The sequence below is a fragment of the Cyclobacterium plantarum genome, assembly GCF_011290685.1.
Taxonomy (GTDB): Bacteria; Bacteroidota; Bacteroidia; order Cytophagales; family Cyclobacteriaceae; genus Cyclobacterium; species Cyclobacterium plantarum.
The window spans coordinates 634,385-675,248 of sequence record NZ_JAANYN010000002.1 but is presented as its reverse complement, the minus strand read 5'-3'; the positions used below and the strand labels follow the sequence as shown (position 1 = coordinate 675,248).

At 42.5% G+C, this 40,864-nt stretch carries 28 protein-coding genes; 19 read left to right on the top strand and 9 right to left on the bottom strand.

The genetic code is table 11. The features are described from left to right. The first annotated feature begins 362 nt into the window (after nucleotides 1-362). The gene (locus tag G9Q97_RS06915) at nucleotides 363-1,817 is read left to right on the top strand and encodes a sulfatase family protein (RefSeq protein ID WP_246255467.1); all 1,455 of its coding nucleotides are present in this window, start codon (nucleotides 363-365) and stop codon (nucleotides 1,815-1,817) included. Nucleotides 1,818-1,883: 66 nt separating this feature from the next. After that, the gene (locus G9Q97_RS06910; RefSeq protein ID WP_246255465.1) at nucleotides 1,884-3,665 is read left to right on the top strand and encodes an arylsulfatase; all 1,782 of its coding nucleotides are present in this window, start codon (nucleotides 1,884-1,886) and stop codon (nucleotides 3,663-3,665) included. A gap of 574 nt (nucleotides 3,666-4,239) precedes the next feature. Here the strand turns inward: G9Q97_RS06910 and G9Q97_RS06905 are convergent. Together G9Q97_RS06905 and G9Q97_RS06900 are read right to left on the bottom strand one after the other, a co-directional pair. After that, complete coding sequence (locus G9Q97_RS06905) at nucleotides 4,240-4,449, bottom strand: hypothetical protein (RefSeq protein ID WP_166144524.1); 210 nt, start codon at nucleotides 4,447-4,449, stop codon at nucleotides 4,240-4,242. A 202-nt stretch (nucleotides 4,450-4,651) separates the two neighbouring features. After that, nucleotides 4,652-5,707, bottom strand: coding sequence for a DUF4221 family protein (locus tag G9Q97_RS06900; RefSeq protein ID WP_246255463.1), 1,056 nt, complete (start codon nucleotides 5,705-5,707; stop codon nucleotides 4,652-4,654). 1,138 nt (nucleotides 5,708-6,845) lie between these two features. On the opposite strand from G9Q97_RS06900, the gene G9Q97_RS06895 reads away from it, so the two are divergent. After that, nucleotides 6,846-9,545 (top strand): hypothetical protein, encoded by a 2,700-nt coding sequence (locus G9Q97_RS06895; protein WP_166144518.1) that lies wholly within the window; start codon nucleotides 6,846-6,848, stop codon nucleotides 9,543-9,545. 147 nt (nucleotides 9,546-9,692) lie between these two features. Here the strand turns inward: G9Q97_RS06895 and G9Q97_RS06890 are convergent, their stop codons facing one another. Further along, nucleotides 9,693-10,826, bottom strand: coding sequence for a DUF4221 family protein (locus tag G9Q97_RS06890; RefSeq protein WP_166144515.1), 1,134 nt, complete (start codon nucleotides 10,824-10,826; stop codon nucleotides 9,693-9,695). 230 nt (nucleotides 10,827-11,056) lie between these two features. Between G9Q97_RS06890 and G9Q97_RS06885 the strand changes: the two genes are divergently transcribed. Together G9Q97_RS06885 and G9Q97_RS06880 are read left to right on the top strand one after the other, a co-directional pair. Continuing rightward, nucleotides 11,057-12,166: a DUF4221 family protein gene (locus G9Q97_RS06885; RefSeq protein WP_166144512.1), complete on the top strand. Its 1,110-nt coding sequence runs from the start codon at nucleotides 11,057-11,059 to the stop codon at nucleotides 12,164-12,166. 66 nt (nucleotides 12,167-12,232) lie between these two features. After that, nucleotides 12,233-12,862, top strand: a complete 630-nt coding sequence (locus tag G9Q97_RS06880; protein WP_166145257.1) for a TonB-dependent receptor domain-containing protein — start codon at nucleotides 12,233-12,235, stop codon at nucleotides 12,860-12,862. A gap of 97 nt (nucleotides 12,863-12,959) precedes the next feature. Here G9Q97_RS06880 and G9Q97_RS06875 read toward each other — a convergent pair whose 3' ends face one another. The 3 genes from G9Q97_RS06875 to G9Q97_RS06865 form a co-directional block, all read right to left on the bottom strand. Further along, nucleotides 12,960-13,484, bottom strand: a complete 525-nt coding sequence (locus G9Q97_RS06875; RefSeq protein ID WP_166144509.1) for a VanZ family protein — start codon at nucleotides 13,482-13,484, stop codon at nucleotides 12,960-12,962. A 73-nt stretch (nucleotides 13,485-13,557) separates the two neighbouring features. Further along, nucleotides 13,558-14,331: a LytR/AlgR family response regulator transcription factor gene (locus tag G9Q97_RS06870; RefSeq protein WP_166144506.1), complete on the bottom strand. Its 774-nt coding sequence runs from the start codon at nucleotides 14,329-14,331 to the stop codon at nucleotides 13,558-13,560. Next, nucleotides 14,328-16,133 carry a sensor histidine kinase gene (locus G9Q97_RS06865; protein ID WP_166144502.1) on the bottom strand — a complete coding sequence of 602 codons (1,806 nt, stop codon included), beginning with the start codon at nucleotides 16,131-16,133 and terminating at the stop codon, nucleotides 14,328-14,330. The genes G9Q97_RS06870 and G9Q97_RS06865 overlap by 4 nt, the downstream gene beginning before the upstream one ends. Before the next feature lie 358 nt (nucleotides 16,134-16,491). On the opposite strand from G9Q97_RS06865, the gene G9Q97_RS06860 reads away from it, so the two are divergent. The 8 genes from G9Q97_RS06860 to G9Q97_RS06825 all read left to right on the top strand — a co-directional run bounded on the left by G9Q97_RS06860 (nucleotide 16,492) and on the right by G9Q97_RS06825 (nucleotide 30,656). After that, nucleotides 16,492-17,139 (top strand): RNA polymerase sigma factor, encoded by a 648-nt coding sequence (locus G9Q97_RS06860; protein ID WP_166144499.1) that lies wholly within the window; start codon nucleotides 16,492-16,494, stop codon nucleotides 17,137-17,139. 263 nt (nucleotides 17,140-17,402) lie between these two features. Beyond that, a complete protein-coding gene (locus G9Q97_RS06855) occupies nucleotides 17,403-18,398 on the top strand; it encodes a FecR family protein (protein WP_166144496.1) in 996 nt (331 codons plus the stop codon). A gap of 188 nt (nucleotides 18,399-18,586) precedes the next feature. Continuing rightward, nucleotides 18,587-21,895: a SusC/RagA family TonB-linked outer membrane protein gene (locus G9Q97_RS06850; protein ID WP_166144493.1), complete on the top strand. Its 3,309-nt coding sequence runs from the start codon at nucleotides 18,587-18,589 to the stop codon at nucleotides 21,893-21,895. Between the two features lie 63 nt (nucleotides 21,896-21,958). Then, nucleotides 21,959-23,542: a SusD/RagB family nutrient-binding outer membrane lipoprotein gene (locus tag G9Q97_RS06845; RefSeq protein WP_166144490.1), complete on the top strand. Its 1,584-nt coding sequence runs from the start codon at nucleotides 21,959-21,961 to the stop codon at nucleotides 23,540-23,542. Nucleotides 23,543-23,558: 16 nt separating this feature from the next. Continuing rightward, nucleotides 23,559-26,612 (top strand): PVC-type heme-binding CxxCH protein, encoded by a 3,054-nt coding sequence (locus tag G9Q97_RS06840; protein WP_246255462.1) that lies wholly within the window; start codon nucleotides 23,559-23,561, stop codon nucleotides 26,610-26,612. Between the two features lie 48 nt (nucleotides 26,613-26,660). Then, nucleotides 26,661-28,040: a hypothetical protein gene (locus tag G9Q97_RS06835; protein WP_166144487.1), complete on the top strand. Its 1,380-nt coding sequence runs from the start codon at nucleotides 26,661-26,663 to the stop codon at nucleotides 28,038-28,040. Continuing rightward, nucleotides 28,040-29,407 (top strand): neutral/alkaline non-lysosomal ceramidase N-terminal domain-containing protein, encoded by a 1,368-nt coding sequence (locus tag G9Q97_RS06830; RefSeq protein ID WP_166144484.1) that lies wholly within the window; start codon nucleotides 28,040-28,042, stop codon nucleotides 29,405-29,407. The genes G9Q97_RS06835 and G9Q97_RS06830 overlap by 1 nt, the downstream gene beginning before the upstream one ends. Before the next feature lie 4 nt (nucleotides 29,408-29,411). After that, a complete protein-coding gene (locus G9Q97_RS06825) occupies nucleotides 29,412-30,656 on the top strand; it encodes a polysaccharide deacetylase family protein (protein ID WP_166144481.1) in 1,245 nt (414 codons plus the stop codon). Nucleotides 30,657-30,968: 312 nt separating this feature from the next. On the opposite strand, the gene G9Q97_RS06820 is transcribed toward G9Q97_RS06825, so the two are convergent. Further along, a complete protein-coding gene (locus G9Q97_RS06820; protein ID WP_166144478.1) occupies nucleotides 30,969-31,676 on the bottom strand; it encodes a LytR/AlgR family response regulator transcription factor in 708 nt (235 codons plus the stop codon). Further along, on the bottom strand, nucleotides 31,673-32,671 hold the full coding sequence (locus G9Q97_RS06815) for a sensor histidine kinase (RefSeq protein WP_166144475.1): 999 nt from the start codon (nucleotides 32,669-32,671) through the stop codon (nucleotides 31,673-31,675). Before G9Q97_RS06815 ends, G9Q97_RS06820 begins: the two co-directional genes overlap by 4 nt. 283 nt (nucleotides 32,672-32,954) lie before the next feature. On the opposite strand from G9Q97_RS06815, the gene G9Q97_RS06810 reads away from it, so the two are divergent. The 6 genes from G9Q97_RS06810 (at nucleotide 32,955) to G9Q97_RS06785 (ending at nucleotide 39,976) form a co-directional block, all read left to right on the top strand. Further along, on the top strand, nucleotides 32,955-33,404 hold the full coding sequence (locus tag G9Q97_RS06810; RefSeq protein ID WP_166144471.1) for a nuclear transport factor 2 family protein: 450 nt from the start codon (nucleotides 32,955-32,957) through the stop codon (nucleotides 33,402-33,404). A gap of 18 nt (nucleotides 33,405-33,422) precedes the next feature. After that, on the top strand, nucleotides 33,423-33,869 hold the full coding sequence (locus G9Q97_RS06805; RefSeq protein WP_166144468.1) for a nuclear transport factor 2 family protein: 447 nt from the start codon (nucleotides 33,423-33,425) through the stop codon (nucleotides 33,867-33,869). Between the two features lie 13 nt (nucleotides 33,870-33,882). After that, entirely contained in the window at nucleotides 33,883-34,491 is a 609-nt protein-coding gene (locus G9Q97_RS06800) for a flavodoxin family protein (protein WP_166144465.1), read from the top strand. A 388-nt stretch (nucleotides 34,492-34,879) separates the two neighbouring features. Next, the gene (locus G9Q97_RS06795; RefSeq protein WP_166144462.1) at nucleotides 34,880-37,120 is read left to right on the top strand and encodes a xanthine dehydrogenase family protein molybdopterin-binding subunit; all 2,241 of its coding nucleotides are present in this window, start codon (nucleotides 34,880-34,882) and stop codon (nucleotides 37,118-37,120) included. 115 nt (nucleotides 37,121-37,235) lie between these two features. Beyond that, complete coding sequence (locus G9Q97_RS06790) at nucleotides 37,236-37,694, top strand: (2Fe-2S)-binding protein (RefSeq protein WP_073098245.1); 459 nt, start codon at nucleotides 37,236-37,238, stop codon at nucleotides 37,692-37,694. An 11-nt stretch (nucleotides 37,695-37,705) separates the two neighbouring features. After that, a complete protein-coding gene (locus G9Q97_RS06785; RefSeq protein WP_166144459.1) occupies nucleotides 37,706-39,976 on the top strand; it encodes a xanthine dehydrogenase family protein molybdopterin-binding subunit in 2,271 nt (756 codons plus the stop codon). Nucleotides 39,977-40,623: 647 nt separating this feature from the next. Here the strand turns inward: G9Q97_RS06785 and G9Q97_RS06780 are convergent. Further along, the gene (locus G9Q97_RS06780) at nucleotides 40,624-40,854 is read right to left on the bottom strand and encodes a hypothetical protein (RefSeq protein WP_166144456.1); all 231 of its coding nucleotides are present in this window, start codon (nucleotides 40,852-40,854) and stop codon (nucleotides 40,624-40,626) included. Between the last annotated feature and the right edge of the window lie 10 nt (nucleotides 40,855-40,864).

Below are 40,864 nucleotides of genomic sequence, written 5' to 3'. Positions count from 1 at the left end.
TGTTTCACCATAGAAGAGCAGAGATTTTTTTTATGGTCTAGCAAATGCTTAAAATTCCTTATATGCCTTCTATGGTTTAAAAAAATGGGAAACCATGTAAGGAATAGAAGAACATATAAGAGGGGTAAGGCTTGATTTTATTTTGGTTAATAGGAGAAAATTTTGGTTGGTCAGTTTGTTTCACCACAGCAGGCCACAACCTTTAGTAAAATTGATTTCATTTTAAACTGTTTTTTTGCCAATTTACAAAATGTAATTGATCCTGATTTCCTGGAAATGAAGTAATTATTCAGGCCAACTGGATTTTCCACCAGGTTTTTATCCATTTAAAGCAGAAATTGTTGTTTAACCTTAGAGTATTTATGGAAAAATTTAACCCAAAATCGTGTGTCCTTATTTGTTTGTTGTTATTATTTGGCATGTTCAATTTGCCCGTTCATGCCATGACCGGTAAGGAAAATAAAAAAGCCGATCCTCCCAATATCATTGTCATATTTGCCGATGACCTGGGCTACGGGGATTTGAGTGTCTTCGGTCATCCCACTATTTCCACACCGAACCTGGACCGGATGGCGTTTGAAGGCCAGAAGTGGACCAATTTCTATGTGGCAGCTCCGGTCTGCACCCCCAGCCGGGCAGGCCTGCTTACCGGAAGGCTTCCCATTAGGTCCGGCATGAGCAGTGATAAACGAAGGGTATTATTTCCGGATTCCAAGGGAGGCCTGCCACAATCGGAGATTACCATTGCCAGGGCGTTAAAGGGAAACGGCTACCAAACCGCCGCCATTGGAAAATGGCATTTGGGGCATTTATCTCCCCACTTGCCCACAGATCATGGTTTTGACAGTTATTTTGGCATTCCTTATTCCAATGATATGGATAAGGTGGAGAAAACAGATCATTATACCCTCGCCGAAGAGGAAAGGTATCAGGCATACAATGTTCCGCTAATGAGAGACAAGGAAATTGTTGAACGGCCTGCAGACCAACGTACCATTACGCGTCGGTACACCGAGGAGGCCGTAGGAAAAATAAAGGAATTCGGAAAGGATCCTTTTTTTATTTACCTGGCACATAACCTGCCTCACATTCCTTTGTTTCGGTCGGCGGAATTTAGAGACCAATCGCTGGCGGGCATCTATGGAGACGTCATTGAGGAGATCGACTGGTCGGTGGGACAAATACTGGAAGCGCTGAAAGCGGAAGGTGTTGCTGAAAACACACTGGTGGTATTTACCTCAGATAATGGACCCTGGCATGTTTTCCGCACTCATGGAGGTACGGCTGGCCCACTGAGGGGAGCAAAAGGTGGAACTTTTGAGGGTGGTATGCGGGAACCAACCGTTTTCTGGTGGCCTGAAGGAATACAACCCGGTGTGGTCAGAGACATGGCAACAACCATGGATTTATTACCAACCTTTTGTGCCATTACCGGCACCGATCTTCCGGACGACAGGATTTATGATGGATACGATATCAGTCCCCTTCTGCGCGGAACAGGGAAAAGTGAACGGGAGACGGTATTTTACTACCGCGGCCAGCAGGTATATGCCGTTCGAAAAGGAGACTACAAAGCGCACTTCATCACCCAGCTGGAATATGGTAACCCTACTGCCCATCCAGTGACTCAGCCACCAGTACCGCTCGAAAATACCGCAACAGTACTGGAAACACCGTTATTGTATAATGTAAATGTCGATCCGGGCGAGCGATTTGATATCGCAGCAGATCATCCTGAAATCATCGCTGAAATCAGGGCTGTGATGGAGACGCACAAAGCAGGTATTGAACCGGTGGAAAACCAATTGGAAAAATAGGTTATTGAAGATCTCACAGGTGTTTTGCCAGACAATCTCTCCTACAAAGTAAACCCAATAAAAAAAATGAAATTATCTTTTATCGGTAATCGAATGCTACTTTTCACCATGCTACTAATGGGGTTCATGGCGAATTTGCATGCCTATCAGCAAACTGATCGTCCCAATGTGGTATTAATCATTACGGACGATCAGGGCTATGGTGATCTTGGCATTACCGGCAACCCCCATGTACAGACTCCGGTTTTGGATCAGTTGGGGAAGGAAAGTATCCGATTGAACCAATTTTATGTGTCACCCGTCTGTGCGCCTACCCGCTCCAGTCTGATGACCGGAAGGTATTCCCTTCGTACCGGGGTGAGAGATACGTATAATGGCGGTGCGATTATGGCTACAGCCGAAGTGACCATTGCTGAAATGTTAAAGGAAGTGGGATACAACACGGGTATTTTTGGAAAGTGGCACCTGGGAGACAATTATCCTTTCAGGCCTGGAGATCAGGGTTTCGATGAATCCCTGATCCACCTCTCGGGAGGAATGGGCCAACCGGGTGATTTTACAACCTTCTTTAAAGGTGACAGCAGCTATTTTGACCCCGTACTTTGGCACAATGGCCAACAAAAGGCCTATCGGGGTTATTGTTCGGATGTTTTCACCAATGAGGCCATTGGCTTTTTGGAAGAAAACCGGGAGGACCCGTTTTTCCTTTACCTTTCTTTCAATGCCCCGCATACGCCGCTTCAGGTACCAGCCGAATATTATGAAAGGTACAAGGATATTGATCCAGCCGCAGGCTTTGATGCAGATGGACAGCCCTTTCCTGAAATGAACGAAAAGAACAAGGAAGATGCCCGGAAGGTGTATGCCATGGTTTCAAATATTGATGACAATGTGGGAAGATTGTTAAAGAAGCTGGATGAACTGGAAATTGCCGACAATACCCTGGTTATTTTCATGACTGATAATGGGCCCCAGCAACCCAGGTATGTGGCAGGGATGAGGGGCAGAAAAGGCAATGTGTTCAGGGGAGGTGTCAGGGTGCCATTTTTTCTCAGGTTGCCTGGTCGCCTGCAAGGAAATAAGGACATAGAAGCTAACCTGGCTCATATTGATGTGTTGCCCACCTTGGCGGAGATCTGTGATGCCCCAATTCCTGGAGACAGAAAAATAGATGGCCAGAGTTTTCATGCGCTGCTTAGGGGAGAAACAGCGGATGAATTTGAGGACAGACCGCTGTTTTTTTACTGGACCAGACGGTATCCTGAGTTGTACAATAACATTGCCCTGCATAAGGGAGATTTTAAATTGGTAGGAAATGCAGATCATGATGCGGCCCTGGAGGCCTTTGGTCTTTTTAACGTGAAAGAAGATCCTTACGAACAAGAAGACATAGTACGTTCAAATAGGGCTTTAGCGGAAGACCTTAAATCCGAAATGGACGAAGTAATTGCGGACCTGACGCAATCGTCTAATCTCAATGTGGCCCAAAGAATGATAATCGGCAGCGAACATGAAAACCCCGTTTACCTTAACCGAAACGATGCAGACGGAGAGCGGGGAATCTGGACCCAGGAGGAAGTTTTTGGGATGTGGAAGGTCAAGACCCTGGAGGGCAGGTACAATATCCGTTTCAAATTTATCAAACCCCTGGAAACCAATGGTAAAATGGTCCTTGAGACCAACTCGATTATTGTTCAGGAGCATTATGAGGAGGTTCCGACAGATGAAATCACCATGAAGAACGTGTACCTGCCGGAAATGGAAGTGGACCTGATTCCCCACTATATGACGGAAGGAAGGAGTATTTTTCCGCTGTGGGTGGAGATGGAAAAGATTACTGGTCCATGATATCCAAAAGCCAGATTTAACAAAATTGGCAACTATTTCATTCGATAACCTTCTTTATTTTTAAAGATTTATCGGAACATCCAGGCCTGAAGAGCCTTAACAACAATAACCGTGGGTGCAGCCCACGGAAAGTTAACAAAGAAGTATCCCCAACCCCGGCAGGGGTTGAACATATCGTATATTCGATTCAAAACAGGTATTCCTATAATTGAGTGATTATATTGATCCCTTTTCAGCAGTAGAAATGGTATTACCAAATGGTATACCGTATTCGCAAGACCATGTTCTACCCACTCCGGGGTTGCGGGCAGGATAGATCGGCTCTTAATCCCCGGGTTTCGCCCGGGGTTATTGTTGTTAAAGCCCTCCGGGCTTCGAGGCTGAGGTAGGTTTTTTTTAAGGGATAGCTGTTTAAGACCTCAAACAGTTCCCCAGGTCAAAAAGAATAAAAAATAGATTAAGGAAATATCTGTTGGCTTATTTTCCTTACCTGATTTCCTTAGCTTATCCTAATTGGAGAGATGCTATCAGGCAAACAATGGATAATAATAAACAATGGCACCATGCTTTGATGTTAGGTGGGTTTTGTCTTCAGCTTTTCCTTGAGCGCTGCTATGGCAGCATCACTTCTTCTTAACACCAGCCGTTGATGGTCGTCAATGAGCCATTCAACCTCTTCACCGGCGGTGAACTCCATTGCCTGCGCAAGGGCTGCCGGAAAATTCACATAGTATTGTTCGCTTTTCAGCCTTTTGATAAGCTGGACTTTGGTTTTATACCCCATATCTGGTATTTTTGACTAAATATAAATGTCAGAAAAAGGACCATAAATCAAAATTTCTGAACCTTTTTTGTTTCAAAGCCTGCCCCGGGTAGCTAACCGATTCAGGGACAAAAATAAGAGGAAAGGAGGGTCAATTTACCAGATAAAGAGCTAATATAGAAAAGCCACCCTTAATTCCTTATGAATTTTTTCGATGCGGATTTTAATCTACCGTAATCCTCACAAAGCCCAATTCATCAGCTATATTTTCATACAACCAGATTTTGTTGTCGATGAAAAAGTGGGGGGGAGGTCTTTTTTCATAACGATCGAGGAAGGTTTCTTTGACGATGTTCAGGTCCTTGTCCAGTACGGTTAGAAATACTTCAGCTCCTATGATCTTTGCTTCCCCTCTCTCATTCACATCTTCCCCAAATTTAGTCTTATAAGAAAGGCGAATGTACCGTTGAGAAACAGGATCCCATTTAGGATCCATGAAATGGATGGACTCATTAAACTTCTGTATGTGGCCAGCCGCTTTCTCAGCTTCTACTGTTTTAGGGAGTTTGTATTCATTTTGGTTAGCCGTAAGCTCACTGTTCCAGGTGATCAGGTATAGGGAATCCAAAGGGATATCATAGACATAGGCTTCATTGTAAGCACCGTTGGGCAATAGTATTTTATCCTGGACATTCGTTAGCGAAGCCATTGGGTTGAAGGTCATTGACGGTGCTCCGGCTTGTTGTATTTCCATTCGGTAATTACTAAGTTTCTCCGTTTCTGGCAAGGGTATTTTCTCATAGGTTGCTGTTTCCAGATCAAATTTTACAAGAAAATTCTGGTAATCATTACGCATAACATAAAGACCAAAAATCGTATTCGGGTCACCTGGATGTTCCGACAATCCAATGGGGACTGCTTCAGCACCATCCAATTCCGGAGCTATTTTGGTCAACTTTAAGTCCCGGACTTTTTTACCTTCCTGGTCAAAAACGGAGTTGAGTCCAGTAGACCAGACCATGATTTTATCAGTACTTGTCAAACCATATCCTCTTATATGCCTGCCGATTCCATTAGGGCCCTCAATTTCAAACTGAAGTGCCTCTTCCAAAACCAAACCCTCCAGATTGATTTTATCGAACCTCGCCTCTCCAAAGGTATAGTGATAAAGGTATTTACCATCTGTGGACAGTTCAGGATGGGTAAGTCCATATTTAAGGTTGATAATGCTGCCCTTTGCATCAATTACCACAGTATCCTGAGACAATTTTAATTCCAAATCGCTTCCAGATTTTGATTGGTTTTTTGAGCAGCCTAAAAGAATAAGTAAGCAGATTGTTATTGGGTAGTATTTCATTACTATTTATGGTTTATTGTGTGAATATCTTTGACGGCAACCTGGAGAGAGGCCGTACTTAGCTTATTTGGATATTCCGATATTTAAATATAATAAAAATTTAGTTAAAAACTATTCTTTTCGGTATTTATTAACGTTGATTTCCACTACCGGCCCTATTTACGAACTTCAACTATCCGAAACAGATTCCTGGTATGCTTTTCACGATAGCCATTTTAAAAGAAGACATCCAAAAAAGGGTCATCTTAGTGAGGGAATTTACAATGGTTATTAAAAAATTATCAGGATAGAATTTTGAAATGTTTAATCATAAAAGGTGAGTACCATTTTCACCTGTTTTGACCGCTGGGACAACGTTCAAAAAAAAATAGTGGAGGCCAATGATTTTGGGTTAATTATCACATCTGAATATTTTTATTCGTTGTTACTTTTTGCTACAAAGCCTGTCAAGAGTAGCTAAGCGAATCAGCTGCAAGAAGAAGGAGGAATGAATGGTCAATTTACCAGATAAAGAGCTAATATAGAAAAGCCACCCTTAACTCCTTATGAATTTTTTCGATGCGGATTTTAATCTACCGTAATCCTCACAAAGTCTAATTCATCAGCTATATTTTCATACAACCAGATTTTTTTGCCGATGAAAAAGTGGGGGGTAGGTCTTTTTTCATAGCGGTCGAGGAAGGTTTCTTTGACGATGTTCAGGTCCTTGTCCAATATGGTTAGAAATACTTCCGCTCCTATGATTTTAGCTTCCCTTCTCTCATTAGCCTCTTACCCAATTATTGTCTTATAAGAAAGGCGTATGTACCGTTGAGAAACAGGATCCTATTTAGTATCCATAAACTTTATAGCCTCATCAAACATTCTCAGGCGTTCAGCCGCCTGCTCGTTGGTTAACTTTACAGCGAGTTTCTATTCATTACGATTTGGAGTAAGCTTACTGTTCCATAAAATCAGGGGAAGGAAATCCAAATTGATATCATAATTAAAAAATACTATTGTAAATTTAAAACATATTAATAAACCCGGTTTTCGTCAACAACCTTATGCGACGAGAATAATGAAAACAACATCACTATTTAATATGAAAAACGTAACGCTCACTGTTCTTTTCGTACTTTTTAACTTTTTTGGACTACAGGCAAGTGCAGCAGAGTACCCTAACGACACCATCGTATACTGGGGAGGAAAGAAACGTGTTCACGTTGCAGCATGCGTCAGGTATAATAGTCTTAGCCCGGAACAGAAGGCATCGACTGAAGAAATGACTTTGGCAGCGGCTCGTGCACGGGGACTCGATCTTTGTTCCAAATGCCCCGCTAAAATTCTTTCGGTCAAAAATGCGGATCTCCCTGATTCGTGGGTGAACCCTGCTCCTAAAGAGGTACTCACCTACACTTTCGAGCCAAGCCCTTTTAAGCCATTGATCTCGATGGGCCCCGGGGGAAATCTTGTTTATAAGTCCTACAGCGACAAAGGTGACCGTGTCCTTGACTGGTCTCATTGCGGTTATAGACAGAGTGAAGTTCCTATTCCCGATGTGCCCGTCAGGAAAATCCTGTGGCCGCTCATGGGAGAAACCAGCCGGGACGGTACTATGGCCTATCCCAGCGGTCCGGACAGTCGCCAAGTTATTCAGGAAGCTTTAAACAAAATTGCAGGCCTGACATCCGATGCCAACGGCCTCAAAGGTGCGGTCCTGCTCAAAGCTGGTACGTACTATATCAATGGTAGTTTACATGTTCCATCCGGAGTAGTCCTTCGCGGTGAAGGAAAGGATGAAAACGGCACCACACTCATCCTGCGGAGCAGCAGTGGAAGCAGGAATGCCATTGAATTTGGGGAGGGAGGGATTGAGCAACTTATTGATGGTGCCGTCAGAATTTCAGGAGACTATTTACCTTCCGGCAGCTATGAGATTTCGGTAACGGATGCCAGTTCGTTTAAACCCGGTGACTTCGTGTTCGTCAAAAAGACCGTCAATAAAAAGTGGGTCGACGAGCTTGGCATGGGAGAGCGTCTTCAGCACATTCGGGGAGGTAAAGAAGGGTTGAAGAAAAATCCCTGGCAGCCAAAGTCATACCAGTTTATGCACCTTCGACAAATTGAAAAGGTGAACGGTAATACGATCTTACTTGACGTAATGATGCCGCAGTCGATCTCAAAAGAACATGGCGGTGGAGAGGTTTTTAAAGCAGATTTGACTTCCCTGGCGACCCATTCAGGAGTGGAGTCACTTCGTTTGGTTTCCAACTATGACACCTCGATGGAGGATACGGGAAAAGATGCTAACTTCATGAATTTCAGAACTGCGATCTCCGTCAGCAATGCCATAGACAGCTGGGTGCGGAATGTGACCGTGAAACACATGCAATTTGCCGCTGTGTCAATAGGAGACGGCTCGCGTCAAATTACTGTTCGGGACTGCAAGTACCTGGAACCTGTGGGTCCAAATCGTGGAGGTTTTCGGTACGCATACAATATTGGTGGTGGAACAGGCCATTTGGTTTACAACTGTTATTCGGAGGATGCACGTCATGATTTCGCGGGTGGCTCACGGACCATGGGTCCTTTTGCCTTTGTGAATTCCACAGCGATCCGCGGCGGACAATCTGAGCCACACCACCGCTGGGGTACCGGCTTTCTCTTCGATAACATCACAACCAAAGACGGAAGCATTGCTGCGATCAATCGTGGGGATTCCGGTACTGGACATGGATGGGCTGCAGCCAATACGATGATTTGGAATTGTGATGCACCCAATATCGTCGTCTTCGACCCTGAAACCGAGGGCGAGAATAACTTTGCGATAGGCTATAGTGGTGATGAGAAAGAAGGGTTTGATCACAAGGGAATCATGTATTCCAACAATCGTTCAGGCTACTGGGGTACCCCTCAGGAAGGTAAGTTTTATGGCTACGCGCTGATGGGCAGTGGCTATATCGAAAGCCCGGACGCACCGGTCGAACCGAAAAGCCTGTTCGTTCAGCAGTTGATCGACCGGATCGGACGGGAGCAGGCGATGCGTGTACTTAAAGACAAAGAAGAAGAAAATACGATCCTTTTTGAAGATCCGATGACCGGGGACTGGCGGGAAAACTGGTTCCTCGATGGAAAAAAAGCCACCCTCCGCAATACAAAAGATGGCCTGTTTTTCTCTGCCGGCACCGTAACAAAGAGTGATGATCCCGAGGAATACCACGCCCATCACGCTGTTCTTTGGACACGAAAGGAGTTCGACGGAGATATCAGAATCAGCTATGAATTGACACGGATCGACAGCAGCGACTACGGCACTACCCTGCTCTATATTCAGGCCCGCGGAATTGGTTCTCCCCCTTATGCGGAGGATATTTCCGCCTGGAATGACCTTCGTGAGATTCCCAATATGGGAATCTACTTTACCTATATGGACCTGCTCAGCCTCAGTTTCCGCGAGAACCTCCGTTGCAAGCGGTATCCCTGGCAGGATGAAAACCTGGAATGGTATCCGGGAAAAGGACTTATAGAACCAATGGTGGACTACGGAAAAATCCTGCCAGGGAAAACTTACCTGGTGGAGGTGGAAAAGAAGGCGGTATCCCTGCGGCTCCGTATGATAGAGAAGGAAAGCAATAAAATCATGATCGATCATAGCTGGAACACGGACAACATTGCCAATGGAATCGAGCCTAAACAAATAAAAAAGGGCCGAATAGGCCTGCGTCAAATGTCTACACGACAGTTCATCTACCGGAATTTCAAGCTTGAACGGCTATGAATTCTGAAATTATTTTTCACACAAATAAGAGTACCAGGAAGCAATTAATAGGATGGGATTGGCAGGTATTCTTTAAAATAAAAATGAAGAACAAGATAAAAAACTTATAAATAGCACCTTACAAAATTTAGATACCGATCCGTAATTTCAGTCCACCGTAATCCTCACAAAGCCCAATTCATCAGCTATATTTTCATACAACCAGATTTTGTTGTCGATGAAAAAGTGGGGGGGAGGTCTTTTTTCATAGCGGTCCAGGAAGGTTTCTTTGATGATGTTCAGGCTCTTGTCCAAAACAGTCAGGAAAACCTCCGCTCCGGTTTCTTCAGCTTCCCCGAATTCATTCAGCTCTTCCCCAAATTTAGTTTTATAAGAAAGTCGAATGTACCGCTGAGAGACAGGATCCCATTTAGGTTCCATAAAATTGATAGCTTCCATGTATTTCCTACTGTGCTCACCTGCCTGATCTAGTTCTACAGTCTTTGGTAGTTTGTATTCATTTTGGTTTCCTGTTAACTCACTGCTCCATGATATCAGGTAAAGGGAATCCAAAGGGATATCATAAACATAAGCTTCATTGTAAGCGCTGTTGGTCAAAACTATTTTATCTTGAAAATTAGTTAATCTGGGTTTTGGTCCAAATCCACCTGCCGGTCTTCCATTATGTTGAATATCCATCCGGAATTCATGGAGTTTTTCTGTTTCCGGCAAGGGCACTTTTTCGTAGGATTCAATTTCCAGGTCAAACTTCATCATAAAATATTGGTAATCTTGCCACTTAACATACAAGCCAAAAATTCTGTTGGTGTCAGTGGGATGCTCCATCAGGCGAAGGGGAAATATTTCGGAACCTTGGAGTTCCTGGGCGATTTTGGTTAACTTTAAGTCCCTGACTTTCTGACCTCCTTGGTCAAAAAGGGCATTGAGCCCATAAGACCAAATCATTAATTGGTTTCCTGCGGTCAGCGCATAGCCTCCAATGTAAGAACCCATTCCATTTGGGCCTTCTTTTTCAAACTGCAGCGTCTCTTCCAATTCCAAATTATCCAGATTGATTTTATCAAACCTGGCTTCTCCATCAGTATAGTGATAAAGGTATTTGCCATCTTTAGATAGTTCAGGACTGTTTAGCCCATCTTTTAAGTTGATGATGCCGCCTATTGGATCAATTACCACCGTGTCCTGGGTCAATTTAAAATTCGGTTCGACTTCGGATTTGGATTTGTTCTCCGAGCAGCCAAAAATGACAAGCAAGCCAATGACTATCACATAATTTTTCATTTTTTCGATTTGGTTTTGTTTCTGCCTATCGTTCTCCGACAGCCGGAATACCGCACTATGCTACCTTATTACGATCATTTAATGTTTTGAAAATACTAAGAATAACCTTAAAATATGTTATAGTTTCGGTGCTTTAACCTTTTTTAACCTATTATTTTCGTAAAAAGGTATAATTTCGACTTTCCCATATGATGTCGAAAATAATTATGAATAATAAACTACTTCTGTTTTTGAGCTGTATAATCTTTTCCTGTGGAAATGAGCGCAGTACCAGCACAACAAATATGTTGAGAATTGAATTGGATACCCTGATGGTGGATGCAGGCGAGGAGATACTGGACCTTAAATGGCGGGATTTCGCCATTTCCCCGGACGGGAGGTACTTGTATAACTTCAATGGTTATGACCATACGCTGGAAAAAATTGACATGGAGAAACTCCGTTTGGTGGAGAAATTGCCATTCGAAAAGGAGGGACCAAATGGAACAGTAAATGCGATCTACTACATGCATATGCTGGACAATAATCATATCCATTTGTCTGACAATCGGACCTTAAGCCAATTTCAGTTAAATGGAAAAAGAACCATTAAGTATGATTTGTACAACAATGGCCTTGATGGGGATGAACTCTCGGAATATGAACATTTAAAGAGCAATACCATTATTCCTGAACTTCCCGAAACCGTGTTTGCTCTTGTTGGCCATTGGGAGAACAAAACCTATAGTTTGAGAAAAATGAATTTCAGGGATAGCCTCATTACAAAATATGAGATTGATCCCGGACAAAACATACCAAAATTTTCTTTCAAGGTTCCATCCCTTTCTAAAGACCCTATTTTTAAACCATATGTATACCTGTCCCATGGAAAAGGGTGTTTGATCATTTCGGCTGATATAACGAATGAAGTTCATCTATTTGATCCTGTAGAGGATACCCTGGTTTCCAAAATGAATGAACTTCATCATACGGCTAGTGAAAAAACCGGGAAATTCGTGGGTACTTATGCTTCCATGGAGGATATGGTGGCGGATTATCAAAAGGTGTTGGAAGATGTCAATTTTTCCCCTCCGGTTTGGGACAAAGAAAATAAGGTGTATTACAGGTTTTCTTATACGGTTGATTTTGAGGAAGAAAAAAAACCCGGTGAGCTGCTACCTGAAATTAAGCAAAGGAACATTTACCTTTCTGTTTACAACAAGGATTTTGAGTTATTGGCTGAAGCACCTGTTCCCCAATTGGAAAAAAATCCTGTGCATTACTTTGTCCGTGCGGGAGATATTTGGATTTTTGAGAATATTGGAGATGAATTGGGTTTTATCAGGTTGGCCTTACATTAAGGAAAATCTCAGGCTTTGGGTTAATGCGAAAAGGAAAAACAGGTTTGTTTTAGAAATGTTCGGCCTATCGATCTTACCCAATTTGAAGCAGAGCGTTCCGCAGGGGCTAACCTGGACATCAATTATAAATGGGCCCTGGGCGAAGAATTGACTTTAAATACCAATACCTTGTTTTTTTATACCCAAATTCAAGATCCGCTATTGTTGGTCTCTGAGGGGTCGGAATTTGAATTTCGTCAACCAGAGGGTCGGATTCAGACGCAGGGGATGGAACTCAATTTGAAGTGGAATTACCGGGACTGGAAGTTGTTTGTGGGCTATACCTTTTCAGAGGTTGAGGAGCGGCAAAATGGGATCAGCAAGGAATATCCGCTGGTAGCGAAACACAGGCTGAATAATGTGCTGATGTATGAAAAGCATGAGGAATTCTGGATTGGGCTTGAGGCCTATTATTTCGGTCCTCAGCTATTAAGTGACGGTCGGACGGGACAGCCCTATTGGATTTTGGGATTGATGTCTGAAAAGAAATTTGGGGAGAATTTTTCCATTTTCCTGAATTTTGAGAACTTCCTGGATACCCGCCAGACGGCTTTTGACACCATCTATACGGGTTCAATCAGCAACCCACAGTTCAGGGATATTTATGCCCCGGTGGATGGTTTCGTAATTAAAGGTGGGTTTAAGTTACATTTATAGCCAATACCAATTCAGCTTTGTATTGGTCTGCCTGTCATTCATTTTCGAACGATGAACTAAGGGTGACAATTTGACTCATGGGTATATATTGATTTGATTACTGATACCTCACCGGAAGCAGGTTCATTTTTAATAAAACCAAAATTAAAATCAACAAAGCTGTGGCTGGTACTGCAAGGATGTTGATGAACTTTTGTGCCCAAAATCTATTTTGGCATACCATTTCCAGGCCTGAAAATACCAGAAGCCCAATTAGTCCGCCTGAGGTATTGGTAATTAGATCTGTTACATCAAAAGCCCCTATACGTAAAATATATTGAAGTCCCTCAACCAGTAAACTAAGCAAGAAAAGGAAGCAAAGTTTTTTACCGAAAATCCATCTGCTGAATAAAACCCCTGTATAGATGCCCGGTGGTACAAAAATCAATGCATTCAACATGTTTTCAGCAGTGAGGAAAATTGGTTCATTAAATGGAATGAAGTTGGTATTTCTATTTTCCATATAGGAGAATTGCACCCCTAACTTTAAAAGCAGTATCCAGACCAATGCAATCAAATAAATGACAAAGAGGGCAGTAGTCCACTTGTTAGGCCCATTAAGATCTTTGGATAATTCTTTCATGTTGGTTGAATGTCCTACAATTTATAGCATTATAGGAGAAAAACCTATCTGCGGTATGTGCCAGACAACAAAATTAGTAGTCAATCAAAGTTTTTATTGCCTGGTAGTAACTACGTCCGCTGGTAATTTCGCTTTGAGAGTAATCATCCATAATCAATAAAAAGCGGCTATTAAAGTGTTTCCGGATTTCCTTTAACAAATTTTTATTGATGAGATATGACTTGTGTACCCGGATAAAATAAGCGGGCAATTTGTCTTCTAACTTCTTTAAACTCGAATCTAAAATATACGATTTAGCGTATTTGGTAACAATAGATACATATTTCTCGTCGGCCTGTAGATAAGAAACTTCCTCCAGCCGCAGAAAAATAATGCGGTCGCCAACTTTTACCGGAATGGAGGAAGCTTCATTTTTAGTGTATTCCTGAGCAAACTGCTCAATGAGTTTGTTGAGATTAATTTCGGAATTGATTTTACTGATGGGTTGGTCGAGCTTTTCAAGGGTTTTAGCAAACCGCTCTTTTGTGAGTGGCTTTACCAGATAGTCGAGGCAATTGGTATCAAAAGCTTTCAATGCAAACTCGTCGTAAGCAGTACAAAATATTACCTTAGGGAAATAGTTTAATGCTTTGAGCACATCAAACCCACTGATCACAGGCATCTGAATATCTAAAAATAGTAACTCCGGCTTCATTTGGGTGATCTTTTCTATGGCCTCCTCTCCGTTTGTCGCTTCGGCAATTATTTCAAAAAAATCCGGATATTCCCTCATTAATGTTTGAAGACGTAGTCGTGCCAGAGGTTCGTCATCAACAATAATAGTTTTGTAGGGTCGGTTAATTTTCATGATTTGAATTGATTTTTCAGTGTGACTTTAAAATGTTTATCTGTTCCGTTTTCCCAATTGATGTGTGCATTATTTCCATATATTATTTCCAGTTTATCATTCAGGTTCTGTAGACCGTATCCGCTTACGGGTTCTTCCGGAAAGTCGGGGCCGTTGTCATAAATCGAAATCCGTAATTCCTTCTTATGTTGTTTTACCACCACTACAATTTTTCCCTTGGCATTTATTTGTGAAACCCCATGTTTTACCGCATTTTCGACAAGGGGTTGAATTAAAAATTTCGGAATTTGTTTTTCAAGCGTATTTTCATCTGCATTTATTTCGTATTCAAGATTATCACCAAAACGAGTTTTTTCGATTTCTAAGTAGTTTTTAACCATTTCCAGTTCCTCAGCAACCGAAACATAGTTTTTGTTTTCCTTATTAATTGAATACCTGAAAAGCTCTGAAAGACCTGTAGCCATATTCTCGGTTTTGCGAGCATCGATATGTGCCAGGCTGGCTATAGAGTTTAGCGAATTATAAAGAAAATGCGGATTAATTCTTGAGTGAATCGCATTCAGTTCTGCCTGGTTTTTTAATTCTTTCATTTTGGCAATTTCTACATCTTTTTGGTTTACCATACTTTGGATACGATAATTAATAAAGTTATAGAATACACGGAGTGTCGCAACCGATGCTATCAGGAAAAAATAGGTTGAGTTTGGGAGTAACAAAGAAGTTTCTGTTAAACTTGAAATTAAGTTTGGATAAAAAATCAGTAAATACGGAAAAACCAAAACTGTTGGGACTATAAGTCCGGCAAAAAGGGTGCTCAGAAAGATAAAAGCCTGCTTTCCAACAAAATTATCTATCTTCTTAACAAAAACCGGTTCTGTATAATACAGAAAAACAAGAACCAACAACGCTTGTAAAACCGTTCCTAAGATGTTGGCGATAAAAGCACCTGGGCTACTTACTAAAAAGGACAAAGAACCTTCGGATGTTGTGACTATAGTGTGGAAAAAGGGAAGAATAAATAGGATAATTGCTCTCTGCTTAATATACATCAGTAAGCTTGGATTTTTTTTCCTTTTAGATTCTTTGGAAAGGAAAAACAGAAACCCGAATAGAATTAAAATTGCCTTTAAAGAATAGGAAAGGTTTCTTGTTAGCTTCTGGTACCTCAAATCTAAATAGTATTGATAGCCGAATTTTTCTACGGTGCTTTTTTTCAGTTTTTCATAGAAATCGTGGGAGTATAATTTTTTTAGTAAGTCCTTATCTATTTCCGTGAATTCAGCTTTGGAGGCTTCAGAAGAATCAAAAATACCACCGTAACCAGAACTGCTGTACTTTGGTAAAAATTGCTTTGTTAAGTTCCGTATGGTATGAAAATAAATTAGATTAACCGATGTTGTGTCTGTAAATGCTCCAGAAATCCCAATTTGTAAATTAACCGATACTATGTCGGAATCGGCGGTTCGCATCCTATAATTTGATAAAGTGCCCGAAGAATCCTGCGTTATTGTTAGCTTGAAGTTTGGGTCGGCATTTACCATTTTTATTTCCACGGTTTCGAGTAGCCCGTTCAATTCGCTAATCATTTGTGTGATAATTACCGAATCCTGATGTGTTTTTGCGCCAATTACTTGTAAACGGATATCCTCTTCAAACCTAAAGGCATTTGCATTTTCTCCATTAAAAAGTCTTTCCCGAATTACATTCCAGGTGGTTTCTTCATAGGGTTTTGTAGTTGGGTTTGCCTGCATTGAATTGAAGGTGGCTACCAGGACAATTAAGCTAAATAACAACTGTTGCATGATTTTTGGATTTAAAAGTTCGGTTCAAATAAACAGAGTTATCAAACAATAATTTAGCTTTTTCCGATGAAGTGTTGAATTTAGGGAATAATCCGCCTAGGCTTTCCTATGTCACAGGTAAATCATTATCCAGTTAGGTTTGCCATTTCATCCTTAAAATGTCAGATAACGGTTCTCAGTTTGACCCAAATTGGATTATTATTCACGAACGTGCATTCTGTCGAGACCTTAAAAAATTGATGAAAAGAAGGTAAAAAGGATGGTCGGTCATATTTTGCAACGCAATGGTTTGTTTTGTAAATCTTCATTTTTATACAATTTACATTCTGAAAAATCTATTTTGGAAATAGCGAATTCTTTGATAAATTTATCACTACGGCCGTTTCATCACCTTATTCACATTACCATTATCAAAAATCTAGTCAACTATACCGACGAAGACCTATTAATTCTTTTAAAAAAGGGGGATAGGGATGCTTTTAACTGCATTTACAACAGGTATTGGAAAGGATTGTTTTTCTGTGCGCTTAAGAAGCTGGGAGAAAAAGAAGAGGCAGAAGACCTCATTCAGGACTTATTTGTTTCAATTTGGACGAAAAGAGAAGATTTTGAAATTAGTTCTTCTTTGAAAGCCTATTTGTTTACCGCATTGAAATACAAAATCATTAACCATTTTGAATTTAAAAAAGTCAGGAGAAAACATCTTGCCACCTTAAAGGACGCATTTAGTGAGCTTGACAATGGAACTTCCAATACTTTGCATGCAGAGGAAGTGGAAAAAAGGGTGGAGGTTGGTATCAATAAGTTGTCTCCAAAAGTAAAGCTGGTTTACCAATTAAGTCGTGATGAAAATTTATCCTTAGATGAAATTGCTGAAAGACTCGAGGTTTCAAAACAAACCGTTAAAAATCAAATATCAAAAGCGCTAAAAGTACTCAAAGCACACCTTAACCATAGTTATTTATGGATCATTTTTGCTACTTTTATTTATTTAATGTTTAGTTAGTTTCATTTTATCCTTATGGTGTAAAAGGCAATTTTATTCTAATTTCATAAAAAAGATTGTCATTGAACAGTATAATATAATTTTTTTAGAAAGAAAATAATCGAAAAATTTCTAAAAAATACTTTTATACCATATAGTTGTCTTGGTTTTTTGCCCGTTTTGATATTATTTTTTTGCCATCGATAGTACTCCGGTGGTATTTAACTGACTTTACTATATCAGTCAGTTTTAATTTGGAATTTATATTATAGATCAGTCCGGAATTGAGAATAAAAAGAATTAAAGAAATTTTAAGGAATTATCGATTTGGTCGTACATCAGCCAGAGAAGATCAGATTATAGACCAATGGTATGATTCCTTAAATAATCGGAAGAAGAATTTTACCAAAGAGGAGCTAAGTAGCATAGGTCAAAGTATTTTGAAGCGGATAAATGGTAAAATAGATGCAAAAGAGTATGCAAAATATGCTGCAAGGCCTAAAAGAAAGGGTGTAATACCTATTGGATATACCTATATTCTTAGAATTGCCGCAGTTTTAATTTTAGGTGTGATTACTGTTTCATTATTGGTGAACGATCATTCAAAACTTAAAAATGACACCATTTCACATTTGGATGTAAAAGTTAATGAAGTCCATTTGTCAGATGGAAGTATTGTCTGGCTAAAGAGCGATAGCAAGTTATACTATCCGGATGAATTTGACCGTGATAGCAGAGAAGTTCACCTGGAAGGAGAAGCTTTCTTTGATGTGGTTAAAGATAAGAATCGACCCTTTATCATCTATTCAAAAGACATGGTTACCAAAGTATTAGGAACCAGTTTTAATGTAAGGGATTACGAAGAGGAGAGTGAAAAGGCTGTTGAAGTATTAACGGGAAGTGTCAGGGTGTCCTTAAGTCGGGAAGATGGAAGTCGGGAAAATGTGGTATTAAAATCCCGTGAAAAGGTAAGTTTCAATAAGGCAGCCCCTTCAGGGAAGGGGATAAAAAAGAATGATTCTCCTGTCTTTGTGCCTGAGGCTACCAGGGAGTTGAAGTTCGAAGAAGCTCCTATCCAGGAGATTATAGACAAATTGAATCAGGTACACGAGGTGGACATTCGTATAAAGAATAAAGCATTATATGGTTGCCGTATTACTGCTAATTTGACCTACGAAACATTAGATGTTTGCCTTGAAATTATATCGAGGGCATTAAATGCCAAATATTACCAAATAGAAGATCAAATTTTCATTGATGGAAAAGGATGTTTAAACTAAAAACTATATGTAAATGAATTAAAATGAAAAAAAAGGCCAAAAGTGTTGGAGCCACTTTTGACCTAATTATTTCCCTACTGCGAAGGCTAATTGCCTACAGGGATGTTTTTGCCTTAATTATTGTGTAACAAAAACTTTACAAATGTATGAAAATTCAAATACACCACACTGCATTATTTATTAAAATAATGAGAATATCATTGGTTCAACTGATTATTCTGCTGATAGTTACAGGGGTTTCATTTGCTGGCCCTTCTAACGCACAGAATGTATTGAAAATCAATCTTTCATTGGAAATTAATGAGAGGCCTATAAAGGAGGTTTTGGAGCAAATTGAAGAAATAGCTGATGTGAAATTTGCTTATTCGGTTGGGCTGGTAAAGCCTGAAGAGACCATTACGTTAAATATTAAAAATAAGGAGTTGGGTTTGATATTGGATCAGATTTTTTCCCCACGAAACGTAAAGTACTTTGTGCTGGGGAAACAAATCATTTTAAACCAATCCAATATTAGTGATATTAAAAGTAAAATTTCTCAAATTAAAATAATTGAAATGATTATTTCGGGAAAGGTGACTTCTCCGGATGGGGAGCTATTACCCGGAGTAACTGTTTTGGTGAAAGGAACCTCCAATGGGACTGTCACCGACATCAATGGAGAATACAAATTGGAAGTTCCGGGCAGTAACGGAGTAATATTAGTGTTTTCTTCCATCGGGTTTAAAGAAAGGGAGATTAGCGTTTCTGAAACATCTACCGTAAATGTAATTCTTGAAGAAGATGTTCAAGGATTAAATGAAGTGGTTGTAACTGCTTTAGGGGTTGAAAAGGATCCTAAAAGCATTACTTACGCCACTCAGAAAGTTTCTCCTGATGAAGCGATTAAAGTGAAAGATCCGAATTTCATGAATAGTCTGGCCGGAAAGGTAGCAGGAGCAGTTATTACCAAAGGTAATTTTGGGCCGGGAAGTGCACCACGAATCCTTTTGCGTGGGAATAAATCACTAACGGGCAATAGTGAACCTTTGTTTGTGCTAAACGGGGTACCCATGATTGGCGGCACAGACATCCTTTCCAATTATAATCCTGAAGATATTGAAAGTATTCAGGTGTTAAAGGGAGCATCTGCTGCGGCTTTATATGGAAGTGAAGCAGCCAACGGAGTTATTCTGGTCAATACAAAGAAAGGAATGCATGGTGTTTCTAAGGTGGAATTTTCCTCTACCTTTACTGTAGAAAATGCCGTGGATTTGCCAAAACTACAAACCTCATACGGTCAGACAAATCCAAATTTCAATGATAGTTGGGGGGAGAGAATCAGTAACGGGAGTGACAGTCATCTGAAGGAATTTTTTGAGCCGGGCCAAACCATGATCAATTCGGTTTCATTTTCTAATGGGAGTGAAATTGGTCAGATTTATATGTCCTATTCAAATACCAATGCAAGCGGAATACTTCCTGAAAATGATTTGGAGCAGAACAATTTTACGGTAAGGTTAACCTCTCAGTTTTTTAATGATAAATTATCCGTTGATGCTTCCATAAACTACACCGACCAGAAGATCTATAATCAAAATTCAGCAGGGGGCTATAGTGCGCTTCCAGGAATATATTCCTTTCCGGTAGGGGATGATTTTTCAAAATACAACAAGGACAATTTTGAAGTTTGGGATCCTGTTCGAGCGATGTATGTTCAAAATTGGCCCTACATCCGGAATGAAACCTTTCCCAATCAAAATCCTTATTGGGTGCAGAACAGAAATCAGCGCGATTTTTTAAGGGACCATACCATTTCTGCCATTACAGCTAAACTTGAGCTTTACAGCTGGTTGGATTTACAAGGGAGAGTAACTTATGATAAGATATTTGATAAATCGGAATTTAGAAACTATGCCAGTACTCAGGCGACTGTAGCTGGTCCAAATGGAGGATACGGAATCAGTCGATCTTCTGTAAATAATATTTATTCTGATTTGTTATTGATTGGTAATAAAAACATTAGCAGTGATTTTAATTTGGCAGGGACACTGGGTTTTAGTAATCGGGAAACTACCAGCAGTGGGTTGAATCTATCAAGTACTGTAGCCACCTCCTTGACATTTCCCAATTATTTCTCCGTTTTTGCTTTAAATGGATTGTTTAATAAAAGTGAAAGCCTTAGAAAGAGCATGACTCAGGCGGCATTTGGAAATGCTACCCTTGGTTTCAGGGATAAAGTCTACCTAGATGTAACAGGAAGGAATGAATGGAGTTCTACTGTTTCTCAATCCTTCTTCTACCCATCGGTGGGCGTTTCTTATATTCTAAAAGATGCATCGAACAGTCGGTCTGGTTCTTCAGGTGTTTTATCCTTTGCAAAATTATCTTCTTCGTATGCAGAGGTTGGAAACAGTCTTCCTTTTGGCATTGCCAACTGGACACCACCTATGTCTTTGGATAATAATGGAAATATTAATCCCAGAGGCACACTTCCTTATTTTGATGGTAGTGATACCTTAAACCTTAACCCCGAAAGAACGAAGTCCTATGAAGTCGGCACGGAGCTTCGGTTTTTCAATAACCGATTGAGTGTTAATTTAAACTATTATAATGCCACCACATATGATCAAATATTACAAATTCAGGCACCAGCCGGAGCAGGTGCGTCAAATTTCTGGATAAATGGAGGCATCATACGAAACAAAGGAATAGAAGGAATTGTCAATTACAACACAAATTTAGGAAGTGTCAAATGGGCTTCATCGCTCAATTTTTCACACAATAAAAATCAGATCAGGCAATTGAGCGACCTGCTGGAGGCGGAAAGGTTTGTTTTAACCAGCTTTAATCAAAGCAGATTGGTATCCATCTTCCTGACAAGACCCGAAGATGGAAAATACGGTGCTTTTGGAGACATGTACGGCAGGACCTACCAAAGAGACGATGAAGGAAACCTGATCACCAATGAGGCAGGAATTCCCCAGGTCTCACCAAATCCGGATCAGTTCATTGGGAATGCAAACCCTGATTTTCTGGCTGGGTTGAACAATTCGTTTGCCTATAAGCAGTTTTCTTTGTCTTTCCTGATCGACAGCAGGTTTGGAGGGGGGGTAGTCAACCGAACAGAAGTGTGGTTGGATTATAAAGGCCTCTCTGAACGAACGGGAGTCGCAAGGGATAATGGAGGAGTTCTGGTAAACGGGCAGGTAGTAGATGCCAAAGAATTTTACCTAAACCAAACCGGTGCAGGAGCCACAGCTATAGCCTCTGAATATTTCTACGATGCGACAAATGTTAGGTTAAGGGAGTTTCAAATAGGTTATAATTTGCCAATAACCAATGATTTTATCAAGGAATTAAACTTGTCATTAATCGGACGTAACCTGTTTTTCTTTTTCAAAAACGCTCCATTTGATCCTGAGATCAGTGTAAATACTTCTCCCACCTCCGAGGGTATTGCTTCCTTTAGTCAACCCCAGACGAGATCATTTGGTGCTAGTTTAAGGGCTATATTTTAATTCATCGAAAACGTTCGTTTTACATGAATTTTTCCTGAGTAAGTCAACTAAAATATAAAAAAAATGAAAAATCATATTATAAATAAAACCTATTTGAATACAATCTTGATGGCCGGAATCCTATTATTTTCGGGTTCTTGTGTGGAATACATGCAGGATCTCAATCAGGACCAAAAGCTTATTACAGATGAATTGTTAAGGCACGATGCAAATGAGGGGGGTGTGTCACTTCCAGGGATGCAGCTTGGGATTATGGATGTGCTCACGACCTGGCGAATTGAGATGCAACAAAACTTAAACGCAGATAATTATGGCGGATATATGAGTCTGCCGGCACCATTTTTTGATAACAGAAATAATGGAACCTATGCGATGGTTGATAGCTGGAACAATCAAATTTGGTTAGTACCGTCTGAAAAAGTGTTGGATCAATGGGTCATGATGAAAAAAAAGGGGTTTGATCAATCCTACCCGGACCTTTATGCGATGTCGATTATTTTTAAAACTTTTGCAGGCCATAGGCTTGCAGATATATTTGGGCCGATTCCTTATTCAAAATACGGCGAATCCAGTGATGTGAGCTTTGATTCGGTAGAGGAAGCCTATGAGGTGTTTTTTGCCGAATTGAAAGAAGCTGTGGCAGTTTTAAAACAAGCTGAAGAAGAAAATCCGGATGCAGATAAGGTAAGGTATGCAAAATTTGATAAATCAAGATATGGAGGAGATTATGCTACCTGGATAAGAGTAGCCAACACCTTACGGCTAAGACTTGCCATTCGGATTTCAAAAGTAGATCCCGACAGGGCTAAGCAGGAAGCTGAGAGTGCCTTGTTGGATGGAGGAGTTTTGACGGCGGCTGATGTTTCTTTTGAAATGTCAACCGGGACCATACATCCTCTGGAAACAATTACTTCGGCATGGCAGGAAACCCGCATAAATGCAATGGTTGAAACATTACTTGGGGGGTATAATGACCCGAGATTACCTGTTTATGCCATACCTGCATCAGATCCCGCACTTAATGGGCAGATCAAAGGAGTGAGATCAGGAGCTATTTTTGGTCCGCAACCTTATCTTGGTTTTTCTCAAGTGAATTTTTTCGGAAATCCGTATGTGAAAGTAATGGATGTGGCCGAGAGTTTCTTTCTTCGGGCAGAAGGGGCACTTCGAGGTTGGAACATGGGAGGTACAGCAAAAGACTTCTATGAGGAGGGTATTCGCGTTTCCTTTAGTGCAAATGGTGTTGGAGGCGCCGAGGAATACCTCAATAATAGCACGGGTAAACAGCTACCGTATGTAGACCCTTACAATGCAGAAAACAATGCACCTCCGATGACAGATATTACCGTAAAATGGGAAGAAAATGATTCCTTTGAAAGGAAGCTTGAACGAATTATTACGCAGAAGTGGATAGCCATGTATCCTGACGGTCAGGAAGCCTGGTCAGAGTTTAGGAGGACAGGCTATCCCAAATTATATCCTGTTGCCGTTAATTACAGTGAATTTTCAGGAGGAGAATTTATAAAGCGGATAAGTTATCCGACCTCTATAACCAATAGTAGCCAGGCATCCGTAGAGGAAGCAATTGGCCTTTACTTAAATGGAGAAGATAATATTTTCACGCCACTTTGGTGGGATGTGGACTGAACGAATCAATAAAAATATGCTAAAAAAGAATTTGCGTCTACCTGCAATTAACGAATGTTTTTATCACCTTCGGATCCTACCTCTTCTTTTGGGGGTAGGACTGATGGTTTTTTCCTGCCATTCCGGGGTTCCATCTGATGATAGGTCTCTGGATAATGCACTGTCTACATTTTCTCTGGAGGAAGGCTTCCAGATGGAGCTTATTGCAGGTGAGCCGCTAGTATCAGATCCCGTCGCTATGGAAATAGATGAACAAGGAAGGTTATATGTGGTAGAAATGCATGGTTATCCGCTGGATCTAAGTGGTTCAGGGAGAGTAAAACGCTTATCAGACACGAATGGAGACGGCATAATGGATGAAAGTGTCGTTTTTGCGGATAGTTTGCTGATGCCTACCGGGATCATGCGTTGGAAGCAAGGCTTGATCGTTACAGATCCACCAAATGTATATTATTTGGAAGACAGTGACGGAGACGGTAAGGCAGATATCAAATCAACTCTCCTTACAGGTTTTGCCTTATCTAATCCCCAGCACAATGTTAATTCCCCAAAATTGGCGTTGGATAACTGGATTTATCTGGGACATGAACCTTCTGTTACTACCACCATTTACGAGGATAAATTCGGTGATAAAGGAACCGAAGTTTATTTTCCGGAGAAGCCGGACTTGAACCGACTTCCCCAAAATGCAGGGGGGCGAAGCATCCGGTTTAAGCCTGATACCTATGACCTTGAATTGCTGAGTAGCAGGACCCAATTTGGCCATACTGCAGATGCCTTCGGGCACCGGTTTTTGGTAAACAACAGCAACCATATCATCCAGGAAGTTCTTACTGCAGCATACCTGCAAAGAAACCCGCATTTGGTGATTACTGAGGTTACCCAGTCTTCTTCTGATCATGGCAGTGGGGCAGAAGTTTTTCCGATCACGATCAATCCACAGCATCAGCTATTGACGGACCTGGGCGTAATGACATCGGCCTGCGGGCTGACCGCTTATCTTGGCGCAGCTTTTCCGGAGCGATATGATCAGGCCACCTTTGTATCGGAGCCGGTAAGTAATATAGTACATGTAGACTTTATTAAGGAGGAGGGTACGGGCTTTATAGCCTCCAGAGAGCATCCTGATAAGGAGTTTTTGGCCTCTACGGATGCCTGGTTTCGGCCAGTAAATGCCTATGTTGGCCCTGACGGAGCCTTGTATATCCTTGATTATTACCGTCAGATTATAGAACATCCCGAATGGATGGCAGAAGAAGTGGTTCAGTCGGGGGCCTTGTATAATGGTACAGACAAAGGTAGAATTTACCGCATTACACCCAAGGGCACATCACCGATTGATTGGTCAGATAAATTGACTTTAGGGGAAGCATCTCCCGAAGAATTAATGGGTCATCTGTCTCATAAAAATGCCTGGTGGAGGATGAATGCCCAAAGGATATTAGTAGATCGGGAACCGACGAATCTTAGCCCCTCATTAAAGGACCTTGCAGTCTCCGGGGAAAGCCCTATGGGCCGGCTTCATGCTTTATGGACATTGCAGGGAATGGGAGCACTTGATGTAGAAACGGTAGCCGGGGCATTAAAAGACCCTGTGCCCGGGGTCCGCGAAAATGCAGTAAAAATATCAGAGCTCTTTTTGGCTTCTTCCCCCGAACTTGTCCCTCAATTGCTGGCTTTGAAAGATGATCCCGATCCAAAGGTTAGGTTTCAGTTGTTGCAAACGCTGGGGTACATTGAAAGTGAAAGTGCTTTTCAGGCAAGAAAAGAACTTTTGTTTAGGGATATTGATGATAAATGGGTGCAATTGGCGGCGCTTTCGGCTCCGTTTGCAGAAAGTAGCCGGCTTATTGATCCGGTCTTGAACCAATATACCCCCACACCTGCATTTGATGGTATGGTGCAAAAACTGGCCTCCATGGTCGGCGCCAGTATGGATGAAAGGACTATTTTCACCATGGTGCAACGAGCAACCCAACGCAATGCGCAAGACAACTACAATTGGCAATCTGCTCTTTTACGTGGTTTGGCTCAAGGAATAAAGAGTAAGGAATTGGAAGGTACACATAGCGCAGCTGCAGGTCTTTTGGCAAGTAGCATTTTTAATCACCCCTCAGCAGAAGTACAGGGAGCAGCCCTGCAGGTGTTGGAAGGTATTGGACTGGATAACGTCGCAGGTAAGGAAGAGGCTTTGGCAGAAGCAAGGGAAATTGCCATGAACCGAACCTTAAGTGGTGAAGAAAGGAGCTTAGGCATCCGGTTTTTGGCTTTGAGCGATCCGGCCCGGTACCAGGACATGTTGGTAGGGATGGTGCAGGGTGGTGAGCCACTACCTGTTCAGTTGGCCGCTTTTCGTGCTTTAAGTAAATCTGAGGATAGTTCCTTTTCAAAATTGGTGATCGATCGGTGGGAAAGTTTCACGCCCGAATTAAGGGATGCAGCTGTTAGTGCGATGATGATGAATGGTAAGCGGATTACTGTTTTGTTGAGTGCTCTGGAAGATGGATTGATTCAAAAGGCCACTATTGGCTGGAGAAGAAGTGTAGGCTTGATGGCCAACAAAGACGAAACGCTAAGGGTAAGGGCCAGGGGCATTTTGACCCGGCCAGAAGGCGAAAGTGAGAAAATTATGGAGACCTACCAACCTGCTCTCGCACTTAATGGGACCATTGATGAAGGGGCCAGGGTTTTTCAGAGAAATTGCGCTATCTGTCACCAAATGGGCGAGGAGCAGGGGATTGCCTTTGGGCCAGACCTTTCCTCTCTAAAAAACAGACGCCCTGCCAGTATTATGACGGATATTCTTAATCCTAATTTGTCCATTGCTGACGGCTATGACCTTTGGGAAGTAGAATTGCAAAACGGGGAGCTTCATCAGGGGCTTATTTCCTCGGAGACTCCGACGGCAATCAACCTTAGGAATGCAGGAGGAATTGACAAGAACATTTCCAGAACCAATATAAAAACGCTGAAATTAGTAGAAATGTCTGCCATGCCCACCGGGCTTGAGCAAGGTATTTCGGTACAGGAAATGGCAGATTTACTCGCTTATATACGTAAAGCCGAATAATACAATTGCAGCACTTATTACAATTATTTCACAAGTAACCCAGAGAAAATGAAATTGATATACATGAAACGATTGATCCTATCAATGCTGGCTTTTGGAGCCTTTCAGCTGACTGGTTTTGGGGAAGCTCCCAAGCCCCTGAATGTTGGCCTGGCAAGAGTGATTATTACTCCTGAAACACTGGTTAGGTTAACAGGTTATTCCAGCCGGGATGTTCCCTTCGAAGCTGTTCATCACGATTTATGGGCCAAAGCAATGGCCTTTGGAGATGAAAAAAAAGGATACCGGATCATTATAACCGTAGACTTACTGGGAATTCCACATAGGATTACAGAAAAGGTTAGGGAAGCCCTTTCAAAAGAGATTGGTATTCTACCCGCCAACCTTTCCATTTGTGCCTCCCATACCCATAGTGGTCCGCAAATTGGAAATATTGTTTCTCATTTTCATAAACCCCTTGACCCGGACGAGTTGGCTGAAATAGCACTGTACGCCATGGGATTGGTGCCTAAATTAAAAGATTTGGCAATGGACGCAATAGCAAATGCAACCCCTTCCCTGGTATCCCATTCCAAAGGTGAGGTGGGTTTTGCAATCAATAGGAGGACTTCCATTAACCCCAATGGCGTTACAGACCATTCATTGCCGGTAATGAAAATTACAGACATGAAGGGAGAAACAAAGGCCGTGTTGGTAAATTACGCCTGTCATGCAGTTACCCTTGGCCCTTTGAATAATGTGGTTCATGGGGATTGGGTAGGGGAGGCCCAACTCCAGATGGAAGAAAACTTACCTCCCGGAGCCATGGCCATGGTGGTCATAGGCTGCGGTGCCGATCAGAATTCCTCACCTCGGATGAATACCGATAACCCGGAGATGGATTTGGTATATGCGAAAGACCAGGGAAAACAAATTGCGGATGAGGTGCAGCGCTTGCTGGCTACCAATGACTGGAAGGGCATTGGACAACTGCCTGAGGGCAAAATGAAATATGTGGAACTGACCTTTGCCACTATGCCGGACCCGAAAAAACTGGCGGCGGATGCCAAAGGCTCGGGCAGGACAAGCAATTACTCCCTGTTACTACTGGGTCGAATGGCTAGAAGTGGGGATATTCCTGAGAAAATAGATTATCCCATTCAGGTTTGGGATTTCGGGAAAGAGTTGGTAATGATCTTTATGGCCGGAGAGGTAGTGGTAGATTATGCCTTAAGGCTAAAGCAGGAGTTGGGAGAAGACCGGGTTTGGGTAAATGCCTACGCCAATGATATGCCCTGCTATATTCCATCGCTCCGCATATTGCGAGAGGGTGGGTATGAAGCAGAAACAGCCATGATTGGGTACGAGAAACCCTCCAAATTCACTGAGGACGTGGAGGAATCGATCATGAGTGGCATTTATGCTATTTTACCAAAATCAAGTAAATAATGAGATTTTCTCAATTGATAGTGGCCACTCCCCTTAGGTCTGACCAAAAGATTAGATCCATTGTAGTCTTTTTCGTCTTGGTGCTGGTTCTGCTTTTATCAAGCCAAATTTCTTTTGCCGGAGACTTTAGGGCAGCAGTGGTCAAGGAAAATATTACCCCAAAAGTATCAAAATTCCTTTTAGGGTATGGGGCTCGTCAATCTGAAGGTGTTCTGGATAGTATTTACCATCAGATTTTACTATTAGATGACGGTCAGTCAATCTTTGCGCTGGTTTCCACTGATATTTGTTTGGTATCTCCCGCCACCTATGACCGGGTAGCCAAATTGGTGGAGCAGAAGTTTGGGATAGCACGAACTCATTTTTGGTGGTCGGTAACACATACGCATTCTGCACCGGAAGTAGGCGGGCCCGGACTCCCGGCGGCTTTTATGGGAGAGCGGTATACCCACCCCATTGATACGAGCTATACGGATTTGGTAACCTCCAAATTGTTGGATGGTATTGAAAGAGGGATTAGAGAACTGTCTCCTGCCACCCTGGGCGTGGGTTGGGGACATTCATTCGCGAATATTAACCGAAGAGCCAGGGATATTGATGATATTGCTTTTTTGGGGTTGAACCCGGATGGACCCGTAGACCGTAAGATTGGTATACTAAAAATAGTGCATCAGGAAGACCATCGATTAATGGCCACGGTGGCCAATTATGCAATACATGGGACAGTTTTGGGGGGACAAAATTTATTGATTAGCGGTGACGTTTCAGGAGTGGTATCCAACTATGTGGAAGAAAGGTCCGGAGCACCAATGCTATTTATCAATGGTGCTGCAGGTAACATCGCACCTATCTACAGTGTATATCCAGATGCCAGGTCAGGAAGACTGAATCAATTCAGAAGGCTGCTGGGAGATAAGATACTGAAGGCCAATGCCGAAATCCTGCATTACGAAGATCAGGTTTCTTTTAGTGCAGCGGAGATGGAGTTTCTGACCCCTGTGAAGGAAGGATTAAAGTGGCCTGAAAATTTAAATGATTACCTTGTGGATGCCACGGCCGATGTTAAAATGATTAAAGTACCTGCGCGTTTTCTGAACATCAATGACAAAATAGCTATTTGGGCAAGTCCCCTGGAACTGTTTTGCGAAATTTCGAATGAGGTCAGAGATCGGTCTCCGTTTCCCTATACCTTTTATTATGGATATACCAACGGCTGGTTGGGCTATATGCTGACCGAAGAAGAATGGGTCTATAAAGGTTATGAACCTACGGTATCACCGTTTGTTCCCAATGCTGGCGCAAAGTTCGGAGAGGCAGTATTGTCCTATCTACAAAGTGAATTAAAAAGTAAATATTTAAACCAATAGAGATATGAAGTCACTATTTTCAATAACCGCATGCATAGTCAATTTATCTATATTCCTGGTTTTTACAGCAGCTGCCCAAAATCCGGAATTTCCCTGGCCTGAGGGTAAAAAAATGGCCATTAGTTTAAGTTTTGACGATGCCCGGGCGAGCAATCCCAGCCCGGGGGCCACTTTACTGAATGAGTATGGTGTGAAAGCTACTTTTTATGTGGTGCCGGCTAGTATGGAACGCGATATTCCGGGATGGGAAATGGTGGTAGATACAGGACATGAGATTGGTAATCACTCCCTTTATCACCCCTGTAGCGGTAATTTTGTATGGTCCAGAAATAAGGCCCTTGAAGATTACACCCTGGAACGTATGCGAAAGGAATTGATAGCAGCTAATGATGAAGTGGAGCGGCTACTGGGCGTAAGACCGGAAGTTTTCGCCTATCCTTGCGGACTTACGTACGTTGGTAAGGGAGAACGTACCCAAAGTTATGTACCCCTGATCTCAGAACTGTTTCTATCGGGAAGGGGCTGGAAGGATGAAGCCCCAGTGGATCCTTATTATGCTGACATGGCACAGCTTACCGGTATGGAGATGGACAACAAATCCTTTGAAGAAATTTTACCCCTGATAGAAGCGGCCGCAGAAAACCGGCAATGGTTGGTCCTGGCCGGGCATGAGACCAATACGGAGGGAAATCAGACCACTTACCTGAGTATGTTAAGAAAACTCTGTGCCTATGCCAATGATCCTGCTAATGGTATTTGGATTGCTCCGGTAGGTACGGTGGCCAAATACGTTAACGAAAAACGGGCAGCCATGGAGGGTAATTTGAACATTCCCGGAATATCCCGGCCTTCGGAAGAGGGAAGCATTAACCTTACTGCGGAAAAGGGCAAAGGGATAGGACCGGATATCAAATACATGCCGGAGTGGAATGCATTTGGTTGGTTTACGGCAAAGGATCGGGTGGAATGGGACCTGGACCTCCCAAAGAAAGGCACCTATGAAGTCTGGATGGAGTGGTCTGTGTCCGATGAAGAAGCTGGAAAACCTTTCCTGCTTACCTCAGGCGATCAAACTATTGAAGGGGTCGTAAAGCCTTCCGGATCCTGGGAGACTTTTCAAAAAACGAAGATAGGTAAATTGTCACTGGAAGCCGATTTTAACCGGATCATCGTGGCTTCTGGCGAGGAATTTGAAGATGGAGCATTGATGGATTTAAAAGCCCTGACGCTGGTGCCGGTAGGGAAGTAATCAAAACGGGGAAAAATTTATTACTCTTGCATTTTTCTCGATTAGAAAGTAGGGTATTTCGTATATAGTGGTAGACCAGAATAGCATAGAATTCCGGTTAGTGAAATCTCCACGGTATAGAAGTCAGATCAATATCAGAAAAAGCAAATTTCCGGTATCAGCAAAAAGGTAGCTGCTCCAAAAGGTGAAAAGGCCAGGAAATCGAAAACGTGATAAAAAGCCCTCCGGGGCTTTTTTTGTTACTCACTTTAATTTTGATCGTACAGCATATTAATAAATAGATGAATTTGTTTTTTCTTGATTTAGCATTCCCTATAGCAATTTTCTGTCGCCCAGCTTTTTAAAAAAATCTTCCCTGTAATTCCGGCTGATGGGATACAGGTCTTCTCCTATCAACACTTCATTGGATTGGACTTCGTCAATATGCCGCATGTTGATAATAAAGGAGCGGTGAATCCGAACAAACTCACCCGGCAGGGCATTGGCTATACTGGTAAGGGACAGTAGCGACAAGATCTTTCTGGTCGGGGTGATGATCTTGATATATTCTCTCTGTGCCTCTATGGCCTGCACTTCCGAATAAAAAAATTTGACGATCCGTGTATCCGTTTTGATAAAAAAGTAATCGGGTTTCTCAGTTGTGTCTTCAGCAGACACTTGTACAGAAAGGTATTCCACTGCCTTATCGATGGCTTTCCTGAAGCGCTCAAAAGAAACCGGCTTCATCAGGTAATCGATCACATCCAGCTCATATCCTTTGACCGCATATTCTTCATAGGCGGTCACAAAAATCGTAAGGGGCTTATCCGGGAGTTCGTTGAGCAAATCTATTCCCGTCATCAGTGGCATGCGGATGTCCAGCAAAAGAATATCTACAGGATTTTTCTTTAGAAAATCCATCGCTTCTTCCCCATTGCTACAAACACCAGCCAATTCTAAATGGCCAACCTTGGATACGTAGTCCGATAGCAATTTCCTGGCCGGGGGCTCGTCGTCCACGATAAGGATTTGGTAGTTCATTTCAGGTCTATGTTTAAGTTCACCTCAAAGGAGCCGGTAGTTTGATCCAGTACCAGCTCGTGTTTTCCCGGATAAATCAGGTTGAGTCTCTTTTTTACATTCGAAAGGCCGACACCACTTTCTTCTTCAGCTGTTTTACGTGCTTTTAGTACATCATTCCTGATGTAAAAGTGTAGCACATCTTCTTTATTGATGGTTAGTTTAATCGCAATCCGTCCGTCCATGGTATTGCCATGTTTAAAGGCATTCTCAAGGAAAACCAAAAATATAAGATGAGCGATACTATGCCTGTCTTTTACGCCCTGATGGCTGAATTCAATCGTTGGTTTTTCATCCAACTTTAACCTCCATAGTTCAATGAAATTTTCCATAAACTTAATTTCTTTGGCAAGGGAAACAAAACGCCCCTGATCCTCATAGAGCATATGGCGCATCATTTCAGAGAGCTTCATGATCGCAGCAGCGGTGTTGTCCTCCTTGAAATAAGCCATCGAATAGATATTATTTAAGGTATTGAACAGGAAATGGGGGCTTAGCTGAAGCTTCAGAAATTTCAGCTCAGAGGCCAATTGGCTGTTGCGAAGTTCGATTTCATTTCGTTGCGCCGAAATCATGTTGGCAAAAAACCAGATAACTGTAGTAATAAGATAGAAGCCAAAAGCTGGAACCGATCTGATAAAGTAGGTATAGGTAACTGATCGGTGGGTCATACCGAGGAGGTTAACCCGCAAAAGTACTATGGTAACTACCACGGCAATAGACGCCATAATATAGCCGGAATACTTTCCTTTCTTATAGAGCTTCGGTAACAACAGGTAATAATTCAAATAGGCAATGGAGGAGGATGTCAGGACATCAGAAATTACTGCGCCCCAGATTTCACTAGAGGAATTGATCCAATTGCTTAAGGACGCATACAAAATCGCCCCGTAACACAGCCAGAAAAGGACATGCAATGCATAAAATGCCGGTCGCGAGATAAAATTATTTTTCATGGCGGAAATTTAGCCTTTTAAACAACACGAAAATAAAGGGATCATCCAACAGACAGTTGTGATCTACAGAAGGCAATTTTTATCCAATAAGTGGTAAATGCAAATTGCTAAATTAAACTGACTGATTTCATTCGTTGATCAAAATTGTCGTTCGGGTGAGAGAATCATGCTTTCTATTGATGTTGCCAAAATCTTTGGATTATTTTTCGTCAATTAGTAATGAAAAAGTGGGTCATTTACTACTGCAGCACATTGAAAATTATTTATTAAAACTGAAATCTATATGAAAAAGTACCTTTTTGTTTTTTCACTCATCCTTTTAAACACCTCCTTCACTTTTGCTCAATCAGTAACGGAGCTGGAAATCAAAAAACTCTCCATGGAAAAATGGAAATGGATGGCAGATAAGGATGTCGCCAAACTTGAAAGGCTTTTTGATGATCAGGCGAAATTTGTCCACATGAGTGGAAGCTGGAAATCAGACCGTGAACTGGAAATTATCGAAACGGGAAGTATCTGGTACAAAAATGCGGAAGTACATGATACAGCCGTTGAGATTTCTGGAAATACCGCGGTAGTCTGGAATCGAATCACCTTGACAGCCCACGTAAGAGGCAGTGATGTGGAAAATGAATTTACGGTAACTGAAGTCTATCAAAAACAGGGCGAAGACTGGAAAATGCTGGTTTTCACTTTCAGCAGCGTTAGAGATACCCACGAGATCGAACATTAATTCTAAAATAGTATGACCATGAAAAAAGCATTTCTAGGATTTCTTCTCCTCTTCCTAATTACACCATTTCTCTTTGCCCAAGAGGATAACGCCCAACAGGAAATCATCGAAATTTCTAAAACCAAATGGCAGTGGATGGCAGAGAAAGACGCTGATAAGCTTGCGGATCTCTTTGACGATAAAGCGGTTTTTGTCCATATGGGTGGTTCCTGGGGGAAGGAGCGTGAAGTAGACATCATCCGTAGCGGTGGCATTTGGTATAAAGACGCAGACATTCACGAAGTTTCTGTGGAAATCATCGACAACACGGCCATTTTGCTGAACCGCATCACCTTGATCGCTGAAGTGGGCGGCAATGAAGTAACCAATCCATTTGAAGTCACGGAAGTATATATTAAAAAAGCAGAGGGCTGGAAGTTGGGCTCCCTGTCCTTCACCAAATTAATGGGACCCGCAGACCGGTAAAAACGATACAGCCATGAGATTATTTCTCCTTTTCATTTACCTGACCACTGCTTTAAGTTGCTCCGGCCAAACCCAATCGGAAGCCTTAGATATTCCGGGTGAAAAATCCTCGGACGAGAACCTCATTGTCTATCTCTCACGCACCAAAAACACCAAAGCGGTGGCAGAGATGATTCAGGAAAAAGTGGGAGGAGCGCTTGTAAGCCTGGAGCTGGAAACCCCTTACCCCAAAGATTATGATGCCATCGTTGCCCAGGTAGCCAAAGAAAATGAGACGGGTATTCTTCCTCCGTTAGAAACCGAGGTGGACGTATCTCAGTATCGGACAGTGTTTGTCGGATTTCCTACCTGGGGCATGCAACTACCGCCACCGATGAAGACATTTCTAAGTGAAAATGACCTCAGTGGCAAAATGGTAATTCCCTTCAATACCAATGCGGGGTATGGAATCGGAAGTAGCTTTGACAAGGTTGAAGAGCTCTGTCCTGATAGTACTATTCTGGAAGGTTACTCTACCAGAGGTGGGATCGAGCGAGACGGAGTTTTGTTTGTGATGGAAGGAGAAAAAGAAGAGGAAGTAAGAAGTGCGGTCGATGATTGGTTGAACGGTCTTGGCATTTAAAGAATCAGGATAATTGCCCTGTATAGATGGGATACGTAGCTATACAGGTGAAATTAAATGGAATGGAAATTAACTGAGGTCCGGAGGTGATTGAATTGGTGCTATGCAAATGCTTATATAAGGTAAATAGTTTTGAGGATATGTAATCAATGAAACTTATAAATAGATTGCTACAAATCAGTATATTAAAGTGAATGGATTATCTTCAAAGAGGCTCCTTATTTCGGTCCCATATTTAAAGTAGAAGAGATAAGAACAAAAGTGATGGATTTCCTGTCAGTGCGCTTTACCGGCTAAGCGATTTGATTTGAATAGGACTCGCTAAAAATAAATATTAAATTGAGTATCTGAATATTAACCATTCATTTAGCATAAAATCTAATTTTCCATGAGTAACCAATCAACCAAACTCGATCGAAGGTCATTTTTAAAAGTCTCAGCACTTGCCGGGGGAGGGATGATGCTGAGCTTTAATTGGCTGGCAGGATGTAAACCGAACGCCGAGGAGGCATTGGGAATGCCAGAGGACTGGTTTAGAATGAATGGCTATATCCGGATTGGTGATAATGGATTGATCACTTTGATGTCTCCCAATCCAGAAGGCGGTCAAAATGTCAAAACTTCCATGCCGATGATTCTGGCTGAAGAGTTGGACGCCGATTGGACAAAGGTCATCGTGGAGCAGGCCCCTTTGGATACAGATAATTTCACCAGGCAATTTATCGGAGGAAGTCAGGCTATCCGAACCGGTTGGACCCCCTTGCGCACAGCAGGAGCTACAGCCCGGCAAATGCTGATGCGTGCCGCGGCTCAAACCTGGAATGTTCCGGTATCTGAAATCACCACGGAACCTGGCTTTATCCTTCATCAACCAGGTAACAAAAAGGCACATTTTGGGGAAATGGCCAACCTTGCGGCTACTTTGCCGGTTCCGGAAGAGGTTGATTTAAAAGCAAGCCAGGATTTTAAGATCATCGGCACCTCCAAAAAGAATGTTGACCTGAATAAAATCGTCACCGGAAAACCCCTTTTCGGAATGGATTATAAAAAGGAGGGAATGCTGTATGCTATGATTATTCATCCTCCGGCTTTTGGTAATAAACTCAAATCATTTGACGATTCGCAGGCCCGGTCCATGCCCGGCATTAGGGATATTTTTCAGTTCAAATCCCTTCGGGACGATTACAAAAGGACCTTCTTTGATACCGTGCAATTCACCGATTTAATCGCCATCGTCGGAGACAGCACCTGGCAGGTACTGCAGGCAAAGAAAGCCATAAAAGCGGACTGGAAAATTCAGGAAGGCTATGAGGAACAGCGGGATATGTTTGGTCGTGAAGCTGTCAGAGTAGTGCCAAAAGGCCTGGAAAATACGGATGCCCAGGAAATAGCTATGAAACAAGCCGCTCAAAAACCCCAAACCCAACGGAAAGATGGGAATCCCGAAGCGGTTTTCTCCACTGCTGCTAAAGTCATAGAGAGAACCTATACCGGTCCTTTTTTGGCGCACAACTGCATGGAGCCTATGAATTTTTTCGCCCATGTGGAAGGGGATAAAGTGACCTGTGCCGGGCCATTGCAAAAACCCGAATTGACGGAGCATGCCCTTTCAAGCCGATTGGGCATTCCGGTAGAAAATATTGAGATAGAAATGACCCGACTGGGTGGCGGGTATGGCCGTAGGTCCTATGCCCATTGGCTAATAGAAGCAGCGGTGATTTCCCAAAAAATGAATGCTCCTGTCAAGCTGGTTTACACCAGGGAAGACGACATGACAGGTGGCGTTTATCGATCCCGTTATCAGGCCACTTACCGGGCAGCCCTCAATGAAAACAATCAATTGATTGCCTTTCATGTCAACGCAGGTGGTCTACCTGAAAACCCATTGTACGCAAACAGGTTTCCGGCAGGAGCTGTGGATAATTATTTGGCCGAAGGCTGGGAAGTTCCCTCCAATATCACTACAGGTTCCTTCCGTGCACCAAGATCCAATTTCATGGCCTGCGTAGAGCAATCGTTTCTGGATGAAGTTGCGGAGGCAGCGGGCAAAGACCCCATTGATTTCCGATTAGAACTGCTGGCAAAAGCAAAAGCAAACCCGGTAGGTGAAGGAAATGATTACGATCCGGACCGGTATGCAAAAGTTTTAGAATTGGTCAGGGAAAAAGCAAACTGGGCAAATTCAACACCAGGAGTTTCCAGAGGAGTATCGGCCTATTTCTGCCATAACAGCTACGCTGCTCAGGTCTTGGACATGAAAATAGTCGATGGGCAGGTTCAAATCGATAAAGTCACTAATGCCATTGATTGCGGGCTTGTAGTAAACCCTGATGCGGCCAAAAACCTCTGCGAAGGAGCGGTAATAGATGGGATCGGTACGGCCATGTATGGAGCACTGACCTTTGAAAATGGGGTAATCAGCAAATCCAACTTCGACCAATACAGGCAAATCCGGATGAAAGAGGCCCCAAAATCGATCGAAACCTATTTTGTAGAAAACGGAGAGGATCCCTCGGGTCTTGGCGAACCAGCCTACCCGCCGGTTTTCGCAGCATTGGCAAATGCGCTTTATAAAGCTACAGGAAACAGGTTTTACGATCAGCCTTTTTCCAGGCAATCGAACAGCTAGCTGAGCAGAAAAGACCTTTAAATCAATAATGAATTCAATATATAAATGCGCATTGTTTGAATTTTGTAAGCAGGTTAAAGTGTAAATTGTTAACTTAGAATTAAATACAAATCATATGGCACAGTTTAGTTTAAATATCAATGGCAAATCCGTTCAGGTAGATGTAGATCCCAACACCCCCCTGTTATGGGTACTGAGAGACCACTTGGACCTGGTGGGTACCAAATTCGGCTGCGGCATAGCACAATGTGGCGCTTGCACTGTACATGTAGATGGAGAGGCGGTAAGGTCCTGCTCATATCCGATCAGTATCGTGGAGGACAAAAAAGTGGTGACCATCGAAGGCCTATCGGAAAAGGGAGATCATCCGGTACAGAAAGCCTGGGTAGAACATGATGTGCCGCAATGCGGGTATTGTCAATCCGGGCAAATCATGTCTGCAGCTTCCCTTTTGGCCAGGAACCCCAAGCCAACAGACGAAGAGATAACTTCGGCAATGAATGGAAACATCTGTCGCTGTGGTACCTATACCCGGATAAAAGCAGCCATTAAAACGGCTTCCCAAACACTTTAACCCACTGAAATATGACATTGCTAAATAAAAAATTAGATAGGAGATCCTTTTTAAAGGTGTCAGGCCTTGCAGGAGGTGGAATGATGTTGAGCTTTAGTTGGCTGGCCGGTTGCAAACCGACACCGGAAGAAGTATTGACCATGCCAGATGAGTGGTTTGAAATCAACAGTTACATAAAAATAGGCGAAAATGGTGCAGTGACGCTTTTCAATCCTAATCCTGAATTCGGTCAAAATGTAAAAACGTCGCTCCCCATGATTCTGGCTGAGGAATTGGATGTGGACTGGAAAAACGTATTTGTAGAGCAGGCGGATTTTTATCCGGAGCGTTTTGACAGACAATTTACGGGAGGTTCGCAAAGTGTGCGTGCAGCCTGGACACCCCTGCGCACCGCCGGAGCCACTGCCCGACAATTGATAGTAAATGCAGCTGCACAATCCTGGAATGTTCCTGTGGCTGAAATCACCACCAATATGGGTACTGTGGAACATCAAGCCAGTGGCAAAAAGGCTGGCTATGGTGAGATGGCTTCCCTGGCAGGGACGCTGGATGCACCGGATCCGGAAACCATTAAACTCAAGGATAATGCAGATTTCAAAATCATTGGCCAGTCCAAAAAGAATGTGGATTTGCAAAAAATTGTAACAGGAAAGCCGATGTTTTCGCTGGATCATAAGGTTGAGGGAATGAAATATGCCGCCATTGTTCATCCGCCGGCCTTCGGAATGAAGCTCAAATCCTTTGACAAAAGCTCTGTGACATCCCTGCCGGGTATTCAGGATGCCTTTAAAGTTAAGGTTTTTAAGGACGATTATGGTAGAAATTTCTTTGATACCACTACATTCCCGGAGATCATCGCCATTGTGGGTAATTCTACCTGGGAGGTCTTGCAAGCCAAAAAAAGCCTCCAAGCTGAATGGGAAGAAGCTCCGGAAAGCACTTTTCCCATGGCGGGAAGGGGAGGTCAAACCAGAGATATTAGCGTTCCCGGAGGATTGGAGAATTCCAGCACGCACAAGGAAAAGATGGCGGAATTCCAGCGGAAACCAGGAAATATTCAAAGAAAAGACGGAGATCCGGAAGCTGCGTTCAAAAAAGCGGCCAGAGTGATTGAACGAACGTATACAGCTCCCTTTTTGGCCCACAACACCATGGAGCCGATGAATTGTTTCGCTGATGTGAAAGGGAATAGGGCCATCATTTACGGTCCAACCCAGGCGCCGGATTTTATTATGAACGCACTTTCCAGCAGCCTGGAGCTTCCCAAAGAAAATATCCAGATCAACCTTGCCCGGATGGGGGGAGGCTTTGGCCGGCGGGCTTATAGTCACCATATGGTAGAAGCGGCCTTGATTTCTCAAAAAATCCAGGCCCCTGTAAAAATGGTCTATACCCGGGAGGATGATATGTCGGCAGGGGTTTACAGGCCTACTTACTCAGCCACCTACCGTGCTGCTCTTGACGATAACAATAACTTGCTGGCATTGCATGTAAAGGCTGGGGGCATTCCTGAATCTCCTTTGCATGCCAATAGATTTCCTGCGGGAGCGATAGACAATTACCTGGCCGAAAGCTGGCAGATTGAATCAAACATCACCATTGGTGCTTTCCGGGCACCCAGATCCAATTTTATCGCCGGGGCCGAGCAAAGCTTCCTCGATGAATTGGCAGAGGAAATGGGAAAAGACCCCATTGCGTTCCGTCTGGAATTACTCAAGAGAGCCGAAACCAACCCCGTGGGTGAAAACAACGATTATGATCCGAAGAGATATGCCGGAGTACTGGAACTGGTAAGGGATAAATCCAACTGGTCAAATGTACCTGATGGTATTTCAAGAGGTGTTTCGGCTTACTTTTGCCATAATTCCTATGTAGCAGAGGTGGTAGATGTTAGTATCAAGGACAGAAAACCGGTTGTAGAAAACGTCTATGCTGCAGTCGATTGTGGAGTAGTAGTCAATCCCGACGCTGCCGCAAACATGGGCGAGGGAGCCATTGTGGACGGCATAGGGAACGCGTTTTTCGGAGAGATGGCGTTCGAAAACGGCGTGCCTACGAAAACTAATTTTGACAAATACCGCATGATCCGGCACGGCGAGGCACCAAAGAAGATTGAGGTGCATTTCGTCGAAAGTAAGGAGGATCCAACTGGGTTGGGCGAACCATTATTCCCCCCGGTTTTTGCCGCATTGGGCAATTCACTTTACAAGGCTACAGGCAAACGTCTCTATGAGCAACCTTTTCAGCCTCAGATCCTGCAAATAGAAAATCTGGGAATGTAGCGGGTATTGATACCTACACCGAGGGATTGGGTAAAGCAGGTCTGACACTGGGAATATTTAAATAGTTCCAGTTGTAGTTCCTTTAAATTTAAAGTAGAGGATTTCCTTTTCGAAAGCCGTGGATTACCAGAATTCGGGTAGGGAGGTGGTTTAATTTTCTTTTGGTAAAAGACGGCTGGTAAATCCTCCCTGAGCAATAACTGACTCAAGTCAATGGCTAATTAAGGCAGAAAGGCTTAGGGGAACATCAAATTCTTGGGATATTTGATTGATCCCTCTCAATCAATAGGGATTCCTGCAGCAGTTCAGTTAGGAAACGCATAAATCAAGCACAGCAATAATTCTACAATCAAGTGTAGTTTCAATTTTTTGAAATGTCATCAGTGTAAAAATCCGGGTTAACGTAATTTTAAAAAATAAATTTATAGTTTCAAAATAATTACGTATATTTTAGGTTGAAACAGATAAAGTTGTAAATGGATCAATCTGAGGGTCAAAAAAAAATTCCTTCACATGGAATGACTTCAGGTTGAATGAATTTCCGACAGCAATCACCTAAAAAACACAGAAATGAAAAGATGGGAAGCTTTGGATCTCTCAGAATTATTCGGATGAACTTGGGTTTTTGGTCTGTAGGTCGAGAAACTTCACCCTAATGTTTGGAAGGCTTGTTTTGTTGCAATGCTGGAAAAAGTTCCGGAAAGTAAGGTATGATGCTTTCCTGGATCACCAAAGAGATGGAATTCTTTACGGTGTACAAGGAAGGAGGCAAAAATGGCACTCCATTGGATATTCCGGTGATAGTGCTCCGCCATTAGAAGTTTTTTGACACGTTGAATCTTCAATGGATCTGCTAGGTTTTCAACTGAAGTTACCATGAAGTTGCCG

Coding starts and splice junctions, on each gene's coding strand:
- G9Q97_RS06915 (WP_246255467.1), top strand. CDS start 363: ATGGAAAAATTTAACCCAAAATCGTGTGTCCTTATTTGTTTGTTGTTA.
- G9Q97_RS06910 (WP_246255465.1), top strand. CDS start 1,884: ATGAAATTATCTTTTATCGGTAATCGAATGCTACTTTTCACCATGCTA.
- G9Q97_RS06905 (WP_166144524.1), bottom strand. CDS start 4,449: ATGGGGTATAAAACCAAAGTCCAGCTTATCAAAAGGCTGAAAAGCGAA.
- G9Q97_RS06895 (WP_166144518.1), top strand. CDS start 6,846: ATGAAAACAACATCACTATTTAATATGAAAAACGTAACGCTCACTGTT.
- G9Q97_RS06890 (WP_166144515.1), bottom strand. CDS start 10,826: ATGAAAAATTATGTGATAGTCATTGGCTTGCTTGTCATTTTTGGCTGC.
- G9Q97_RS06875 (WP_166144509.1), bottom strand. CDS start 13,484: ATGAAAGAATTATCCAAAGATCTTAATGGGCCTAACAAGTGGACTACT.
- G9Q97_RS06870 (WP_166144506.1), bottom strand. CDS start 14,331: ATGAAAATTAACCGACCCTACAAAACTATTATTGTTGATGACGAACCT.
- G9Q97_RS06865 (WP_166144502.1), bottom strand. CDS start 16,133: ATGCAACAGTTGTTATTTAGCTTAATTGTCCTGGTAGCCACCTTCAAT.
- G9Q97_RS06850 (WP_166144493.1), top strand. CDS start 18,587: ATGAGAATATCATTGGTTCAACTGATTATTCTGCTGATAGTTACAGGG.
- G9Q97_RS06845 (WP_166144490.1), top strand. CDS start 21,959: ATGAAAAATCATATTATAAATAAAACCTATTTGAATACAATCTTGATG.
- G9Q97_RS06840 (WP_246255462.1), top strand. CDS start 23,559: ATGCTAAAAAAGAATTTGCGTCTACCTGCAATTAACGAATGTTTTTAT.
- G9Q97_RS06835 (WP_166144487.1), top strand. CDS start 26,661: ATGAAATTGATATACATGAAACGATTGATCCTATCAATGCTGGCTTTT.
- G9Q97_RS06830 (WP_166144484.1), top strand. CDS start 28,040: ATGAGATTTTCTCAATTGATAGTGGCCACTCCCCTTAGGTCTGACCAA.
- G9Q97_RS06825 (WP_166144481.1), top strand. CDS start 29,412: ATGAAGTCACTATTTTCAATAACCGCATGCATAGTCAATTTATCTATA.
- G9Q97_RS06820 (WP_166144478.1), bottom strand. CDS start 31,676: ATGAACTACCAAATCCTTATCGTGGACGACGAGCCCCCGGCCAGGAAA.
- G9Q97_RS06815 (WP_166144475.1), bottom strand. CDS start 32,671: ATGAAAAATAATTTTATCTCGCGACCGGCATTTTATGCATTGCATGTC.
- G9Q97_RS06810 (WP_166144471.1), top strand. CDS start 32,955: ATGAAAAAGTACCTTTTTGTTTTTTCACTCATCCTTTTAAACACCTCC.
- G9Q97_RS06805 (WP_166144468.1), top strand. CDS start 33,423: ATGAAAAAAGCATTTCTAGGATTTCTTCTCCTCTTCCTAATTACACCA.
- G9Q97_RS06800 (WP_166144465.1), top strand. CDS start 33,883: ATGAGATTATTTCTCCTTTTCATTTACCTGACCACTGCTTTAAGTTGC.
- G9Q97_RS06795 (WP_166144462.1), top strand. CDS start 34,880: ATGAGTAACCAATCAACCAAACTCGATCGAAGGTCATTTTTAAAAGTC.
- G9Q97_RS06790 (WP_073098245.1), top strand. CDS start 37,236: ATGGCACAGTTTAGTTTAAATATCAATGGCAAATCCGTTCAGGTAGAT.
- G9Q97_RS06785 (WP_166144459.1), top strand. CDS start 37,706: ATGACATTGCTAAATAAAAAATTAGATAGGAGATCCTTTTTAAAGGTG.
- G9Q97_RS06780 (WP_166144456.1), bottom strand. CDS start 40,854: ATGGTAACTTCAGTTGAAAACCTAGCAGATCCATTGAAGATTCAACGT.